The sequence below is a fragment of the Ensifer sp. Root423 genome (assembly GCF_001426275.1).
GTDB classification, from domain to species: Bacteria; Pseudomonadota; Alphaproteobacteria; order Rhizobiales; family Rhizobiaceae; genus Ensifer; species Ensifer adhaerens.
The window spans coordinates 114,379-171,454 of record NZ_LMEG01000006.1 but is presented as its reverse complement, the minus strand read 5'-3'; the positions used below and the strand labels follow the sequence as shown (position 1 = coordinate 171,454).

Here is a 57,076-nt window from a genome sequence, read left to right as displayed (position 1 = left end):
CGCACGAAGGCAGACAAGCGAAAGATCGCCCAGGATCCGGCAGCGACCGACGAAACCATTGTGCTTCCGGTCGATAACGGCGCGGCCGTGCTCGACAGTGACAAGGACGCCGACAAGTCCGGCGGCAACCAGGGGCGCGAGGCTCGGCGCAAGCAGCGCGAAGAATTGCGCGTCCAGGGGAAGAACATAGCGCCACCGACGGATGACGCCGCGGCCCAGGCTGAAATCCCGGCCGACGTGCGGCAGACGGCCGCGCAGAGGATCGAGGCCGGGATGAAGGAGGAAGGTCGACGCGTTGACGCGGTGCCAGCATTCGCGGTTCCGGACACGACGAACATCGTCAACAATACCGTCATCAACAACAGGACTGTCAACAGCACGACGAACAATGATGTGACCGAGGTGCGCGTCGTCGAGAGGCTCGACGATCGTGTCGTCCTTGGCGTCGGCGACCAGATCTTCGTGCGTGGCGACGATCGTCCGCGCCTGCGCCACGGCGCGCGGGAGGCGTACTACGACGAGCTTCCGCGCGGCCGCGTGCGTGAAACGATCGTGCGCCCGGGCGGCTACCGGATCGTCACCGTCTATGACCGTTACGGTGACGTCTTGCAGCGCTCGCGCGTCGACAGCGACGGCAACGAATATGTGTTGATGTACGCGCCGGACTATCAGGACGAAAGGCGCCCGGCGATCGTCGACGTCGGCTATGACCTGCCGCCGATGCGCCTGACGATCCCGGTCGATGACTACATCGTCGACTATTCGCAGGAGCCGGATCGAGATTACTACGCGTTTCTGTCCGAACCGCCGGTCGAGCGCGTGGAGCGTGTCTATTCCATCGATGAAGTCCGCAATTCCGCCCGTCTCCGTGACAAGGTCCGGCGCATCGATCTCGACACGATCCATTTCGAAACCGGCAGCGCCGAAGTGTCGATGTCACAGGCAAAGACGCTGCGAACGGTCGCCGACGCCATGCAGAAGGTGCTCGGCAAGGATCCCGGTGAAACCTTTTTCATCGAGGGGCACACGGACGCTGTCGGTTCCGACCGGTCGAACCTCGTCCTCTCCGACGAGCGTGCCGAGTCCGTCGCGGTCCTCCTGACGGAAGTCTACGGCATCCCGGCGGAGAACCTGGTGACGCAAGGCTACGGCGAGCGTTTCCTCAAGATCAGTACGCCCGAGCCGGAGGAAGAGAACCGCCGCGTGACCATCCGACGCGTGACGCCACTGGTACGCCCAGTCGCACAGCGATAACGCTCGCGACGTCCAGCCACCGTGCGTTCGCGACGGCGCCGGGAAGCTCAGTGTTTGTTCGGTCCGATGACGTGGCGCCCTTAGACGAGAGCGGCGAAAACCGCCGCAGTCCTCGTGATCGAGGTTTATGGCATCGCGCCGGGTAACCTGCCGTTGCCAGGCTATGGCGAGCGCTTCCTGAAAATAGGCACACGGAAGCCCAAGGACGAGAACCGATGCCTAATATCGGCCGCGGCAGAGAGCGACTAATTTGTAATTTTTTTCCAGAAAATATTGACATTTCAATATAAAATGGACAATTAAAGATAACAACAAATCGTCTGGATTTTGAGATGCTCGTCATTGTCGCTGATGATCTGACCGGCGCTCTGGATGCCGCGGCGCCCTTTGCCGCGAGGGGCTTTTATGTCGAAGTCGCTTTGGCGCCCGAGGCGATCGATGATGTCCTGAAAACGGGGCCGGACGTGGTTTCGGTCAATCTCGGATCGCGAGAACACAGCCCCGCATCCGCCCGGCAACGAACAGTTGCCACGCTCGCTGCGCTGCCTTCGGGTTCGCGCATCTTCAAGAAGGTCGACTCCCGTCTTAAGGGCAACATCGTTGCCGAACTCGACGCAATGTCTTTCGGATCGGCGCTCGTGGCGCCCGCCATCCCGGCCTTCGGTCGGGTTGTCATGTCCGGCAGCGTGCAAGGCTTTGGGGTAGATACCCCCATCTCCGTTGCCGAGAAGCTCGGCCGGCATGCGGCCAAGGCCATCATCCCGGACGTATCCACTGAAGCCGAGATGCGCGCCTTGCTTGAGAATGCGGAAAGAAGTGGTACGGATCTGCTGATTGGAGCGCGCGGTCTGGCCGAGGCGCTTGCCGAACGGATGAGTGGCGGTCAACAACCGCGGGCTGCCCAGGTGGCTGCCGGTAGGGCTTTGTTCGTCGTTGGGTCCCGAGACCCGATTACCCTTGCCCAGATCGACACGCTTCGCAACGATCTTGCCTTATCCTATTTGCCCGCGCCCAACGGGCGGCTTTCGGCCGCAGACGACACCGGCGGCGCAATCACGCTCGTTCAGGCGGTGCCGGGTGAAGGGGAGGTGACGCCGGAGGCCGTTTCCGAGGCGCTTGCCGAGAGCGTCTGTCCGGGCCTTGTCGAACGGGCAGGGACACTGCTTCTGTCCGGCGGCGCAACTGCAGAGGCAGTTTTGAGGAAAATGGGCATCCAGCGTTTTCGCCTGCTGGGCGAGTGCCTGCCCGGCCTGGGCTTGGCTGAGGTCGATGGACGTTGCATCATTGCCAAGTCCGGCGGATTCGGCGCGCCGGATACGCTTAAGGAAATCGCGGAGGCTGTCCTTCGCAAGATGGGATGACGGATGGGACTGGAGAACGGAACAGCACGCAAGAGCCTCGGCGATCTCGTCTTTGAGCGCATGCACCGTGCGATCAAGTCCGGCGCCTACAAGCCGGACGAGCGCTTGCCGACCGAGCACGAACTGGCAAGTGAATTCGAGGTTTCCCGTCCGATCATTCGCGAGGCGTTGCGCCGGCTGCGCGAGCAGGGTTTCATCTATTCACGCCGCGGCGCCGGCAGTTTCGTTCGTGCTGTCGGCATGCGTGAGCCGCTGGGCTTCGGACAACTGGAAAATGTCGCCGATCTTCTGAACTGCTACGAGTTCCGATTGACGGTCGAGCCGGCTGCCGCGCAGGCTGCTGCCGAGCGGCATGACGCGGCCAGCTTGTCCGCCATCCGCCAGGCGTTGGAACTGATGCGGGACGCCACCAACCGGCAATCGCACCGGGAGGATGCGGACTTCCAGTTTCATCTTGCGATCGCACGTGCGGCCCAGAACAGCTATTTTTTCACGGCAATGGAAGCGCTCAAGGATCACATCGCGGTCGGGATGCGGTTTCATGGCGCCTCGGTCAAACGGGAGACGACCGGGCTGACGCGCGTTTTCGGGGAGCACGAAGCGATCGCGGAAGCGATTGCCGCGCGTGAAGGCGTAAAGGCGAGACAACTCATGCATGACCACCTTTCCGGATCCCGCGAACGTCTGTTCCAAGCGACCAAGTAATCGACAAAGCAAAAACCCCGGCAGACGCCGGGGTTTTGTTTTTTGCATGGTCTATGGATCAAAAGGCTGCCTTGTAGACGGCAAGCACGTCCTCCACACTCATATCGCTCGGGTTGTTGTCCATGAGCCTTCGGTTGGCATGGGCCTCGCTTGCATAGAGCGGCAAGTCGTCGGCACTTGCGCCGTGAGCGGCAAGTGACATCTCGATGCCGAGATCACGGCAGAAGCCACGGGCAGCGCCCAGGAGTTCCCGGGAGGAGAGATTTTCGCCGAGACCAAGCGCCTTTGCGACTTCTGCCGTCTTGCCCGCGGCAACCGGTTGGTTGAAGGCGAGCACATGCGGAAAGATGATGGCGTTTGCCAATCCGTGGGGCAGGCGAAGCCGCGTTCCGAGCGGATAGGCGATGGCATGGCCAGCCGCGGTATTGACCGGCCCAAGGCAGATGCCGCCGTAGTAGGAAGCAAGCATCATCCCTTCTCGCGCCTCGGTATCGGCTCCATCCCTGACTGCGCGGGCGAGATGTTTGCCCACGAGCTTGAAGCCCATTCGGGCAAAGCCGTCGATCATCGGATGGGCGCGGCGATTGGTGAAGGCTTCCACGCAATGGGCCATGGCGTCGACGCCGGTGGCGGCGGTTACCGCCGGCGGCACGGAATAGGTGAGTTCCGGATCGAGAACAGCCAGGTCGGCAATCATGTGCGGGCTTTCGACCGCGATCTTGTTTCCCTTGACCGGGTCGGTGATGAGCGAGCGGATCCCGGCTTCCGAGCCGGTGCCGGCGGTCGTTGCGACCTGAGCCAGGCGCGTGTTGCGGCCGAGTACGCGGTTTGGCCCGGCGACATCGGCAAGCGTCTGCTCGGAGTCCCAAAGCACGGCGACAAGCTTGGCGACGTCGAGCACCGATCCGCCCCCAAGGCCGACGATGAGGTCCGGGCTGTTTTGGCGCGCGAAGTCGAGTGCGGCATCGAGCGTGTCGACATCGGGTTCGCCCGGGATGGCGTCGAACACCGCAACGCGGCCGGAAAGCTTCAGGCGGTCGACGAAGCCTGCGGTGATCGGCGTGGCGATGACGAGCACTGAACGGGCATCGGCCGCCCAGGCGCCGACCTCTGCGATTGTGCCGGCGCCGACGGCGAGGCGGCGCGGCTGATAAAGGGTGATGGGAGCGATGGTCATGGTGTCATCCTCGCTTGGCGTCGCCTGCCACCAACTTGCGGGCATAGGCGATGGCGGAGTTCATGTTGCCGTGGTTGGCGATCCCCTTGCCGGCGATGTCGAAGGCCGTGCCGTGATCGACCGAGGTTCGGTCGATCGGCAGGTCCACCGAGACGTTCACGGCGGTGTCGAAGGCGACGAGCTTCACGGGGATGTGCCCTTGGTCGTGATACTGCGCGACCACGAGGTCGAAGGCGCCCGAATAGGCGCGATGGAACACCGTATCTGCGGAAATCGGGCCATAGGCATCGATGCCTTCCGCGCGTGCTTGCGCAACGGCCGGCACGATCTGGTCGTCATCCTCGGTGCCGAACAGGCCATTTTCGCCACAGTGGGGATTGATGCCGGCGACCGCGATTTTGGGCGCTACGTAGCCGATACGCTTCAAGTGAGCGTCGCCGGCGCGGATCGTGGCGAGCACCCGTTCGGTCGTCGAGCGTCGGATCGCCTCCTGCAGCGCCACGTGGGTGGAAACGTGGATGACCTTGAGGCGCTCGGAGGCAAGCAGCATGTAGGCGGCCTTGGAGCCCGTGAGGCTGCGCAGCATTCCGGTGTGGCCGTCATAGTGGTGACCAGCAAGGTTCAGCGCTTCCTTGTTGATGGGCGCCGTGACGATGCAACCGATCACACCGGCTTCTGCGTCGCGCACTGCCTTTTCGATGAAGCGAAAGGCCGCGTCGCCGGCGACAGGGCTCAGCTGTCCCCAGGCAAGCGGCGCACCTTCAATCGGCAGATCGACGACATGTCCGGTGAGATCAACCTCAAGGCCGAGAGCGGCGCGGGCCGCTTCGAGCGTCGCGAGGTTGCCGTAGATCCGGACCGTATCGCGTTCTTGCGGCGACATGTCGGCCAGCGCGCGCACCGAAATCTCGGGGCCGACGCCGCACGGGTCGCCCATGGTTATGCCGATGATATTGCTCATGAAGGTCTCCGTTGGTCAGCGTGCTCCCAGCCAGGGGCCAGGCGGACATATTTGATGGCGCGCCGGTGGTAGGTGTAGGCAAGGTGCATGGCGCCGTCCGGCCCCTCCAGCAGCCAGGGATAGGACATCTCCTTGTTGCGGCCGTCGGTCGAGTCATTGGAAAGGCATGTCCCGGGGCCATCCTCGATCAGCAGGCGCACGGGAAATGTCTTGCCGCCATCTTGAGAGAGGCAAAGAGAGACTGGCGCGCGCCGGACACCCCAGATCGGAACGCAACCGCCCGTGGGGTCGGCGTCCGGGCGGTTGTCGTCCTCGCCGAGCTCGTCATAAAGCGACGTGCGTCGTTCGGCGGTGTCGGCCGCGCTGACGGGGTTGCAGATCATCGCGATCCGGCCGTCTTTCAGACTGAGAGCGGCGATAGAGGAATTGTTGTTCGGGATGTCACTGGCCTCGGGCCTGGACCAGGAGCGGCCCTCATCGAGGCTCTCGGTCCTGTAGACCCAGTCGGCCTGCCGCCGGCGGAAAAAGGCAGCAAGACGGCCTTCGCCAAGCGACACCGGCGACATGTGCACGCAGCCAATGGACTGATCCAGTTCTTCCAGTTGCCAGGTCTCGCCCTGATTAAGCGAAATGCCGACGGCTGCCGTATCATGGCTGCCGTTCCACTTCTGCCCGGGGCGCTGAACGCAGCGAAAGATCGGCAGCAGCCACGCGCCGTCACCGCGCACCACAAGCGGCGCGCGGATGAAGCAGCCACGGGGAAGGTCCAGATAGCGGCCTTCGCTGGTCGTTAGTACCAGCGGATCGGAAGCATCGCGGCGGACCTCAGCCATCCGGATCCGGCACTCGTCCTGATTGCCTGAGGGTTGGGAGGTGTGAAAGAGCCACAGCCTGCCATCGGGCGCAGTGAAGAGCACCGGGTTTTGCTCCGAATGCGCGGCATCGAAGCTCAGGCGCTGCTGCGGTCCCCATTGCGTCGCCCCCTTGGGCAGCACCGAAGCAAAGATGGAAATGTCCGATTTGCCCTCGAGCGTGCCGCCGAACCAGGCACAGGCGAGCGCGCCGTCTGAAAGCAGATGCAGGAAGGCTGCATGGTTCTGGATCATCGGCGACGGCAACAGCGCTTCCATACGCTCGGGCGACACGGTTTGAAGCAGGCCATTCATGCTGCGGGCGATTTCTTCAGGGTCCATGAGTTCCTCCTGTGTGCTTCGAAAATCACCCAATTTTCAAAGTTGTCAAGTTTGATAAAGTTACAAATAGACATGTGCTCGTTTACTATTGCGCATAACGCACTGATTTTACTGAAATATTTATTGTGATTATTTCCATATAAAATTTACATCGCGAATTAATTTGACAAACTTTGGTGAAAGGTGGATGGTCTGAACAAGCCGGCAAGAGGATGCCGGGAGGAGGTCTGATGCTGGAAGCCAGCCCGAAGGGGGCTAAGATGGCGGTCATGTTCGCGGTTGGTGCAGCGATCCTTGCTGCCGCCGACGCGGTGATCGTGCGGGCGCTGAACGGCGCCGTGCATCCTTTCGTCATCGGCTTCTTCCGCGCGTTCTTCGGCGCGCTCATCCTTCTGCCTTTTGTTGCCCTGCGCCCATCGGTGCTCAAGTCGAGCCACCCCTTGCGTCAGCATGCGGTCCGTGCCGGCTTCAAGCTGCTCGCCATGGTCGCCTTCTTCGCTGCCTTCAGCTGGGGGCCGCTTGCTGACGTGACGGCCATCGCTTTCATGTCGCCGATCTTCCTTTTGCTCGGTGCCGCACTGGCGCTGGGCGAAAGGCCTGGCCCGGCTATGATCGGTGCGGTGGTGCTCGGTTTTGGCGGCGCGATGCTGATCATCGGCCCCTCGGGAACCGGCTTCAGTCTCGCCATCCTTCTCGCCCTCACTGGCGCGATGCTCCAGTCGACCATTCAGTTGATCCTGAAGTCCATGTCGAAGGGCGATAAGACCTCAACGCTGGTCGTCTGGAATCTCCTTTTGACCGTTCCGATCGCGCTTCTTTTCGCCTTGCCGTTCTGGACCATGCCTGGGGCGAGGGAGATGACGCTTCTCGCGCTGCAGGGTGTCGTGGGAACTGCCTGCATGGGTATGATGACCCATGCTTTTTCACTCGCGCCCGCCACGATCGTCGCGCCGGTCGATTTTTTGCGCCTGCCGCTCGTGGCGCTCGGCGGCTTCGCGCTTTTTGGCGAACAGATCGCCCTCACCACCCTTTGCGGCGGCGGGCTCATCGGTTGCGCGGCGCTAATTGCCGCGCGATCCGGAAAAGCAACATCCAGCTGAACGAATTTCACTAGGGAGGAAATGCCGTGAAGAAATTATTTGTCTTGAGTGCACTCATGTTGAGTTCGGCCCTGTCGCCCGCATTCGCCGGGTCCGGCCCCATTAAGATCGTGCTGGCCGAGGAGGCCGACCTGCTGGAGCCCTGCATGGCCACGCGCTCGAACATCGGCCGCGTCATCATGCAGAACGTCAGCGAAACGCTGACCGAACTCGACGTTCGCAGTGACAAGGGCGTCATGCCGCGCCTGGCCGAAAAATGGGAGCAGAACGAAGACAGCAGCTGGCGCTTCCACCTGCGCAAGGGCGTCAAGTTCTCCGACGGCACGACCTTTGACGCCAAGGACGTCAAGCACAGCTTCGATCGCATCATGAGCGACAAGAACACCTGTGAATCGCGCCGCTACTTCGGCGGCATCACGGTGACCCCGACGGTCGTCGACGACTACACCATCGATTTCAAGGCCGATCCGGTTCAGCCGATCCTGCCGCTGCTGATGTCGCTCGTCACGATCGTGCCGGAGGAAACGCCGCTTGAGTTCGTGCGCGAACCGGTCGGCACCGGTCCGTACAAGCTGACCAACTGGACGCCGGGCCAGCAGATCGTGCTGACCAGCCGTGACGACTATTGGGGCGCAAAGCCCGAAGTGACGGAAGCCACCTATCTGTTCCGCGCCGACCCGTCGGTGCGCGCAGCCATGGTGCAGACCGGCGAAGCCGACCTTTCGCCGTCGATCTCGCAGCTCGATGCCACGAACCCGGCAACGGACTTTTCCTACCTCGACAGCGAAACCGTCTACCTGCGCATCGATCACAACATCGAACCGCTGAACGACGTTCGTGTCCGCCGCGCGCTCAACGTCGCCATCGACCGCCAGGCCTTCCTCGGTACCCTGGTTCCCGAAAGTGCATTGCTCGCCACCGCGATCGTGCCGCCACCGACGCTTGGCTGGAACCCCGACGTAAAGGTCTTCCCCTACGATCCGGAAGGCGCAAAGAAGCTGCTTGAGGAAGCCAAGGCCGATGGCGTCAAAGTCGACACGCCCATCACCATCATCGCCCGTTCTGCAAACTTTCCGAACGTGACCGAGATCATGGAGGCCATTCAGGCGCAGCTTGAGGAAATCGGCTTCAAGGTCGAGCTGAAATTCGTCGAGGTCGCCGAGCACGAGCAGTACTATTCCAAGCCCTTCAAGGAAGGTCGCGGCCCGCAGATCGTTGCCGCCATGCACGACAATTCCAAGGGCGATCCGTCGTTCTCGATGTTCTTCAAATACGCAACCGAAGGCACCCAGTCCGGCTTCTCCGATCCGAAGGTCGACGACCTGATCAAGCGCGCGTCGGCTGCCGTCGGCGACGAGCGTGCCAAGCTCTGGTCGGAACTGATCGCCTATGTGCATGACGATGTCGTTGCCGACGTCCTGCTCTTCCACATGGTAGGCTTCTCCCGCGTTTCCGAGCGGCTCGAATTCAAGCCAACGATGGCGACCAACGGGACGCTGCAGCTCTCGGAGATCAAGATCAAGTAATCTGCCCTGGCGAACGAGGTTCGCCAGTCACAACAGCAATCAAGGCGGTGGGATGATCCCGCCGCCGGATTTCTTCGAGGGCGCCATGCTGAAATTCGTTCGAAAACGCGCCGTGGCCAGTCTGATCTCGCTCGTCGGGCTGCTCGTCATGGTCTTCTTCCTGTCGCGGTTGACAGGTGATCCGGCCGCCTTGTTCCTGCCGGTCGAAGCCTCCGCAGAGATGAAGGCGCAATTCCGCGAGCTGCATGGCTTGAACGATCCAATGCTGGTGCAGTTCGGACGCTATGTCGGCGACGTCGTCACCGGCGATTTTGGCGAATCCCTGCGCAAGGCGCGTCCTGCTCTGGACGTGGTGCTTGAGGCCTTCACCTGGACGCTCTGGCTCGCAGTCATCACCATGACGCTGGTCGCTGGTGCTGCGATCGTCGTCGGTTCGCTTGCCGCCTTCCGCGCTGGAGGCTTCTTCGATCGGCTCTCCTCGCTGATCTCGCTGGTCGGCGCTTCCGTTCCCGATTTCTGGATCGCCATCGTCGCGATCGTCGTCTTTTCGGTAAACCTCGCCTGGCTGCCGACTTCGGGCACGGGGTCGCTGCTTCATTGGATCCTGCCGATCTCGGTTCTGTTCATCCGGCCTTTCGGCATCATCGTCCAGGTGGTGCGCGGCTCGATGATCGGGGCGCTTTCTTCGGCCTATGTGAAGACGGCGCGCGCCAAGGGCGTCAAATCCGGGCCGATCATCTTCGTGCATGCGCTGCGCAACGCCATGCTGCCGGTCATCACCGTCATTGGCGACCAGGCCGCGAGCCTTTTGAACGGCGCGGTCATCGTCGAGACGATCTTCGGGTTTCCGGGCGTCGGCAAGCTGATGATCGATTCCATCTTGCAGCGCGATTTCAACGTCGTGCTCGCCGCCATCCTCGTCACGGCGCTGGCGATCTTCCTCATGAACCTGCTGATCGATCTGGCCTACGCGCTGCTCGATCCGCGCATCCGGCACTGAGGAGGGGACCATGACCCTGCAGACCGCCGATACCGTTGTTACCGAAGAACCGCGCTTTGCGACCCGCATGTTCCGCATGCTGCTTGCCGACAAATTCGCGCTTTGCGCCGCGATCTTCCTGCTTTTCGTTCTCATCATCGCAATCATCGGGCCGACCTGGCTCGGCGATCTCGCGACCAAACAGAACCTTAGAGGCCGCAACGCCGTGCCTTTCGACTGGGAGCGCGGCTGGGTCTGGTGGATGGGGGCTGATGCCCTCGGGCGGCCGCTGCTTGCCCGCATCATCGTTGCCACCCAGAACACGCTGATGGTGGCCGCCGGTGCCGTCGCGCTTTCAGCAACCGTCGGCACCTTCCTCGGCCTTGTCGCCGGCTTTTCCTCGCCGCGCGTCAATCAGATCATCATGCGGCTTGCGGACGTGATCATGTCCTTTCCGTCGCTGCTGATCGCGGTCATCGTTCTCTATATTCTCGGCTCGTCGATCCTGAACCTCATGCTGGTGCTGGCGATCACACGCATCCCGGTTTACCTGCGAACCACACGCGCCGAAGTGCTGGAAATCCGTGAACGCATGTTCGTGCAGGCCGCGCGCGTGATGGGCGCATCAAGCAAGCGCATCCTGTTCCGCCACATTCTGCCTGTCGTGCTGCCGACGCTGACGACGCTTGCGACGCTCGACTTCGCCTATGTGATGCTAGCCGAAAGCGCGCTTTCGTTCCTCGGTATCGGTATCCAGCCGCCGGAAATCACCTGGGGCCTGATGATCTCGCAGGGACGCCAGTACCTCACCAACGCATGGTGGCTTTCGTTCTGGCCCGGCCTTGCGATCATCCTTACCACCATGTCGCTAAACCTCCTGTCGAACTGGCTGCGCATCGCGCTCGACCCAGTGCAGCGCTGGCGTCTCGAAATGAAAGGTCGCAAGAATGGCTGACCATCTCCTGGAAGTTCGCGACCTGTCGGTCGAATTCCACACCGCAGTCGGCGTCGTGAAAGCGGTCCGCAATATCTCCTACCATCTCGACCGTGGCGAGACGCTCGCAATCCTTGGCGAAAGCGGATCCGGCAAGTCGGTCTCCTCCTCGGCGATCATGAACCTGATCGACATGCCGCCGGGACGCATCAGCTCGGGCGAGATCCTGCTCGACGGCGTCGACCTGCTGACAATGCCGGCGCAGGAAAGGCGCAAGGTCAACGGGCGCCGTATCGCCATGATCTTCCAGGACCCGCTGAGCCATCTCAACCCGGTCTATACCGTGGGCTGGCAGATCCGCGAGGCGCTCACCACCCACGGGACCGACGCCGCGAAAGCCGCTTCCGAGGCGTTGCGGCTGTTGACCCGGGTCGGCATCCCCGACCCTGAGCGCTCGCTCGACAAATATCCGCACGAATTCTCCGGCGGCCAGCGCCAGCGCGTGATGATTGCGATGGCATTGGCGCTCAGGCCAGATCTCCTGATCGCCGATGAGCCGACGACGGCGCTCGACGTCACCGTGCAGGCCGAAGTGCTCGCGCTGCTTGAGGAATTGCAGCGAGAGACCGGCATGGCGGTCCTCATCATCACCCACGACCTCGGCGTGGTCGCGGAGATCGCCGATCGCGTGGTGGTGATGGAAAAAGGCGTCCTGGTCGAAGCCGGCACGGTGCGCGAGGTCTACAAGAACCCGCAGCATCCCTATACCAAAAAGCTGATTTCCGCCGCTCCAGGCAAGGGCGAGATGCATGTGCCAGCCGCTCGCGCCGAACCCGTTCTTTCAGTTCGCGACGTGCGCAAACGCTATGGCTCCTTCGAGGCGCTGAAGGGCCTGTCCTTCGACCTCATGCCCGGCGAGACCATGGCCGTCGTCGGCGAGAGCGGGTCAGGCAAGTCGACGCTGGCGCGCATCCTGCTTCGCCTCGACGAACCGGATAGTGGCAGCGCCTTGTGGAAGGGCCGCGACCTCTTCACCATGTCGCCGGCCGAACTCTACAAGCTGCGCCGCGACCTGCAGATGGTCTTCCAGGACCCGACGCAGTCGCTCAATCCGCGTATGACCGTTTACCAGCTCATTTCCGAGGCCTGGGTCATTCATTCGGATATCTTGCCCAAGGCGAAATGGCGCGAGCGGGTGGCTGATCTTCTTGTGCAGGTCGGTCTCGGCCCGGAGCACATGGGCCGCTACCCACATCAGTTTTCCGGCGGCCAGCGCCAACGCATCGCAATTGCCCGCGCACTCGCACTCGAGCCGCAGCTGATCATCTGCGACGAGGCGGTCTCGGCGCTTGACGTTTCGGTGCAGGCGCAGGTGATCGCGCTGCTCGACCGGCTGCGCAAGGAAATGGGTATCGCCTTTATCTTCATCGCCCACGATCTGCCGGTGGTGCGCGACTTTGCCGACCACGTCATGGTCATGCAGAAGGGCAACATCGTAGAGCTTGGCACGGTGCGCGAGGTGTTCGACGCGCCGCAGCAAGACTATACGCGTGCGCTGCTTGCAGCCGGCCTCGACCCCGATCCCGACGTCCAGGCCGCTCATCGCGCCGCCCGTCTTCAGCGCGCGTCCTGAGGCGCCGTCCATTGAGAGGAAAATCCGCATGACCAAGCAAGCCTTCGTCGCCCTCGTGACCTGCTTCAACGACGACGAGACCATTAACTACCAGGCGACGCGCGCCCAGGTCCGCCGACAGGTCGCAGCCGGCAACAACATCATGTGCGCCGGAACCAACGGTGACTTCACCGCGCTGACATACGAGGAAAAGGTGCGCCTGACGGAGGAGGTGGTTGATGAGGTCGGCGGCCGCGTCAAGGTGATCGTCAATGCCGGCATGCCTGCCACCTTCGAGACAGTAAAACTCGCCCGAGAATTCGACCGGATCGGCGTCGACGGGATCGCAGTGATCACGCCGTTCTTCATTGCCTGCACCCAGGATGGCCTTGTCCGTCATTTCTCGACCGTCGCCGATGCCGTGAAGACGCCAGTCTACCTCTATGACATACCCGCCCGCACGCAGAACCATATCGAGCCCGACACGGCGCGCGCCCTTGCCGGCCACGGCAACATTGCCGGCATCAAGGATTCCGGCGGTGCGAAAGAAACGCTGGAAGCCTATCTGCAGGTTGCCAACGAGGTCGATGGTTTCGAAGTCTACTCCGGCCCCGATCATCTCGTGCTCTGGGCACTGCAGAATGGTGCGGCTGGCTGCATCTCGGGCCTCGGCAACGCCATGCCCGATGTACTTGCAGGTATCTTGAAGGCCTTCAATGCCGGCGACGTTGTCGAAGCGCAGAAGCAGCAGGCAACCTTTGCTGCCTTTCGGACCGACCTCTATGCACTCGGCTTTGCCCCGGCGATGGTCAAGCGCGCCCTCTACCTGCAGGATGCATCTGTCGGCGCAAGCCGACAGCCAGCACTTCTGCCAAACAAGGCACAGGACGAACAAATCGCTGAAATCCTTGAACGCTACCGCCTTCTCCAGCGGCTCTAAAACACGCAGGCGAATTTGGCCGGCACCGATCACTCAGGTCGCCAGCCCGATCAAGGCCGCCACTTGGCGATATCGGGCGATGACGTCGGGTGTGAAGTGGAAGGCGTCGAGGAAATTGTCCGTCCGGTAATCCGGCTTCTGCAGGCGGATGCGGGCCGCGTAGCTGCGAGCCTCACTGAGGCGTCCGGCGAGCGCAAGACAATGGGCTGCGATCGCGAGGATGTGCACATGCGCGTTCGGACGGGCTGCCGCCTTGATCGCCCAGTCTGCAGCCTCCTCGAAGGCGCCGAGCCGGATGAGGGCAATCGCGCGGGTGCCGAGCATGCCGAACAGCAGCGGGTCGTAGGGGCTCAAAAGCCGCGAGTAATCAGATGCGGTGATCGCCGCTGCGGGGTCGCCGGACTGCGCGTGCACGAAGGAGAGCGCATAGTGCCCGAGGGCGAAATTGGGGCTGAGAAGGACCGAGTGCTCCAGTGCGCGCACCGCCTGGTCGTGGTCTCCGGTCAGCCAGAGGGCACGCCCCATCGACCAGTGCGCGGCGGGGTTCTGATCGTCAACCAAGAGGCTCTGCCCGGCGGCCTTGAGCGCGTCCCGGGTCTCGCCGTCGCGGTCGCCCCAGCGCTGGAATGCCCTTTGCCAGTGGGTGAAGGACAGCCCTGCATGGGCGCGTGAGAAGGTTGGATCGAGGCGTGTCGAAAGGCGGAAGAACTCGGCGGCGCGCTCGTTTTCCTCGGCGGTGAAGCGAAACATGTGCCAGAGGCCGCGATGATAGGCCTCCCAGGCGTCGAGCGAATCCGGAGGCTTCAGGATCGCGCGGTTGCGCTCTTCGTTCTCGATTTCAGCGGCGATCGACGACACGATGCTGTTGCTGATCTCGTCGACGACGGCAAAGTGCTCGGCCGCGCGCGCCTCGAGCCGCTCAGTCCAGACGATATGGGCGGTGGCCGCCTCTGCGACCTCCACGTTCACGGCGATCCCGAGTTCGTGCTGTTCTAGGAAGCCGGTGGCGACATAGTCGACGCCGAGCCGGCGGCCGATTTCCGGCAGTTCGAGCCCTTCGCCAGCGATGGCAAAAACAGAGCCTCGGGCAATAACGAAGAGACTGCGCAGGCGCGCCAGCTTGCTGATGACGTCATGCGCGACCGCGCTGCCGAGATCGTTCCGGCCCGCCCCGCCCGCGACAAGTTCGCGGAACGGCATGACGGCAATTGAGGCGCGGCGCGCGACCGTCACGTGGATGGGCTCGGAAGGTCTGCCAACACCGTCAGAAACGACGACGACCGCCGGTTGTCGGGGCAGGGGCCTGAGGCGTTCCCATGCCTCTCGGATCGGCGCGAAGTCCTCGCCCTCATCGGCAAAGAGGCGCGCTGCCGCATCGAGATGCCGGTTGCAGGCGTCGCCCATCCGCCTGCGGGACAATTCCGCCAGGAAGCGGAGATTTGCGTCTGCGTCGAGCGGCGCGAGGTCGAGCCATTGCCGGGCTGCCGGCAAGCCGTCCTCACCGCCGACGGGTGTTTTCTTGCCGATTTCTGCCGCGATCTCCAGCGCGTACAGGCGAAACTCGCTCCTCACCGATGTCAGCCAGTGCTCGAAGGCAGGGCTGTTGTCGATCTCGACCCCTTCGAGCAGATCGCCTCCGCATCGTCCAGCAATCGGCCGCAACGCCTCCAGATCGAGGTTTCCGATACCGCGACGCCTTGCTGCCTGGATGTGGCGTGCGTCGATGTCACAGTCTTCGAGATCGAGTGAAATCCGGTCGTTAGCCGTGATCACGCGCTTGCGGCCATCCGTGTCCATGAGCGAGCGGATTTTGCTCAGGCTCCAGCGCAATTCACCGCGCGGATCGCTCGGCACTTGCCAGAGCAGATGGCAGAGCCGTTCCCGAGGAACCGAACCTGGCGTCAGGGCCAGATAAGCGAGCAGCGCGCGCACCTTGCGCGACCGCGGTAACGGCACGGCCACCCCGCGGCGCATGAGTTTCATCGGCCCGAGCAGCCGCAGGTCCAGCTCCTTTGCCGAAAAAACCACGTCCGGGCCATCCGTTTCCATGCGCACTCCCACGCCGGCTCCCACGGCAGCACTTTAGCATCCCTCGCCGAACCTAGCATCCGGAAGAGTGAGAGGACCCATGCCAAACAATTCTGGACTGAGAACCACGAGCGGCCGCGGGCGGCTTTTCGACAGCGTGCTGGAGACGATTGGCGATACGCCGGCGATCCGCGTCAACAATCTCAGCGTCGGCAACGCGACCATCTATGTCAAGGCGGAGTTCTTCAATCCGGCTTCGTCGGTGAAGGACAGGCTGGCGATTGCGATCATCGAGGAGGCCGAGCGCACAGGCAAGCTGAAGCCCGGACAGACCGTAGTCGAGGCCACCAGCGGTAACACCGGCATCGGACTGGCGATGGTCTGTGCGCAAAAAGGCTATCCGCTGGTTGTCACCATGGCCGATAGCTTCTCCGTCGAGCGCCGCCGGCTGATGCGCATGCTGGGCGCCAAGGTCGTTCTGACGCCGCGCGCCGAGAAGGGCCTGGGCATGTATCGCAAGGCGATCGAACTCGCAGAGAAGAACGGATGGTTCCTCGCCCGGCAGTTCGAGACCACAGCCAACGCCGCGATCCACGAGGCGACGACCGGCCGGGAAATCGTCAACGACTTTGCCGGCTCCCGTCTTGATTACTTCGTCACAGGCTACGGCACCGGCGGCACGGTGGTTGGCGTCTCCCGGGTTTTGCGGCGTGAGCGTCCGGAGACGAAGATCGTGCTTGCCGAGCCCGCCAACGCGCAGTTGCTCGGCAGCGGTCATGCGCAACAGCGCGGAACGGGCGGTGCGCCGGCCGCCAGCCATCCCGCCTTCGAGCCGCATCCGATCCAGGGCTGGACACCGGACTTCATACCAGACGTCCTGCAGGAGGCGATTGACAACCGCTACTATGACGAACTTGTCGCCATTGCCGGTCCGAAGGCGATGGAATGGGCCAAGGCGCTCGCACAGAAAGAGGGAATCTTCACTGGCGTTTCGGGCGGCGCGACCTTCGGCGTTGCGCGCCAGATCGCGGAGCACGCGCCGGCCGGCTCGGTGATCCTGTGCATGCTGCCTGACACAGGGGAGCGCTACCTGTCGACGCCGCTGTTCGAAACGATCCCGGCGGACATGGATGACGAGGAGATGGAGCTGTCGCGATCCACGCCTGGCTTCCAGTTCGCCGCCGAATAGGGAGAGGAACGATGGGAGCGCGATCACCGAGGCAAAGCGTGGGAGCCTTCACGCAACCGGAACTCCTGGCTACGCTCGAGACCCTCGACCCACCCGATTGGTCGTCCGTCTCGGCGCTCGCCCACCGGATCATCGACGATGCCGTCGGCCATCTCGGCCGCGTGCGCGAGCGTCCGGTCTGGCAACCGCTGCCGGACGAGATCGAAGCGCTGTACCAGGCGCCGGTCCCGGATCGGCCGACGCCCCTCGAGGACGTGTACCGACAGGTGAAGGACACGGTGCTCGCCTATCCAATGGGCAACATCCATCCACGGTTCTGGTCCTGGTACATGGGCTCCGGCAACTTCACCGGGGCGCTCGGCGATTTTCTCGCAGCGATCCAGGGTTCCAATCTCGGGGGCGGACGCCACGCCGCTGCCCTCGTCGACCAGCAGGTCGTCGGATGGCTGCGCGACATGATCGGCTTTCCTAAGGCAGCGAGCGGCACGCTGGTCAGTGGCGGTTCGGTGGCCAACCTCGTCGGGCTGACGGTTGCCCGCAACGCCATGGCGGGCATCGATCTGCGCGAAGAGGGCGTTGCGGCCCTCACGGAACCCATGCGCTTCTACGCCTCGGATCAGGTTCATTCCTGCCATCGCAAGGCGGTCGAGACGCTCGGCCTCGGCAACAAGGCACTTAGACGGATCCCGACCGATTCCCGTTACCGCATCGACCTTGAGGCGCTTCGCGCGGCGATCGCCGAGGATCGCGCGCGGGGCTTCCGGCCTGCCTGCGTAATTGGTACTGCCGGTACGGTCAATTCCGGTGCAGTAGACGATCTCACCGCCTTGGCCGGGATCGCCGCGGAGGAGAACCTGTGGTTCCACGTGGACGGGTGTATCGGAGCGCTGCTTTCGATCGCGCCCGAGAACGCCTGGCGCGTCAAGGGCATCGAGCGGGCGGATTCCGTCGCACTCGACCCGCACAAATGGCTGCATGCCCCGTTCGAAGTCGGTTGCGCGCTTGTGCGGGATCGGACGAGGCACCGGGAAACCTTTGCGGTGTCGCCCGAATACCTCCAAGGCATGTCACGTGGCATCGCTTCCGGCCAATGGCTGCACGAATTCGGCTTTCAGACCAGTCGCGGCTTCGTGGCGCTGAAGGTCTGGATGGCGCTGATGGAGCACGGCATCGCCAAGTTCGGCCGGCTGATCGACCAGAACGTCGCGCAGGCCGCCTTCCTCGCCGATCTCGTCCGTTCGAATCCGCCTCTGGAACTCATCGTTGAACCGGAGATCAACATCGTCTGCTTCCGCTATGCGCCCGAAGGTCTAAATGAGGAGCGACTGAAGGAGACCAACCTCGAGATCATGCTGCGCCTGCAGGAAACCGGCGTGGCGGCGCTTTCTGACACGACGATCCGGGGCAAGCATTGCCTACGCGCGGCGATCTGCAATCATCGCACCCGCCCGGACGACCTGAACCTTTTAATCTCGGAGGTCCTGCGGATTGGCAGGGAGATTGCGCAGTCGTGAGCCCGGTCGTTTTGCGCATGAACACAGTCACTGACTGCGTAGGGTTTGCCTCGGCCCTAAGCTTTCGTCGCGCGAATGGCGTAGCGATGCTGCGACTGTCGCGCCAAGCCCTTGAAAAGGTTCCAATTCGCGGCCTGGGTGCGATGGATTTCGCGAAGGTCCCTGTCGATCGTAATCTCGGTAAAGCCGGCTTCGCGCAACAGCGCGACGACGGCCTCGGCGCGGGCGCCTTGTGCGAAATGCACGCGGGAGAGGATGCTGCGGTGCGTCGCCATCATCTGCGGCGAACCGGTTGGCGTCTCAGCCTTGAACAGGCCGAGGCGCTGTCCCCATGTGCTGAGCCTAGAGAACAGCCGCTCGAGCGCGGTTGTATTGACGAAGTCGCCATCGACGATCAGCAACATGCCGCCGGGCTTCAGGACCCGTAGCCATTCGGCAAAGGCTGCGGCCGGGTCCACGAGCGTCCAGACCAGATGCCGGTTGACGATTACATCGTAATGGTTGTCGGGCTCCATGGTATTTTCGGCGTCGCCGAGGGCGAAGCGGATCGCTCGCCCGCGCTTGCGCGCCTTATCCCTGGCGCGTTCGAGCATCGGCTCGGCCCAGTCGAGGCCCTGCACCTTGAAGTCGAGTTCATCGAGAAGATGCGAGATGACGCCGGTGCCGCTCGCAAGATCGAGCGCAGCACGCCCTGCGCCGGGCCCAAGGTGACGGAGAAACAGTTGATGCCAGGCCGTGCGTTCTTCCTCCGAGAAGATCTCGTGGCCCGGGGACAGATCGAAGGTTGCCGCGCGGTCCGACCAGTAGGCCTTGATTTCATCTCGCAGGTTGTAGTTCTGCCGCTCCGTCACATCGCTCATGTCGATACCGCTCGTTCCTGTTTGGAGGCGTTCTAAAAGATAAATGTTGACTAATAAAGTCATGAAACATTAGATCGCCTGAATTTTCCAGCGGAGCTAAAACAATGCGGTTTTTCAACAGGGTGGCTGCGGCCGCCGCAAGCCTTTGCGTGCTTTTTTCTACGGCAGCCTTCGCTGATGTCGTGACGTTGAAGGATGTCACGGGCCGCGATGTCGAGGTCAACGTACCCGTCGAGCACGTGATTCTCGGCGAAGGGCGGCAGATCTATTTCCTCGGCGCGCTCGACCGCGACGAGCCGTTCAAGCGCGTCGTCGGCTGGCGCGATGATCTGGCAAAGGCAGACCCTGAAAGCTATGCCGCCTATCTCGCAAAGTACCCTGGCATTGCCAAGCTGCCGACCTTCGGCGGCATGAAGGATGGCACCTTCGACATCGAGCAGGCGGTTGCCTTGAAACCCGATGTCGTTCTGATGAACGTCGACGCCAAGACGGCGACGGAGGAGGCTGGCTACATCGAGAAGCTTGCCAAGGTCGGTATCCCGCTCGTCTACGTCGATTTCCGCGAAAAGCCGATGGAAAACACCGAGCCGAGCATGCGCGTGATGGGCAAGCTTTTGGGAAAGGAAGAGAAGGCCGAGGAGTTCATCAAGTTTCGCGCCGAGAGCATCGCCAAGGTGACAAACGTTTTGGCGAAGGCCAATCCGAAGAAGCCGCTCGTTTTTGTCGAACGCGCCGGTGGTTACTCCGGCGATTGCTGCATGTCTTTCGGTAACGAGAACTTCGGCAAGATGGTCGAGTTCGCCGGCGGCGTAAACATGGCAAAGGACATCATTCCCGGCACCTTCGGCGTGGTCAATCCGGAGCAGATCATCGCTGCCAATCCCGATCAGATCATCATCACCGGCGGCAACTGGCAGGGTTATGTGCCGGGCGGTGCCTGGGTTGGCGTCGGCTATGGCGCCGATGAGAAGGAAGCGGCCCGCAAGCTCGAAAACCTGACCAAACGCCCGGCTTTCACCGGCGTTGAAGCCGTGAAAGACGGCCAGGTTCACGCCATCTGGCACCAGTTCTACAACAATCCCTACCAGTTCGTGGCCATCCAGCAGATCGCCAAGTGGCTGCACCCGGATCTCTTCGCGGACCTCGACCCGGAGGCGACGTTCAAGGAGTTGCATGAGCGCTTCCTGCCGCTTCCCTACAAGAGCGGCTACTTCGTCTCGCTGACGTCAGCCAAGTAAGCGGATCGACAGCTGGAGGAGGGGAGGACTCCGGCGTCGCAACTAAAAGGGAATGAGAATGTCGATCTTCGGGAAAATCGCGTCGGCGATGGTCGCAGCCTTGGTATTGGCAGCTTTGCCCGCCAGTGCGGCTGAAATCATCGACGTCACCGGCCGTCGGGTCGAAATTGCGCTTCCGGCCAAGCGCGTCCTGTTGGGCGAGGCGCGGCAGATCCACGTGGCCGCAGCGCTGAAAGGCGAGCATGTCTTCGACACGATCGTCGGTTGGCGCGATGATCTTTTGAAGAAGGATCCGGACTCCTACGCTGCCTATGTGGAGCGCTTCCCCGAAATCGAGAAACTGCCGCGGTTCGGCTATATCCCTTCGGGCGATTTCAGCCTCGAGGCAGCGATTGCGCTCAAGCCTGATGTTCTGACGCTCAATCTCGAAGCGCAGCAGGCGGTCGAAGAATCGGGCTTCATCGAAAAGGCCGCTGCCGCCGGCATTGCCGTCGTCTATCTCGATTTCCGCGTGGATCCTGCCGCCAATAGCGAAAAATCGGTCGAAATCCTCGGCCAGCTCTTCGGTGCCGAAGCGAAGGCCCGCGAATTCATCGACTATCGCAATGCTCAAATCGCGCTGGTGACGGACCGCCTCAAGAAGGCGGGGGAAATTGTGCGCCCGAAAGTCTTCATCGAGCGCTCTCCCGGCATCACCGGCGACGTTGTCTGCTGCCGCACCTTCGGTCCGGCCAACTTCGGCAAAATGGTGGAAGAGGCCGGCGGCCACAATATCGGTTCTGACGTCATCAAGGGGACCTTCGGCGACCTCAATCCTGAGCAGCTGATCGTCAGCGATCCGGATCATGTCATTATCACCGGCAGTAACTGGTCGGCGGAATCCGATCTCAACCAGTTCGTTAGCGTCGGACGCGGCGCCGATGCGGCGGCGGCAGAAGATCGCCTGCGCGGCCTTATGCAGCGCCCGGGCTTTCCTGGCCTGAAGGCGGTGAAGGAGGGCAATGTGCATGCCGTCTGGCATCAGTTCTACGGCGCCCCTTACGAGTTCATTCCGATCCAGCAGTTTGCCAAGTGGTTCCATCCGGAGCTCTTTGCCGACATAGACCCGGACCGGACTTTCCGCGAGTTCCATGAGAAGTTTCTGCCGGTGACCTACCGCGCGGGTTACTTCGCCTCGCTTCCAAAGAGTGGTGAATGATGGTTGCCATGACCGAACAAGTATCCGGCGTTGAAGGGCGAGGGCGCTACCGCTCTCTCGTTTTGCGCCGCTTGGTGTTGATCTTCTGCCTCATCGTCGCGCTCTTTGCGTCGGTTGCAGTCGACATGGCTCTCGGGCCTGCGAACTATCCACTCGCGGATGTGCTGACCGCGCTCTTTCGACCGGAAACTGTAAGCGACCAGCTCCGGGTGGTGATCTGGGACATTCGCATGCCGATCGCCCTGATGGCCGTGACGGTGGGTGCCTCATTGTCGGTCGCAGGCGCGCAGATGCAGACGATCCTTGCCAATCCACTGGCAAGTCCATTCACGCTCGGCATTTCCGCCGCTGCCGGCTTCGGTGCGGCCCTCGGTCTCGTTGCCGGCGTGGCGCTTTTTCCCGTCGCCGTCCAGTACATGGTGCCAATCAACGCCTTCCTTATGGCGATGTTGGCGGCGCTCTTCATCCATTTCGCCTCCACCATGCGCGGCGTTACGGTCGAAACAATCGTTCTGCTCGGCATTGCGCTCGTCTTCACCTTCAATGCCGCGCTGTCTTTGCTCGAATATCTCGCCTCCGAACAGGCGCTGGCCGCCGTCGTCTTCTGGACGATGGGCAGTCTCACCAAGGCAACCTGGCCAAAGGTCTGGATCACCGGCGCCGTGCTGCTGTTCGCCTTGCCGCTGTTTGCACGCCACGCCTGGGCGCTGACCGCGCTTCGGCTTGGTGACGATAAGGCTGCGAGCTTCGGTATCAATGTTCGAAGGCTCCGGCTCGAAGCAATGATGACGGTCAGCCTGCTTGCGGCGATCCCGGTTTCTTTCGTTGGCACGATCGGCTTTGTTGGTCTCGTCGCTCCGCACATCGCACGCATGCTGGTCGGCGAGGATCAGCGCTTCTTCCTGCCAGCTTCCGTGCTGTGCGGCGCGCTCCTTCTTTCGGTCACTTCGGTCGTCAGCAAGATGATTATTCCGGGTGCCGTCCTGCCGATTGGAGTCATCACCGCGCTCGTTGGCGTGCCCTTCTTCTTCGTGCTGATTTTCACCAACAGGAGGCGCGCATGGTAAGCCTGTCGCTGGAAAAGGTCGGCGCGAATTATGGCCGGCGCACGGTGCTCTTAGATGTCAACACCGGTGTCTTGCGCGGCGGTGGCCTGACGGCGGTGATTGGTCCGAATGCGGCCGGCAAGTCGACGCTGTTCAAGCGCATAGCAAACCTGACCTCCGGTCCCGGCACTGTCCACCTGTCCGATACGGCCAAGGGATCCGAAGGCATCTGCTACATGCCGCAGGATACCGGCGCCAATGCCGTGCTGACTGTCTATGAGTCGGTGCTGCTGTCGGCCAAGCAAGGCTCAGGCTGGAAGGTGAAGGACGCCGAACTCGCCGAGATCGACCGAGTGCTGGGCGAACTCCGGATCGCCGATCTCGCCTTTCGTGGCCTTGGTGAGCTCTCAGGCGGCCAGCGCCAGCTCGTCTCCATCGCGCAAGCTCTCGTGCGTAAGCCCGAAGTGCTGTTGATGGACGAACCGACCTCGGCGCTCGATCTCTTTCGCCAGATCGAGGTCCTTGGCTTCATGAAGCGTTTGTCGGCGCAGTCGGGTATGGCGGTGTTGATCGCGCTGCACGACCTGAACCATGCGCTGCGCTATTGCGACGACACGATCGTCATCAGTGGCGGGTCGGTGCTGGCGAGCGGCCCCACCCACGACGTCATCACCGCGGATATGCTGCGCTCGGTTTATCGCGTCGAGGCGCGGGTGGAGGCCTGCTCCCTGGGGCGACCGGTCATCATTGTCGACGAATCCCTTTGAGGGCGTGGACGCGCGGGTCGTTCACGTTAGAGCTCGTCACCCCTGCAAATCTGAGCAGCTACGAAAGCCGCAACTAGAACGTCCTCCCAAGAGGCCGCACGGCGCGGCACGCGGCCAGACCGCGTCGCCGTGCCGTGCCGAGGGCATTGAAATAAGAACCTCCGAAGGAGGGCTTGCAGCAGCGGCCCCGTAGCGTCTCGACGCCAGGCGCCGGATTGTCAGTCGCGGCTCGGCATGATCGTTTCATGAAACGCGCGCAGGTTCGGGACCCCTCTCTGGTGAAACGTCGCTTCACATACGCAATCGGCGGCCCCCTGGAGCCGATGCAGCACTCTCTTCATGGGCGCGTCGCCGTCCCCTTTTTGTTGGCCATTGTTGGCCGAGCGGCTGGTCGGCTGGAGTGCTTGGCCGATAAAAACGATTAGTGAAAACTAAAAAGCGACAAGAATGGACGGATTCGCGGCAAAGCGTACTGGACAGTACTCTCAAGGTTTGCTTGTTCTGCTGTCGCATTGTTGAGGGACAAGGCATTGCCTAGTCGGCAGGAGAGGACAGACAAGCATGGCGATTAAAATTGGCGCGCCGCGGGAGGTAACCGCAAGCGAGGCGCGCGTGGCGCTGACACCTGACAGCGCGGTGCAACTTGCGAAACTTGGCTATAGCAGCATCATCGAAACGGGCGCGGGCGTTGCGGCCGGTTTTTCCGATGATGCCTATCGGGCCGTGGGCGTCGAGGTGGCCCCGTCGGCAGAGGCGCTGTGGGCTTCGGCAGATGTGGTCGCCAAGGTACGGCCGCCCGAGCCGAGCGAGGTCGCTTATCTGTCTGCGGACAAGACGCTGATCTCGTTCTTCTATCCGGGCCAGAATGCCGAACTTCTGGAGCTCGCCAAGGAAAAGGGCGCCAACGTCATCGCCATGGACATGGTCCCGCGCATTTCGCGCGCCCAGAAGATGGATGCGCTGTCGTCGATGGCCAATATCGCCGGCTATCGCGCGGTGATCGAGGCCGGCAACAATTTCGGTCGCTTCTTCACCGGCCAGGTGACGGCCGCCGGCAAGGTGCCGCCGGCCAAGGTCCTGGTGATCGGTGCGGGCGTCGCCGGTCTTGCGGCGATCGGGGTCGCCACTTCGCTTGGTGCTCAGACCTACGCCTTTGACGTGCGTCCCGAGGTCGCCGAACAGATCGAGAGCATGGGAGCCGAGTTCGTCTATCTCGATTTTGCCGATGGTGAGGGGGGCGGTCAGCAGGATGGCGCTGCCACCGGCGGTTATGCGGCTCCCTCTTCGCCGGAGTTCCGCGAGAAGCAGCTTGCCAAGTTCCGCGAGCTTGCGCCTCAGATCGATATCGTCATCACCACGGCGCTGATCCCGGGCCGTGATGCACCGAAACTCTGGCTTGCCGACATGGTGGCGGCGATGAAGCCGGGATCGGTGGTGGTCGATCTTGCGGCCGAGCGTGGCGGCAACTGCGACCTGACCGTTGCCGATCAGCGGATCGTCTCCGACAACGGCGTCGTCATCATCGGCTATACCGATTTCCCGAGCCGCATGGCCGCGCAGGCGTCGACGCTCTATGCCACCAATATCCGCCATATGTTGACCGACCTGACGCCGGGCAAGGATGGCAAGCTCGTCCACAACATGGAGGACGACGTCATCCGTGGCGCGACCGTGACCTTCCAGGGCGCGATCACCTATCCGCCGCCACCGCCGAAGATCGCCGCGATCGCGGCGCAGAAACCAAAGGAGAAGGTGAAGGAGCCGACGCCGGAGGAAAGACGCGCCACCGAGGCCGCAGCCTTCAAGGCCCAGACGAAGAGCCAGCTGACGCTTCTCGCCGTCGGCACGGCGCTGCTGCTTTTGGTCGGCGCCTTTGCTCCGCCTGCCTTCATGAGCCACTTCGTCGTCTTTGTGCTCGCCTGCTTCGTCGGCTTCCAGGTCATCTGGAACGTTTCGCATTCGTTGCACACCCCGCTGATGGCCGTCACCAACGCGGTTTCCGGCATCGTCATTCTCGGCGCGCTGCTGCAGATCGGGTCTGGCAACTGGCTGGTGGTGCTGCTTGCGGCGCTGTCGGTGCTGATCGCCACGATCAACATCGTCGGCGGCTTCCTCGTCACGCGGCGCATGCTCGCCATGTTCCAGAAATCCTGATCGGGCAGGGGTAAACATCATGATGATCGGTATCGTATCGGCCGCCTATATTGCGGCAGCCGTCCTCTTCATCCTCTCGCTCGGCGGGCTTTCGGGCCAGGAAAGCGCCAAGCGCGCCGTCTGGTACGGCATGACGGGCATGGCGCTTGCCATTGTCGCCACGGTCTTCGGACCTGATGTCGGCAATTGGTTCATCATCGCGCTGATGATCGCGGGCGGCGCCGTGCTCGGCCACTTCGTCGCCTCCCGCGTCCAGATGACCGAGATGCCGCAACTCGTTGCAGCACTCCATTCCTTCGTCGGTCTTGCCGCAGTCTTCATCGGCTTCAACGCCCATATCGAAGCGGTTGATGTCGCCGGCCTCGACGCGGCGGCCCGCTCTGCGCTGACCGGCTTTGCCGCGATCCTTGCCCACAAGGAACCGGTGGAACTGTCGATCATGAAGGTCGAGGTCTTCCTCGGCGTCTTCATCGGTGCCGTCACCTTCACCGGCTCCGTCATCGCCTTTGGCAAGCTTGCCGGCAAGGTCGACGGCAAGGCCAAGAAGCTGCCGGGCGGTCACCTGCTCAATGCCGGTGCTGCCCTTCTCTCGCTCGTGCTGCTGGTGCTCTACGTCAATGGTGCCGGCACCTGGACGCTGCTTGTCATGACGCTCGCCGCCTTCTTCATCGGCTATCACCTGATCATGGGCATCGGCGGCGCCGACATGCCGGTGGTGGTGTCGATGCTGAACAGCTATTCCGGCTGGGCGGCCGCTGCCATCGGCTTCACGCTCGGCAACGACCTGTTGATCGTCACTGGCGCGCTGGTCGGCTCCTCGGGCGCGATCCTCTCCTACATCATGTGCAAGGCGATGAACCGCTCGTTCCTGTCGGTCATCCTCGGCGGCTTCGGGGCAACCACGGGGCCGGCAATGGAAATCACCGGCGAGCAGATCGCCATTGATGCCGATGGCGTGGCCGCAGCCCTCAACGACGCCGACAGCGTCATCATCGTGCCGGGCTACGGCATGGCGGTGGCGCAGGCGCAGCAATCGGTCTCCGAGCTCACCCGCAAGCTGCGGGCGGCCGGCAAGAACGTGCGCTTTGCCATTCATCCGGTCGCCGGCCGTCTGCCGGGCCACATGAACGTGCTTTTGGCCGAAGCGAAGGTTCCCTACGACATCGTGCTCGAGATGGACGAGATCAACGAGGACTTCCACGAAACCGATGTCGTCATCGTCATCGGCTCCAACGACATCGTCAATCCGGCCGCCCAGGAGGATCCGAACTCACCGATCGCCGGCATGCCGGTGCTCGAAGTCTGGAAGGCCAAACAGGTGTTCGTCTCCAAGCGTGGCCAGGGAACCGGTTACTCCGGCATCGAGAACCCGCTGTTCTACAAGGACAACACCCGCATGTTCTACGGCGACGCCAAGAAGAGCATCGACCAGTTGCTGCCCGCGCTGGCGTGATGACGCCCTGAAAAGAGAACTCATCGCTCCGCACATAGGGGCGGTGAGTTCAACTCCGTTGATGAGCGATCGATGCGTCCGATGGCGTCGCCCTAGGCGCCGAGTAGGTCGGGTTTGACGACCATCAGCGCTATTATCAGAGCAAAAAGCGAGATCGATGCCAGGCGGCCGCCCAAAGCGCGCTTGTTTCTAAGAAGCGTTCAGACTTCCAATTTGTCGATCGTGCCTTCAAGGGCTGGATGCACCTGTGCCTCCCATGGCCGCACGACCCTGCTTTCGACAATCATCAAGGCGGCGATCAGGGTGAATGACATCAGTAGCCAGGGTGTCGATAGCGGCCACCAACCCAAAACGATGAGGCCAATGCCTCCGGCAATCCCTATGCCGGTGAGCAGACCTGCAATCCTGTTTGCGGTCAGGGCAAACTTTGCAGCCCCGATTTGCCCTCGCCGGGCAGAAATGAAAAGGAGCTCCCTTGCTGCAAACAGCAGAAATGCCGTGCCCATGGCCGCGGCATGAATCATCACGACGTGTGCGTACATCTCTTGTTACCTTGGTATGGAGCTTCGAGAAGCGGTCGTTCGACCGCTCGTGCTGCATTTGATTTCGACACGAGGTTGGCTGTCGGATTGGCCGCGTGCAGCCTCAATTGTGAGCGATCACTCGCAAAAATCTACTCGCGTTCGAGAAGCTGTCTCTGCGAGCGCTCCCGGTTCATATTCCCCCGGTAGTTCGCGCAGTTGGACGCCGGCGCGTCGTCACTTCGTTGATGAAGGCGTCGACGTTCCCATCGTTTAGCTTCTCTGGACTGTCGACCACCGCGCCGTGCGTCCCGCAGTTCTGCCTTGTGCAATTCGAGATAAGCCCTGATCAACCCGTAGAACTCTCTGTCAAAACCGTCGATCGTACCGATCCGCCCTGCACGTGGCGTTTCCTCGACCAACACCCGATGAAGGTCCGGGTTCACACGATGAGCATCGATCATCGTCTTGACCAGTTCGCGCGCGGCACTGTCGAGCGGCAGCGTCGCCACTTTGGCCAGCGTACCCCGCAAGACATCCACCATCTCGCTCTTGTGGCGTTCGATGACGGCAACGACGAGCGCTTCCTTGCCCGGAAAATACTGATAGAGAGAGCCGATGCTGACGCCGGCCTCTTCGGCAATCCGGTTCGTGTTGGCGCGTTCAAATCCTTCTTTGATCAATGCACGCGCAGTCGCTTCGACCAAGGCCTCGATCATCGCTCGCGAGCGTTGCTGCGAAGCGACCTTTCGTGGCGTCAGGAGAGCTTTCTTGTCCATTCGGCTTTGATCCGGTCGCGGCGGCCCACTTTCAGTTGGCGATCGATAGCGACTGACGCGGCGTTTCCATTGGCGAAAACCCGAAGCGCTTCTTGTAACAGGTGGCAAAGTATTGGCTCGATGAGAAGCCGCAATCAAAGGCGATGTTGGTGACCGATTGCGCGCCGCTTTCAAGAAGCAGCCGTGCGGCGTTGAGTCGGAGCGTCTGGAGGTAGCGGACAGGCGTCATGTTGGTCAGCACCTGGCAATGCTGCGAAAATTGCGTGCGGGAAAGATTGCACTCCGCCGCCATGTTCTCGAGCGTCCAGTCCTCGTCGAGCGCATGACGCAGCCGCTTCAGGAAGATCTCGACCGTGCGCTTCGAGCTTGCAAGAGCAAGATCGAGAACCGGTGCCTGGCTTTCCAGCATCTGGCGGAATTGCAGCAGCATCATCGAAATCAAGAGGCGCAGGTGCGCCTCTCCACCGTCGATATCGCCGCCTGCCACCACCTCGTGGATGTCGAGGAAGGTGCGAGTAACTTCGCGGGAGGCGTTGTAGGAAATCTGTTCGTTCTTCGACAGAAGTTCGCTCAGGCGCTTTCGGTCGCGCTCGGGCCAGCCGATCCAGTCGGGCCACAGCCAGGTTTCGTGTGGTCGGCGTACGCCCATATCCATGAGCACCCAGATGATGTGGCTGGCACCGACATTGGGATCGCCGAGCGCGTGCAACTGCCAGGGCCGCACGACGAACATCTGGCCTTCATTGATCGTCGTCCTGCGGCCATCCATGGTGATCGTCAATGAGCCGCGCGCCAGATAGGCGATCTTGACCCCCTCGTTGCAATGTTCGCGCAGGCCCCAGTCCTGCGGGGTCGTCGCATCCCATCCGCCGACGGAACAGACCTGCGGCAGCGCCGCGCCGAGGTCGATGCCGGGATAGCCGCGTCGCGTCCAGGCGTTGAGCGACACCTGGCCCGCAAGCGAGGCCTTCATCAGGTCCTGGCAATTGCCGGCATAGAGCAGGGCGCCCGGCTCGCGGAAGACAGCGGGCCGATTGACGGCCCGTTCGTTGCTGCTCTTCGTCATTCCGCTCCCCCGCTGATGTTTAAAATTTACCAGTCGTCTATTTCGAACGCAGGCAGCGATTTATTGCGCAATGCTTGGACATCATCAAGCTCCATTTTGGAGACGCTGATGATTTGCTATTGAAACTCAATGGCATGGGGGAAATTGGGAGGATTTTGCCGGTGCGGATAGGCTTCCACACGGACGCGTTCAACTCGGCCTACTGGTCGTTTGAAAAATGCCTGGAATGGGCAAGCGACAACGATTTGCACTTCATCGAGTGTGGTCTGATCGACGGCGTGAGCTGGATCCACGGACTGGGCTATCAACCGCATGTCGCGCTCTACGAGGACCCGGTCCTCTTGCGTCGCAAGATGGAGCGTTACGGCGTGCGCTTTTCCCAGGTCGATGCGGCCTATCCGCTGTCTGGTGAGGACGGACCGCTCAGAGGTGTGCCCTATGTGCTGAAGTCGATTGCCTGGGCCGCGCAGGCCGGCAGTCCCTGCGTCGACACGACCGACGGGCTCCACATGCCGCCCGGACTTACCGAAGAAGGCTCGATGGCGCTGATGAAGCGCAGCTACGAAAAGATCGTCGAAGTCGCTGAAGCGCACGAGATCGTCGTCAACATCGAGCCTCATGGTCATTTCACGACGCGTCCGGAATTCATGGAGCGCATGCTCGCCTTCGCAGACAGCAAGTGGCTGCGCATGAACATGGACACCGGCAACACCTTCATCGCCGGCCAGGAACCGCCGCAGTTTCTGTCGCGGTTCATCGACAGGGTGTCTCATGTCCATCTTAAGGACGTGTCACCGTCGCTGGCAGCGGCTGCCCGTGGCGGACAGACCGGGATCGCGGTCAGCCATTGTGCGCTCGGCGATGGCGTCAATGCCGAGAATATCAAGACCTGTCTCGCCATGCTTCGCGACCACGGCTACGACGGCGTACTCAGCCTCGAATGCGAAGGCGCCGCCGGCCCGATGATCGAAACGTCACTGGCCTGGATCCGCGCGACGTGTCGCGATCTCGGCATTTCGCTGAAGTGAGCGCGTCATGAAGCTTGGTATCAATCTCCTTTGCCTGACCGATTTCGTCGAGGAGAGGCATCTCGACAATATCGGCCGGTTGCGCGATCTCGGCTATGATGGCGTCGAAGTGCCGGTTCTGTCGGGCAAGGTCAGTCACTACGAACGCCTGGGCCGCGAACTGGACGGGCTCGGCCTTGGCCGATCCACCACATCGATCGTCCCGACGCCTGAGGCAAACCCCGTCAGTTGCGATGCCGAAGTGCGGGCGCGCGGGCTTTCCCATCTCGACTGGGCGCTGGATTGCGCAATAGCGCTTGGTGCTGAAAGCATGGGCGGGCCGTTTCATGCCCCGATCGGCTTCTTTACCGGCAGGGGCGCCAGCGAAGACGAGTTGAAGTATGGGGCAGACGCGCACCATGCGCTGGCGGAGCGGGCGGCGGCCAACGGCATGCATTTGAGCCTCGAGCCGCTCAATCGCTTCGAGACTTATTTTCTCAACACGATGGAGCAGGCGCGTGCCTATGTGGATCGCGTGGCGCATCCTGCCTTCAAGATCATGTACGACACGTTCCATGCCAATGTGGAGGAGCGTCGGCCGGAGGCGGCGATCCGCCTGATTGGCCAGGATATCGGGGTCTTCCATGTATCCGAGAACGATCGTGGCATCCCCGGGCGGGGGCATATCGACTTTGGCGCGATGTTCACGGTGTTGAAGGAGATCGGCTATGACGGTTGGCTGACGCTTGAGGCATTCGGCGCCGGGCTGCCGGCGATCGCGACGGCGACCCGCGTCTGGCGGCCGCTGTTTCCCGACTTCGATACGCTCTTTTCCGAGAGCGCGACATTCATCCGCAAGACATGGGCTGCTGCATGAACACGAAACACCCCGCTATCGAGATGCGCGGCATCGCCAAGAGTTTCCCCGGTGTCAAGGCGTTGAAAAACGTCAGCTTCTCCGCGCATTGCGGTGAGGTCCATGCGCTGGCGGGAGAAAACGGTGCCGGCAAGTCGACGCTGATGAAGATCCTCTCCGGCATCTATCGGCCGGACGCAGGCGCGGTTGTCGTAAACGGTGAGGAACGGCATTTCACGCATCCGCTTGCGGCGATCCGCGCGGGCATTGCCGTCATCTACCAGGAATTCTCCCTGCTGCCCGAGCGAACCGTCGCACAGAACATCTTCCTCGGCCGCGAGCCGACGCGCCGCGGTCTGATCGACCACAGGGCGATGAACGACGAAGCGCGGCGCGTGCTTGCACTCTTCGGCTCGGCGCACCGGATCGAGCCGAGCACCGTTGTCGCTGACCTCGACGTCGCCAGCCAGCAACTGGTGGAGATCGCCAAGGCGGTGTCGCTAGAGGCAAAGGTGATCGTGATGGACGAGCCGACGGCAGCGCTGAACGAGGCCGAATGCGAGGTGCTCTACGGTCTCGTCGACACCTTGAAGAAGAGCGGTGTGGCGATCGTCTACATCACCCACCGCATGCCCGAAATCACGCGGCTGGCCGATCGTGTTACCGTGCTCAAGGATGGCGAGGTGGCGGTTCGCTTCGACCATGTGCCTGAGCCCGAGGCGATCGTACGAGCCATGGTGGGCCGCGACCTTGGCGATTTCTATGCGGAACCGGCAGCACCGCAGGAGATCGGCGGCGTCGTGCTCTCAGTCCGCAACGCCGGCAACGAACGGTTGAAAAATGTGTCCTTCGAACTGCGCGCAGGCGAGATCGTCGGTTTTTCGGGCTTGCAAGGGGCAGGGCGCGTCGCGCTCGCGCAGGCGATATTCGGCCTTTCTCCCTTCACCAAGGGTGAGATCACCCTTTCCGGCAAGCCGGCGCGGTTCACCAGTCCGCGCGAGGCGATCCGCGCTGGGGTCGGGTTGCTGCCGGGCGATCGCAAGGCCGAAGCGCTGGTGTTGATGCAATCGGTCGTCGACAACGGCATGCTTACGTCTCGCGCACTCTCCGGCCTTTCCGGCAATGCCAATGCGACGCCTTTTGTTTCGTCGGAAGCGATGGAAAAGCTGCTGCGCGAACTCGACGTGCGCGCCGGCAGCTTTGCCCAGGACATCAAGGCGCTGTCGGGCGGCAACCAGCAGAAAGCCATCGTTGCGCGCTGGCTGGCGCTGGCGCCTCGGCTGTTGATCTTCATCGAGCCGACACGCGGCATCGACGTCAATGCCAAGGCCGGGATCTACCACCTGATGCGCGATCTCGCGCGCAAGGGCACGGCCATCATGATGGTCTCGTCCGATCTCCCGGAGGTTCTCGGCGCATCCGACCGCGTCCTTGTGATGCGGAACGGCGAACTCGTCGCGGCGTTTTCGCGCGGGGCCTCTGAAGCCGATGTGATGTTGGCGGCAACTGGCGAGGAGGCGGTGGCAGCATGAACAAGGCAACTCTCACTCGGCGTCCCGCCTGGCGCATGGAACACTACGCGCCGGCGCTTCTGCTCGGTCTGGCCGTCCTGATCTATGCGGCGATTGCGCTCAGCCTCGGCCTGACACGCTTCCTGACACCGGAGGCGACCGTCTCCATCCTTAACAGGTCCATCGCGCTCGGCATCACCGCCGTTGGACAGACTTTCACCATCCTCGTCGGCTCGATCGACCTGTCGGTGGCCCATCTCATCTCGGCCTCGGCCGTGGTGTCCTCTGCGATCATGAACGGCGACCCGGCGATGATGGTGCCGGCCGTTGCTGTGGTGCTTGTCATGGGGACGGTGGTCGGAACCCTCAACGGGCTCCTGATCACCCGCCTCGATGTCAACCCGCTTATCGCGACGCTCGGCATGGCGCTGATCATTCAGGGCTGTCTTGCCTCCTTTCATGGCCGGTTCGGCGGCTCGGTACCGGATGCGTTCCAGTATTTCGCCTATGGCGAGGTGCTCGGGCTGCCGGTCAGCCTGGTCGTTCTGGCGCTGCTGGTCCTTGGCGCATGGATCGTCCTGCGCTTCACGCGCTTTGGCTCCAACATCTACTCGGTTGGAGGCAACCGCGACACGGCGCGCGCGGCCGGCATCAACACGACGCGGGTCGTCATGGCGAGCCATATCATCTGCAGCCTTTGCGCGGCGCTCGCCGGCCTCTATTTGGCCAGCCGCCTGAAATCTGGTTCGCCCTGGATCGGCACGGAGGGCGCCTATGATCTGGAATCGATCGCCGTCGTCGTCATCGGCGGCACAATCCTCTCCGGCGGCAAGGGTGGAATCTGGGGCACTGTTGCCGGCGTGATCATTTTCTCGCTGATCGATTCCATCTTCAATCTCGCCGGCATCGACGCCTTCGCCAAGCAGGTAATGCGCGGCATCATCATCGTCGCCGCCGTCGCCTTTTACGCAGTCCGTTCAAAGAGGATAGTGGCATGATCCAGGAAACCGTCGGCTCCGCAAAGACGCGCGGCATGGCAAGCGTTGGGCGGCTGCCGAAGATCAATCCCGTCTTCTTCGTGCTGGCAGCCCTTCTCGTTGCCATCACGTTTTCGAACCCGAACTTCATCGAGCCCACCGGCTACATGAATTTCCTGAAGCGAGCCGCTCCTCTTGCAATCCTTGCGGCCGGCCAAATCTACGTCATCGTCTCCGGCGGCTTTGACCTTTCGGCAGGCTCGCTCATCACGCTGACGGTCGTCGGCTCGTCGATGCTGCTCGACAACAGTGCCGATGCGACCTGGTGGGTGATTGCGGTCATGTATGCGGCGGGGTTCGCCGTCGGCGTGGTGAACGGCCTGGTCGTTTCCTATCTGCGGGTGCCGTCATTGATCGCCACGCTCGGCATGATGATCACGCTCAATGGTGCTGCCTTCATGTGGTCGAGCGGATCACCGCGCGGCTACCTGCCGGAGACGTTCCGCTTCTTCGGGCGCGCCAGCCTTCAGGGCATTCCATTGATCCAGTTCCTGCCGGTGGCATTGCTGGTGCTGTTGGTCGTCGGCTTCGTCTTGTTCTGGCTCATGCATCGCACCAATCTCGGGCGCATGCTGCATGCGCTCGGCGACAATCCGCGCGCGGCGCAAATGTCGGGTGTGCCGATCGAGAGGGTACGCATCATCGCCTTTGTCGCCTCGTCGCTGAGCGCGGTGACGGCCGGCATCCTGCTCGGTGGATTTGCGGGCGTTTCAACCGATGTCGGCGTCGGCTACGAGCTGCAGGCGATCACCGCCTGCGTGATCGGCGGAGCGCAGCTTCTCGGCGGCCGCGGCTCCGTGCCCGCCTCGATTGCAGGCGCGCTGACGCTGACCGCCATCTTCACGCTGCTCAACTTCATCGGACTGCCGAAGCCGACGCGCGATGTCGTCCAGGGCTTGATCCTGATCGCCGCAGTCGTGCTTGCAACCTACCGGCGCAACCGCGCCGGCGGGACCTGATTTCGAGGGTCAGAGCGGGTTGCGGGCGCTTTCCGCATTCCGCTCCAGGCCATCGGGAGGAACTGAAAAATCATGATCAATGGGAGTGAGACATGAAAAAATTGCTGACCGCCGCACTTTCGGCTGCGCTCGTCGCCGGCACGGCGCATAGCCAACAGCTGAACTTCGACGATACTGCCGAGTTCGACAGACAGCGGACGCTGCTGACGGCCAAGGCCAATGGTCCGGAAGGGGAGCCTTGGGAGCAGTACTACGGCGACCAGATGGCCGACACCGCAAAGTACAAGAAGCCAGGTCCCTACACGATCTGCTTTTCGAACGCCGGCGTGAACAATGCCTGGCGGGTAACCGGCTGGACGAACATGCAGGCCGAAGTAAAGCTCCATCCGGAAATCAAGGAGCTCATTCACGTCGATGCCGAAGGGTCCGACGACAAGCAGATCGCTGACATCGACGACCTCATCAACGGCGGCAAATGTTCCGCCCTGATTGTCTCGCCGAATACGACGGCAGCCTTGACGCCTGCAGTCGAGAAGGCTTGTGCGAAGCTTCCGGTGATCGTCTTTGACCGCGGCGTCAACACCAAATGCCCGGTCACCTTCATCCATCCGGTGGGTGGTTACGGCTTCGGTATCCAGGCAGGCGAGTTCGTGGCGGCCACGGCACCCGCGGGCGCCGACGTCCTGATGCTGCGCATCGTACCGGGTGTCGATGTGCTCGAGACCCGCGCGTCCGCGGCCAAGCGCATTTTCAAGGAGACAGGGCTGAACGTCATCGGCGAGGAATTCACCGAGGGCGACAATGCCAAGACCAAGTCGATCGTCGAAGACTACCTGCAACGCGGCAAAATCGACGCGATCTGGATGGACGCTGGTGCCACAGCAGTTGCAGCCCTCGAAGCCTTCGAGGATGCGGGCCTGCCGCCCCCGATCATTACCGGCGAGGACCAGCAGGACTTCCTGGTCAAGTGGAAGTCGGAAGGCTTCAAGGCGATAGCCCCGACCTATCCGACCTACCAATGGCGCACGCCAATCATCGCGGCAGTGAAGGTGCTGCAGGGCGAGGCGGTGCCGGGTCCGGAATGGGTAATGCCGCAGCCGGCGATCACGGCAGAAACGCTCGATCAATATGTCGACGCCAAGATGCCCCCGCTGCATCACGCCATGTGCGGCTGCGAGAAGCTGCCGGACTATCCCGCCGCCTGGGGTGGAAAATAAGCTTGAAGACCGAGCCGCTTGCGGCTCGGTCTCAGTCCCATGAGCTGAGTAGCAAGCCCAGCTTTCTCATTGTCTTGAGCGGCCTTCGGCTGACGGCACGAAGGGTGCAGCCGCTACGGCCGTGTCAACAGCATCGAGATGCCCTGTCCGACGCCGATGCACATGGTGGCGATCGCACGCTTGGCACCCTGCGCTTCGAGCTCCAACGCGGCGGTCAACGCCAGGCGTGCACCGGACATGCCGAGCGGATGGCCGAGCGCGATGGCGCCGCCGTTCGGATTGACACGGGGCGCATCGTCGGCAAGCCCCAGTTGCCGCATGCCGGCGAGCGCCTGCGCTGCAAAGGCCTCGTTCAACTCGACGACATCGATGTCGCCGATGCCGAGACCAAAACGTTCTAGGAGCTTGTGCGTGGAAAAGACCGGTCCGATGCCCATGATGCGTGGGGCAACACCGGCCGTTGCCATGCCGTCGACGCGGGCCAAGGGCTGAAGTCCGTAGCGCTCGACCGCGCCGGCTGAGGCGAGAATGAGCGCGGCCGCGCCGTCGTTGACGCCCGATGCGTTGCCCGCGGTTACCGTGCCATTGGCGCGGAAGGGCGTCGGCAGGCTCGCAAGCTTTTCGAGCGTCGTCTCGCGCGGATGTTCGTCGTGTTCGACGTGGGTCGTCTCGCCCTTGCGTCCCTTGATCGCGTAGGCGGCGATCTCGCGGGCGAGACGCCCGCTCTTTTGCGCAACTGCCGCGCGCGCCTGGCTGCGCAGTGCAAAGGCGTCCTGATCTTTGCGGGAGATGGAAAATTCGGCGGCGACGTTTTCGGCGGTCTCCGGCATTGAGTCGATGCCGTATCGGTCTTTCATGGCCGTGTTGATGAAGCGCCAGCCGATCGTCGTGTCGTGGATCTCGGTGCTGCGCTGGAACGGGCTTTCGGCCTTCGGCATGACGAAGGGCGCACGCGACATGCTTTCGACGCCGCCGGCGACCATGATTTCGGCCTCCCCCAGCCGGATTGCGCGAGCGGCATAACCGACTGCATCGAGCCCGGAACCACAGAGCCGGTTGATCGTCGTTCCGGCGACCGTCTCCGGTAGCCCGGCGAGCAAGGCGGCCATGCGGGCGACGTTGCGATTGTCCTCACCCGCCTGGTTGGCGCAGCCAAGTACGACCTCGTCGATCGCTTCGGCCGGAATGGACGAAACACGCGCCAGCGCCTCGCGGATCACATGGGCCGCAAGATCGTCCGGGCGGGCGCTCGAGAGTGCTCCGCCGTAGCGGCCGATGGGGGTGCGCACGCCGCCGACGATGTAGGCTTCAGCCATGAGATTTATCCTTTGCTTTGCCCGGCTGCAAACATCGGCCCGCCCTTGTGCGCGGGAAATCCGTAGCCGTTGATCATCACGAGATCGATGTCGCCGGGACGTGCGGCGATGCCTTCGGCGAGCAGCGCCTTGCCTTCGTCGCACATGGCGTTCAGAAGCCGGTTCATGATCTCATCGGATTTAAAGGCGCGCGGCGTGATGCGCTTGGCTGCCCGCGCCGTTTCGATCATCGCCGTGACGTCGGGATCAACGGTGCGCTCACCATCGGGATAGGCGTACCAGCCGCGGCCACTCTTGCGGCCGAGACGGCCGGCCTCGCAGAGCCTGTCGGCGACTTCGACATAGCGTGCGGCAGGATCGCGTGTTGCCGCCTGTCGCTTGCGTCGTGCCCAGGCAATCTCCAGTCCGGCCATGTCGTTGACGGCGAAGATGCCCATCGGAAAGCCATAGGCCTCGAGCGCGGCGTCGATCTCCTGCGGGAGTGCCCCATCTTCCAGCATGAACTCCGCCTCGCGGCGATAGGCCGAGAAAATGCGGTTGCCGATGAAGCCTTCGGTGACCCCGGTTACGACCGGCAGCTTGCCGAGGCGTTTGACGAAGGCAAGCGCCGTCGCCAGGACGTCCGGCGCGGTCTTGGCGCAATCAACGACTTCGACGAGCCGCATCACGTTGGCGGGCGAAAAGAAATGCAGGCCCACCACCCGTGATGGATCGACCGTCGCCGCCGCGATCGCATCGGGATCGAGGTAGCTGGTGTTCGTCGCGAGGATGGCGCCCGGTGCGACGATGCCGTCGAGCTTCTGAAACAACTCCGTCTTGACCTGGAGGTCGTCGAACACCGCTTCGATGACGAGGTCAGCTTTCGCGAGCTCAACGGCTTCTGCGGTGGTCTGCAGCCGCGCGAGGCATTCGTCGCGTTCATCAGCAGTCAATCGTCCAGCCCGCACGGTCTTGTCGAGCGTCTCGGCAATGCGTGCCCGTCCGCCGGCTGCGGCTTCTTCCGTCTGCTCCAAGGCGACCACGCGGTAGCCGGAGATCAAGGCGGAGACCGCGATGCCGGACCCCATCAGCCCGGTGCCCACGACACCGACGATCGCGATCGGCCGAGGCGAAACCTTGTCGAGCCCTTCGACCTTGCCGGCGGCGCGCTCCGCAAAAAACACATGCCTGAGGGCCGCTGACTCGACCGAATCCCGCAGGCGCAGGAAAGTCGCGCGTTCCTCAGCCAGTCCTTGCTTCAGGTCGAGTTCACCGGCTGCCTTAACGAGGCGGATTGCCTCGGCGGGGGCAACCTGGCCGCGGGCCTTTGCCAGAACCTTCGCTTCCACCGCGCCGACGGCTTTGACGTGCGCAGGCGGGACGGCGATCATGCCGGTCCGACGGAGCGGCTTGCCAGCTTGCTCTTGAACGAAAGCCAGAGCAACAGCGACAGGATCGCCGGCAATGCTGTCGGCAAGCCCAAGCGCCACAGCTTCGGCGGCCTTCACGGCACGGCCGGTTCCGATGAGATCGATCGCCATGACCGTGCCGATCAGGCGTGGCAAGCGCTGCGTCCCGCCAGCACCCGGGACAAGCCCGAGCTTTACCTCGGGCAGGCCGAACGACACCTTCTCGCCGGCAATCCGGCCGTGGCAGGCAAGCGCCACCTCGCAGCCGCCGCCAAGGGCGGCGCCGTTGACGGCTGCGGCAACCGGCTTGTCGAAGGTCTCGATGCGCTCGATCACTTCGGGAAGCAGCGGGTCGACCGGCGGCTTGCCAAACTCCCTGATATCCGCGCCGCCGATGAAGGTATTGCCGGCGCCGGTGATGACGAGACCCGCAATCGTCGACCGTTCGGCAACATGGTCAAGCGCCGCCATCAGGCCGGAACGGACATGCGCGGAGAGCGCGTTGACGGGCGCGTTGTCGATGGTAACGAGGAGAACGCCACCTTCAAGTCGGGCGGAAACGCTTTCGGAAAATCGGATCTCGGCCATGCTGCCAAACCTCAATCGGGGACGACGGCCGTTGCCTGGATCTCGATCTTGGCGCGGTCTTCGACGAGCGAGACGACCTGCATCGCAGCCATGGCCGGGAAATGCCGGCCGATGATGTCGCGATAGGCCTGACCGATGCCGCGCAGATTGCCGACATATTCCTGCTTGTCGGTGAAGTACCAGGTCATGGTGGTGATGTGCTGCGGCTCGGCGCCGCCGGCCGCAAGCACTGCGACCACGTTCTTCAGCGTCTGGCGCACCTGCTCGACGAAATCGTCGGTCTCGAATTCGGACTGCGCGTTCCAGCCGATTTGGCCGCCGATGAAGACGGTGCGGCCTTTGGCCGAGACGCCGTTGGCATAGCCGATGGGCTTAGCCCAGCCTTCAGGTTGCAGGATGGTGTGCATCGGTCGTCTCCAGATGTTGTGTCAGCGCGGCGCGGATATCGTCCGGCCAGGCACAAGAAGCGTGATTGTCGAGTGAGGTGGCAACGACCCGCTGTTTTGCTGTCCAGAGCACGGTGCCTCTCGCCGAGACCGTGTGCTCCATGTCGAGCGATGAGCGGCCAATGCCGCGCACCACCAGCGCGAAATCCAGATCGTCGCCCTGGAAGCCCGGTCGAGAGAAGGTGAGATCGAGGCGCACCGTCGGCACGCCGATCCGCCGCTCGTCGTTCATGGCTTTCCAGGGAAAGCCGAGCGAGGCGAAGAAGTCCTCCGTCACCCCGACAAGAATATTGAGATAGGACGGGAAGTAGGCGATCCCCGAGGGGTCGCAGTCTCCGAACCGCAGTGGTCTCGTGGTCCTGAACATCGATGCCGACCTCAGTTCGCAAAGGCGGCAATGCCAGTGATGGCACGGCCGAGGATCAGCGCATGGATGTCGTGCGTACCCTCATAGGTGTTGACCACTTCCAGATTGACGAGGTGGCGGGCCACCGGAAATTCGTCCGAAATACCGTTGCCGCCGAGCATGTCGCGCGCAGTTCTGGCGATTTCCAACGCTTTGCCGCAGGAGTTGCGCTTGAGGATCGAGGTCAGTTCGACCGGCGGATTGCCTTCATCCTTCATGCGCCCGAGGCGCAGGCAGCCCTGCAGGCCAAGGGCGATTTCGGTTGCCATGTCCGCAAGCTTCTTCTGGATCAGCTGGTTGGCGGCAAGCGGCCGGCCGAACTGCTTGCGGTCGATCACGTATTGCCGCGCCGTGTCATAGCAGGACTCGGCTGCACCAAGGGCGCCCCAGGCGATGCCGAAGCGCGCGGAGTTGAGGCAGGTGAAGGGGCCCTTCAGTCCTGTCACCTCGGGCAGCATGTTTTCGTCCGGCACGAAGACCTCGTCCATGACGATCTGGCCGGTGATCGATGCCCTTAAGCCCACCTTGCCGTGGATCGCCGGCGCGCTGAGACCCTTCCACCCCTTTTCGAGGATGAAGCCGCGGATGGCGCCATCTGATGTCTTTGCCCAGACGACGAACACGTCGGCGATCGGCGCATTGGAGATCCATGTCTTTGAACCGGACAGCAGATAGCCGCCATCGACCTTGGCGGCCTTGGTGATCATCGATCCGGGATCAGAACCGTGGTCTGGCTCGGTCAGGCCAAAGCAGCCGATCTTGGTGCCGGCAATCAGTCCTGGCAGGTATTTGCGCTTCTGCGCTTCACTGCCGAAGGTATAGATCGGCACGATGACGAGCGAAGACTGCACGCTCATCATCGAGCGGTAGCCGCTGTCGATGCGTTCGACCTCACGGGCGATCAGGCCGTAGGAAACGTAGTTGAGGCCGGCGCCCCGGTATTCCTCCGACACCATCGGACCGAGCAGGCCGAGTTCGCCCATCTCGGCAAAGATCGACGGATCGGTTTTCTCGTGGCGGAATGCCTCCTGGACGCGCGGAGCCAGACGGTCTTCGGCATAGCGCGCAGCGGTCTGGCGCACCATGCGTTCTTCTTCGCTCAACTGCTGATCCAGGTTGAACGGGTCCTGCCAGTCGAATGACGCCTTCGAACCATGCATGTTCGACACCCCTTGTTATCGTCCCGTGCCCTTCATCAGCTCGCGGCCGATGATGAGCTTTTGAACCTCGGTCGCGCCCTCGTAGATTCTGAGCGCGCGGATCTCGCGATAGAGCCGCTCGGTGATCTCGCCGACGCGCACGCCGCGGCCGCCAAAGAGCTGCAGCGCCTGGTCGATGACCCATTGCGCGTTCTCGGTCGCGGTCATCTTGGCCATCGCCGCTTCGCGCGTCGTTGGTCGTTTCTGCACGTCGCGTTGCCACGCCGTGCGGCCGGTCAGGAGTGCTGCCGCGTCGATAGCGGTCGCCATCTCGCCAAGCGTGCTTTGCGCCGTCGGCAGATCGCCAAGGGTCGCGCCGAACATCCTGCGCCTCTTCGCGTGGGCCACCGCCTCGTCAAGCGCGCGCCGGGCAAATCCGATCGCGGCGGCTGCCACGGACGGGCGGAAAATGTCGAGGGTGCGCATGGCGATCTTGAAGCCTTCGCCAGACGCGCCCAGAAGTTGCGACAACGGGATGCGGCAATTGTCGAAACGAAGGCGAGCGAGCGGATGCGGCGCAATCGTCTCGATGCGCTCGGGGATGGTAAAGCCCGGCGTATCGGCGAAGACCACGAAGGCGGAAATGCCGCGCGTACCCGGCGCCTCGCCTGTGCGGGCAAAGACGGTGTAGACGTCGGCGATGCCGCCGTTCGAGATCCAGGTCTTTTCGCCGTCGAGTACGAAATGATCGCCATCCCGGCGCGCAGCGCACGCCATCGCCGCGACATCCGAGCCGGCCTCGGGTTCGGAAAGCGCAAAGGCGGAGATCCATTCGCCGCGGGCGACCTTGGGCAGGACGGCGTGTTTCAACGCCTCGGAGCCGGACAGGCTGATCGCACCCGTCCCGAGGCCCTGCATGGCGAAGGCAAAGTCGGCAAGCCCGTCTGTGTAGGCGAGCGTTTCGCGGATGAGGCAGAGCGACCGGCTGTCGATCTCGTCGCTAACACCGCCGAACGCCTTTGGCACGCAATGGCGAAGCACGCCTGCAGTACCGAGTGCCGCGACCAGCTGCTTGCAGGCGGCATCGACATCAGCGTGATCGATCTCGCCGAGGCCGCCACGAGCCACGAAGGCGTCGAGTTCCGCAGCGAGCGCACGGTGGCTGTCATCGTAGAACGGCCAGTCGAGATGATCGCGGGAAGGTGGGCGCAAGGTCGTGCCATGGGAGCTCATGCTCAGTTCCCCTTGAATTCAGGCTTCGCCTTGGCGGCAAAGGCCTCGAAGGCGCGGCGGAAGTCGCCGGTCGCCATGCAGATCGCTTGCGCCTGGGCTTCCGATTCGATCAGTTGGTCGATACCCATCGCCCATTCCTGATCGAGCATCTTCTTGGTCATCGCATGGGCAAACCAGGGGCCGTCGGCGATACTGCGTGCAAATTTCTGGGCTTCGGCAAGCAGCGATGGACGCTCGTGCAGAGCATTGTAGAAGCCCCAGGCGTGGCCTTCCGTCGCGGTCATGACGCGGCCGGTGAAGAGCAGTTCGGCGGCGCGGCCCTGGCCGATGATGCGGGGAAGAATGCCGCAGGCGCCCATGTCGGCGCCGGCCAGCCCGACGCGGGTAAAGAGAAAGGCCGTCTTCGCCTCGGGTGTTGCCACACGGAAGTCCGAGGCCATGGCCAAAATGGCACCGGCGCCGGCGCAGATGCCGTCGACGGCTGCTATGACCGGCTGCGGGCAGGCGCGGATCTGGCGGACCAGTTCGCCGGTCATGCGGGTAAAATCCAGAAGATCGGGCATCGGCATACGCGTCAGCGGCTCGATGATCTCGAACACGTCGCCACCGGATGAAAAGTTGTCACCGGCGCCGGCCAGCACGACCGCGCGCACGTCGCCGGCGCGGGCAAGCGAGCGGAAAAGATCGCAAAGTTCCTCGTAGCTTTCGAAGGTCAGCGGGTTCTTCTTTTCCGGACGGTTGAGGGTGATCGTGGCGACGCGTCCGTCAGCATCCGTTTCGAACAGGAAGTGCTTGGCCTTGTGGTCTTTGAAGGCGCGCTTCTTGGCCTGCATCGGGTTTGTCATCTCTATCCTCCAAGAACTTCGCCGCCGGCGACAGCGATCGCCTGACCAGTGATTGCCGTCGCCTTTTCCGACACGAGCCACGAGACCGTGTGGGCGACTTCTTCCGGCGTCACCAGGCGTCCCTGCGGGTTGGAGCGAGCAAGGCTGGCGCGCGCTTCCTCGCGCGAACGGCCGGTCTTTTCGCTGATCGTATCGAGCGCGCCGTCGATCAGCGGCGTGTCGGTGAAGCCGGGGCAGACGGCATTGACGGTGACGTCGGTGCGCGCAAGCTCAAGCGCCAGCGCCCTCGTCAAGCCGATGACGCCGTGCTTCGACGCGCAATAGGCCGAAACATAAGCATAGCCGGTCAGGCCCGCGGTGCTCGCAACGTTGACGATCCGGCCGTTGCCGGCCCGCCGCACGGAGGCAAGCGCTGCCTGCGTCACCAGATAGACGCCGGTCAGGTTGATGGAAAGCACCCGCTGCCAAAGCGCGAAGTCGGTCTTTTCGAACGGCGCCGAGGGCGCTTCGCCGGCGCAGTTGACGAGAACGGCAATCTCTCCGGCTTCAGCGATCGCAGCCGTGATACCTTGCTCGACGGCCTGCGGGTTGGTCACATCGAAGCCGTCACGGACAAAGGCCTGTCCGCCGGCAGCAAGGATGTCGCCCCGTACCGCTTCAAGCGGTGCTGCGCGCCGACCGGCGAGGCTGACGATGTGGCCGTCGGCGGCGAGCCTAAGGGCAATCGCCTTGCCGATACCGCTGCCGGCGCCTGTGACGAGGGCGTGCCTTGTCATGGCTTGCCTGCCGTCGTTGCGGCGCGCGCCAGGTTGTTCACGTACTGGGCCCGAGCCGAATGGTACTGTTTCGGCCAGGGCTCGCCGTCATAGCCAATCTTTGCCGCCTCGTGCATCACGAAGGACGGATCGGCCAGATGCGGGCGGGCAATCGCGCAGAGATCGGCTCGACCGGCTGCGATGATCGAATTGGCGTGGTCGGCCTCGGAAATCGCCCCGACCGCAATGGTCGGAACCTGGATCTCGTTGCGGATCTTATCGGAAAATGGCGTCTGGAACAGGCGGCCATAGACCGGTTTTTCTTCTTTCACCACCTGGCCGGACGAGCAGTCGATCATGTCGGCGCCCGCCTCCTTGAACAGGCGGGCGAAAATTGCCGCGTCCTCGGGCGTGTTGCCGCCCTCGTGCCAGTCATGGGTTGAGAGGCGAACCGACATCGGCCGGTCCTCGGGCCAGACTTTACGCACTGCGTGGAACACTTCGAGCGGGAAGCGGGCGCGGGCGGCGTGATCGCCGCCATAGTCGTCGGTGCGCAGATTGGTAAGCGGCGACAGGAAGCTCGACAGCAGGTAGCCGTGCGCGACGTGCAGTTCGAGGATATCGAAACCGAGGTCACGGGCCCGTTCGGTGGCCCGCACGAAATCGGTGACGACCCGGTCCATATCCTCCCGCGTCATTTCGCGCGGCATGTCCGAATGCTTGAGGTAGGGCAGGGCGGACGCGGAGATGAGTGGCCAGCCGCCTTCGGCCAAGGGCTGATCGATCCCCTCCCAGGCGACCTTTGTCGCGCCCTTGCGGCCGGCATGGCCGAGCTGGATGCCGATCTTGGCGGGGGTCTGCTGGTGTACGAAATCGACGATGCGCTTGAAGGCCTGGGCCTGCTCGTCGCTCCAGAGCCCCAGACATCCGGGCGTGATGCGGGCATCGGCCGACACACAGGTCATTTCCGGGAAGACGAGCGCCGCACCGCCCATGGCGCGCGCGCCGAGATGAACGAGATGAAAATCGTTCGGCACGCCGTCGGCTGCCGAATACATCGCCATCGGCGAAACCACGATGCGGTTCTTCAGCGTCAGGCCGCGGAGCTTGAACGGCGTAAACATCGGCGGCGGAACCGCCCCGTTCGCCGTCGGCGCCACACCGGCGCGTTCGGCAAACCAGCGCTCGAAGCCTTCGAGCCAGTCCTTGTCGCGCAGGCGAAGGTTCTCGTGGCTGATGCGCTGCGAGCGGGTCAGCATCGAATACATGAACTGTTCGGGCTCCAGCGTGTCGGCATAGCGCGTGCCGACCACTTCGAACCATTCCATCGCATTGCGGGCCGCATTCTGGATGCGGGCGACATCGACGCGGCGCGCCTCTTCGTAAGCCGACAGCACGGCGGGAATGTTTGCGTTGTCGTGGCCCAGAATATCGAACTGGCGGGTGAGCTCGATCGCGTCATCGATCGCAAGCTTGGTGCCCGAGCCGATGGCGAAATGGGCCGTGTGGGCACTGTCGCCCATCAACACGACATGGCTGTGGCCGTTGAAATGGCTCCACTTTTCGCAGATCAGCCGGCCGAAGTTCAGCCAGGCGGAGCCGCGCAAGTGCCGCGCATTGGTCATCAGCTTGTGGCCGTCGAGCGTGCCTTCAAAAAGCTTTTCGCAGAACGCGATCGACTGGTCCTGGTCCATCTGGTCGAGGCCATGGGCGCGGAAGACGTCGTCGGTGGTCTCAACAATGAAGGTCGAGGTGTTCTCGTCGAAGCGGTAGATATGCGCCTGGAACCAGCCATGCTCGGTGCGCTGGAAGTCGAAGGTGAAGGCGTCGAACTTCTTGTCCGTGCCGAGCCAGACATAGCGGTTCGGCCGGATCACCATGTCCGGCTTGAAGATGTCGGCGTATTTGTTGCGGATCCTTGAGTTGACGCCGTCGGAGGCGATGATCAGATCGGCGTCGGCGAACTGCTCGTCGCTTTCCACGTCCTGCTCGAACAGCAGTTCGACGCCGAGTTCGAGGCAGCGTTCCTGGAGGATGTTGAGCATCTTCTTGCGGCCGATGCCAACGAAGCCGTGGCCGGTCGTGCGGATCTTGCGGCCCTTGAAGACCAGCTCGATGTCGTCCCAATGGTTGAAGGAAACCTCGATCGCCTCGGCGGTCTCCGGGTCCCATTGCCGCATCGACTGCATGGTCGCGTCCGAAAAGACGACGCCCCAGCCGAATGTGTCAAAGGGGCGGTTCCGTTCGACGACGGTGACGTGATGCTCCGGATGCTGCCGCTTCATCAGCAGCGCAAAATAAAGGCCGGCAGGCCCGCCACCGATACAGACGATCCGCATGTCGTTCTCCTCCCGAGTTCCGGCTGCGCGTCACCGTCGAGCTGGCACAAGTGGCCATGCTGGACTGTTGCAAGCAGGGTGGACTCGTTCAGGAGAAATTTCAAGCTTAAAATTGTTTTGGGCAGATGGGAAGCCGACGCCGGGCGCTCGCAGCGCGGCCGAGCGGCGTCGCATCGCTTCGAGGCCGGTGCGGCAGAAAGTAAGGCAGTTGTAGGCAGAAGCGCCGTGAACTCAGGAATTTCGCGCGAGCGAGGCGATGATCGACCGCTTGAGTGTGGCAAGCTCATCCATCAGCACGCCGCCTTCCTTGGCCGGAAGGCCGGCAAACAGATCCGAGATCCAGTCGGCATGGCTTGCTGCCATCTTCTCGAATTCGGCGCGGCCGAAGGGGGTAAGCGCGATGATCTGGACACGCCGATCGGTCGGAAGCGTCGTGCGGCTGATGTGGCCGCTCTCGGTCAGCCGTTCCACCAGCACCGTGATGTTGCCGGGGGAGACCATCATGCGCTTGGAGACTTCGCCAAGCACCATGCCGTCAGGCGCACGCTCGAGCTGGGCCATCAGGTCGAAACGCGGCAAGGTCGAATCGAATTCTTCCCGCAACCGCCGACGGATTTCGCTTTCGACAAGTGTCGAACAGGTCAAGAGACGCAGCCATAGCCTGAGCTCTGCACGGTGATCGCCCGGAGCCTCGAGCGCCTTGGTCTCGCCATCGACCCATTCCGGCGAGGTGTCGAACTTGTCTTCACCCATCATTCCCAACGTCCGCTTCCAACCCTTGGCCGCAAATCAGCGGCTCTTTCGTTTTTCTGCTTTTAGAGAGGTAAGCAGGTCTTGGACAGGTTGTCACGGGCCGTCATTTGGACGCAAGCCCAGGTACCGACTGGGCGAGCAGCGGCGACGCGCGACCGCCATCCTCGGACTGGACATAGACGTTGACGGTAAAGCCGATGTGCTCGGCCATCAGGGTGCGGGCACGCTCGATATCGCGATCGAGTGCTGCCTCCATCAGCTCGGTATGGTGCTCGATCGCCATCGCGTCCTCAAGCGCCGAAACGGCCTCCTCGTAGCCTGCGCTCATACCGGCGGCGGCCCTAATCGTCGGCGCCAGACTTAGGAAGCGGTGGTGACGGCGAAGCTGGTCGGAGATCGTCGCCTGAAAGCGCGTGAGCCAGCGCGACCTCGCAGCGCTGATCAAAGCCGTATGAAACCCGGCATGCTTCTCGTCCCACTCGTCGACTTCGCTCTCGGAGAAACGCTCGACGGAAACCTTGCAGCGCGACAGCCGGTAGTGTGCCATGACGACGGCGGATTCCCAGGCGCTGTCGCCGTTCTCGATCGACTCGATGAGCAGCGGCATTTCGACGGCAAGGCGGGCGCGGGTGAGGTCGTCGAGTTCCTCGCGTGACACCGGAGCAACAGCAAAGCCGCGATTACTGATGGCGGTCACCAGCCCTTCTGCCTCCAGCCGCGACAGAGCCTCGCGTAGCGGCGTCCAGCCGATCCCGTAGCTTTCGCGCAGCGTGCTCAGCTTCATCGGCGCGCCCGGCTTCAGCCGCGTCGAAAGAATGTCGCGGCGCAGCAACCGGTATGCCGATTCCGTTTTGGTCGACTGTTCGTGGTCTTGCATCAGGTTCCCTTAGCGCCCACACCGGGTCGATACAAATATATATAGTTCTGCGCCTCATGTGAAAATATATATATTAATTTGACAAGAGGCCGGAGCGGTTCCATGATCCGCGCAAGCCGCCGAGGAGGGCGGTAACGCTCGTCAAATTCTGGGAGGGATGTATGGGCAGGCTTAAGAGCACGTGGCTTTCGGGATTGGTTGTCGCCGGTGCAATGGCATGGGGACTGGGAGCAGCGGCCGCTGATCCGATCCGCATCGGCATCGCCAATTTTGGCGAGCATCCGCAATTGAACGCATCGATCGCCGGCTTCAAGAAGGCGCTGGCCGAAAACGGCTTCGTCGAAGGCAAGGACGTCGTCTACACCGAGAGCCACACCAATTTCGACGCCTCGCTGGTGCCGCAGATGATCGCCAAGCTGCAGGCCGAACAGCCGAAACTGGTCTACACGATCACCACGCCCGTCTCGCAGATCGCCAAGAAGGCGCTCGCCGGCTCCGGCATTCCGGTCGTCTTCTCCGCCGTTACCGATCCGGTGGCCGCCAAGCTCGTTCCGTCTTGGGAGGCCGGTGACGACGGCATGACCGGTGCGACCGACCTTCAGGACGTGGCCGCCGTCATGGCCTTCACCCACAAGCTGCTGCCGAACGCGAAGCGCTTTGGCGTGCCCTATAATCCGGGTGAGGCGAACGACCAGGCCCTGCTCGACAAGATCAAGGAAGCAGCGCCTGACGCAGGCTTCGAGGTCGTGGAGGTCGGCGTCGACAATGTCAACGACATCCAGCAGCGCATCGCCTCCTTCGCGGGCAAGGCCGACGTGATCTATACGCCCGCATCGAACCTGCTGCAGCCGGCGATCGGTGCTGTGTCGGCAGCCGCGCGCCAGGCGCAGATCCCGATCGTAAACTCCGACGACGGTGCAGTGCGTGACGGCGTCGTACCGGCAAGCTTTGCGGTCAACTATGAGCAGGTCGGCGTCAATGCCGGCAAGATCGCTGCTCAGATCCTCAAAGGTGCAGACCCGAAGACGATCGCGCCGTCGCGCCCGGCCTATGAGGATCACGCGCCGCTGATCTCGAAGAAGGCTGCCGCTGCCTTCGGCATCGAAGTGCCGGCAGCGCTCGCGACCGAATGCAACTGCGTGGTCGATTGATCTCCGTCTTGTCTCTTCAGTGACGGCGCCCCGAGCGCCGTCATCTCATAAGTTAAGGGGGAGCCAATGCTGGAAATCAGATCGGCCCGCAAAGTTTTCTACAAGGGGCAGGCGGATGAAAAAGTCGCGCTCGACGGCCTCAATCTCAGCCTTGCCACGGGCGAATTTGGCGTCGTCATCGGTTCCAACGGCGCCGGCAAGAGCAGCATGCTCAACGCCATTTCGGGCGCATTGGTGCTCGATAGCGGCCAGATCGTCATCAATGGCGACGACGTGACCGCAACGCCCGTACACAAGCGCGCGATGCGGCTTGCCCGCGTGTTCCAGGACCCGATGCGCGGCACCGCTGCCTCGATGACGGTGGCCGAAAACATGCTGCTTGCCGAATTGCGCAGCAACAAACGCACCCTGCGGCGCGGCCTGAACGCGACGCGGCTCGCCACCTACAGGGAACGCCTGTCGCTGCTCGGGCTCGGCCTTGAAAACCGCCTCGACACACGGGTGGAGCTGCTTTCCGGCGGCCAGCGGCAATCGCTGTCCTTGATCATGGCGGTCGGCGGCGAGCCGGAACTGCTGCTGCTCGACGAACACACCGCAGCGCTTGATCCGCGCACCGCCGATATCGTCATGCAGGCGACGATCCGCGCGGTCGAAGCCCTGAAGCTGACAACGCTGATGGTGACGCACAACATGCAGCACGCGGTGGATTTCGGTCACAAGGTCATCATGCTCGACGCCGGGCGCGTCCGTCTCGAAATCGACGGCAAGGAAAAGGCGCAGACGACCGTGCCGGATCTGATCGGCCACTTCTCCGTCAAAACCGACCGCATGTTCCTGGCGAGCTGACGATCATGGATATTCTTCAAAATACCTTCGCGAGCTTCGTCTCGCTCGTTCCCGTCACGCTCGCGCAGAGCCTGATCCTCGCCTTCGTCGTGCTCGGGATCATGATCCCGTTCCGCATGTTGAGCTTCCCGGATCTGACCAGCGAGGGTGCGTTTCCGCTCGGCGGCTGCGTCTGCGGTGTGCTGATGGCGGCGGGCATGTCGCCGCTCGCCGCGATCGCCATCGCACTTCTCGCCGGATTCGTTGCCGGCTGCTGCACGGCCTTCATCCATCTGCGGTTCCGGATCCACACGCTGCTCGCCGGCATCCTGATGATGACGATGCTTTATTCGATCAACCTCAGGATCATGGGGCGCTCGAACCTCTCAGTCTTCGGTGCGCCAACGGTGTTCGACTGGGCGCCGGGGCTGCAGCCGGGCTTCCCCGCAAGCAAGATCGTCGTCGCGGGCCTGATCGCACTCATCGTCTTCGTCCTGCTCTACCACTTCTTCCGCACGGAGAAAGGCACGGCCGTTCGCGCCGTCGGCGCCAATCCCGATATGGCTGAAGCTCAAGGGATCAATGTCTGGATGGCGACGATCGGTGGCGTTGGGCTTGCGGGTGCGTTTTCGGCGGCAGGCGGCGCGCTGATGGTGCAGTCACAGGGCTTTGCTGACGTCAACATGGGCCTCGGCATCCTGATCAACGGCCTTGCGGCGCTGATGATCGGCGAGGCGATCGTCGGCAAGCAGAGCGTGGCGCGCCAGCTCGCTGCGCCGTTCGTAGGTGCGATCGTCTACTACCAGCTCGTCTCCTTCTGCCTGGCCGCCGGCATGCCACCGCCGGACCTGAAACTTGCGACCGGCCTCTTCGTTCTGGCCATGCTGGCTCTTCCGAGCCTCAAGCGAAGCCGCGGCCCTGCGCCCGCCCGCGAAACGGTTCGCGAATAAATGAGGACCACCTTCATGAATGCAGTTCCTGATCTTGCCGCGATAAAGGCCATGGATGTGGCCGATGTGCTCAGCCCGATGCGCGAGCGTTTCATCCTGCCGCCGGGTCTCATCTATCTCGACGGCAACTCGCTCGGCGTTGCCTCGACCGCCGCCTTCGACGAGCTTCGCAAGGCCGCGACCGAAGAATGGGGGCAGGACCTCATCCGCAGCTGGAATACGGCCGGCTGGTTCGAGATGCCGCTGACGCTCGGCGACCGGGTCGGGCGGCTGATCGGGGCGGCCGCCGGCCAAACCGTCGTCTGCGACACCACGTCGATCAACATCTACAAAGCCCTCCATGCGGCCATGGCCTTGCGGCCCGATCGGTCGGTGATCGTCAGCGAAGGCGGCAGTTTCCCGACCGATCTCTACATGGCCGAAGGCGTGGTCTCGACGCGTCCGGGCGCCTCGCTCAGGCTCGAAGGGGTCGATGCGCCCGAGATCGAGGACCTGATCGATGGCAGCGTCGCCGTCGTTCTGGTCAACCACGTCAACTACAAGTCCGGCGAGCTGCGCGATATGGCGGCCCTGACCCGCAAGGCGCACGAACATGGCGCACTGGTCATCTGGGACCTCTGCCATACGGCCGGCGCGTTGCCAGTCGATCTTGACGGCGCCAATGTCGATTTCGCGGTCGGCTGCACCTACAAGTACCTGAACGGTGGCCCCGGAGCCCCCGCCTTCATCTATGCAGCCACCCGTCACCACGGCGATATCCGCCAGCCGCTCACCGGCTGGTGGGGACACGCCCGTCCCTTCGCCTTCGAGAAGCACTATGCTGCCGGTGAGGGCATCCGCCGTTTCCTTTGCGGAACACAGCCGATCCTGTCGCTGCGGGCGCTAAAGGGCGCGCTCGACGTCTGGGACGAGGTCGACATGAAAGCGCTGCGCGAAAAGAGCATCCAGCTCACGGATCTCTTCATCGCGCTCGTTGAGGCGAAATGCGGTGCCCACGGTCTGGCGCTCGAAAGCCCGCGCGACGGAACCAAGCGCGGAAGCCAGGTGTCGTTCAAACACCCGCACGCTTACGAAATCATGCAGGCGCTGATTGCCCGTGGCGTTATCGGTGATTTCCGCGCGCCGACGACGATGCGCTTCGGCTTCACGCCGCTCTATGTGAGCTACGCCGACGTCTGGCAGGCGGTCGAAATCCTGGAGGACATCCTCAGCACCGGTGCATGGCAGGATGCGCGCTTCGCGGTCCGTGCGGCCGTAACCTGATTGATGGCACCAAAGAGCAGCGGGCGGTATTTCGCCCGTTGCCTCTTGTTCAGACACATACCGATGCCGCCCCGCAGCGGATTCGTTCAGAGCCATTGTGCCTGGAGGCGAGAGGACGGCTAACGGGGGATTTAAGCAATGATCGCGCCACACCGCCCGACCCCGGAGGAAATCGCCGATGCTCGTAAACGCATCGCGCCGCATTTCGCGCGCACACCGCTCGTCAGGCTCGATCTTGGGTTTCCGGACCGTCAGATATTCCTGAAACTGGAGACGCTGTCGCCAATTGGCGCGTTCAAGCTCCGTCCCGCCTTGAACGCTGTGTTGTCGCGCGATCCGGCCGAACTCGAAAGCGGCGTCGCAGTCACCAGTTCCGGCAATATGGCCTATGGCATGGCCTGGGCGGCACGCCTCATCGGTGTGCCGATGGTTGCCTACATGTATCGCGGCGCACCCCAGACCAAGATCGACGGTGTGCGTGCGCTCGGCGGAGAAGTACGGTTCGTCAGTGCCGAGACCTGGTGGGACTACATCACTGGCGCCGATCATCCGGATGCGCCGGAACTGCTGATCAATCCGGTGACCGATCAGGCGGTGCTGGCCGGGAACGGCTCCATCGGTGTGGAGATCATCGAGGATCTGCCCGATGTCGACGTCGTGCTTACCCCGTATGGCGGCGGCAGCATGACCACCGGGGTGGCCAGCGCTATCAAGGCCGCTTCCGACCGCTGCCGTGTCTTTGCGGTTGAAGATGACAGCGCCGCCCCTGTTTCGGCGGCCCTGGTCGCTGGCCAAATCGTGACGATCGAAACCCGCCCCTCCTTTATCAAGAGCATCGGCGCGCCGTCGCTGGTGCCTCAGATCTGGCCGGTGGTCGGTGACCTGATCGATGGGGCGATTGCGGTCAGCCCGGGGCAGGTGACCGAAGCGATGCGGATTCTCTTCAAGAAGGCGAAGATCGTTGCCGAAGGCGCGGGTGCTGCCTCGCTTGCCGCCGCAATCGCGCGACCGGATCTCAAGGGAAACATCGTCTGCGTGGTCTCGGGCGGAAACATCGACGCGGCTGCCTATTCCACAGTGCTCGGCGGTGGCATTCCCTCGGCCTGAGCGACCGATCAAACGCCGAGATAGCGATCCTGGAGTTCTGGCGTCAGCGCAAGCGGCGCTCCCTCGAACACGGTCGCGCCCTTTTCCAGGACGAAGCAGCGGTCGGCAACGGGCAGGAGTTCCGAAAGTGTCTTGTCGACGACGAGGATCGACTGCCCTGCCGCCTTCAGAGTGCGGATCGCCGACCAGATATCCTGGCGAATGACCGGCGCCAGCCCTTCCGTTGCCTCGTCGAGAATGAGCAGGCTGGGATTGGTCATCAAGGCCCGGCCGATCGCAAGCATCTGCTGCTCCCCGCCCGAAAGCGTGTTGGCATACTGATCGCGCCGCTCGCCGAGGCGAGGGAAGAGCGCGGTCACTTTCTCGAAGGTCCATTCCTTGCCGCGAGCTGTGGCGACGAGGTTCTCCATGACGGTGAGATTGGGAAAGCAGCGCCGTCCTTCAGGAACGAGACCGAGGCCGAGCCTTGCAATCCGGTGCGGGCGCAGGCCGGAGATGGTCTTGCCGGCAAAGGAGATGGCGCCTGAACGCGGGCGCACGAGCCCGAGGATTGAGTTGATCGTCGTCGTCTTGCCCATGCCGTTGCGGCCCATGAGCGCGACGACCTCGCCCTCGCGCACATCGAGGTTGACGCCGAAGAGCGCTTGGGATGCGCCGTAGAAGGTTTCGAGACCTTTGAGTTCGAGCAGGCTCACGCGGCTTCTCCCAGATAGGCCCGGCGCACATCCGGATCGCTGCGGATTTCATCGACTGTGCCTGACGCGATGATGCGGCCGTAGACCAGCACGGAGATGCGATCCGCCAGCGCAAAGACCGCATCCATGTCGTGCTCCACCAAGAGCATTGGCGCTTCGTGACGCAGCCCATCAAGGAACGAAGTCAGCCGCTTGGAGCCCTCCGGTCCCATGCCGGCCATGGGCTCGTCGAACAGAAAGACTTTCGGCGACAGCGCCAGCGCGATGGCGATTTCGAGTTGCCGGCGTTCGCCGTGCGAGAGTTCGGCCGCCGGCACGTGGGCACGCGCAGCAAGATCGACGCGCTCCAGCATCGCCATCGCCGGTTCGGTCAGTTCCTTGTCGTTGCTGACCTGGCGAAAGAAGTGGAAGCTGCTGCCGTGGCGCGCCTGCACCGCCAGCATGACGTTGCGAAGAGCCGAGAATTCCTGCGCCAGCGAGGAGATCTGGAAGCTACGGGCAAGGCCGAGCCTTGCGCGGGCGGCCATATCGAGGCCGCCGATATCCTGGCCGAGAAAACGGATCGTGCCGCTGTCGGCCTTGAGCGATCCGGCGATCTGGTGGATCAGCGTGCTCTTGCCGGCGCCGTTCGGGCCAATCAGCGCATGGATCTGCCCCGGGTGAAGCTCGAGGCTGACGCCATCCGTCGCCTTGAGGGCGCCGAAGGATTTTCTGAGGTCGCGGATTTCGAGAACGGGCTCAGACATGGCGCGGCTTTCCGGAGAGGAGACCCAGCAGACCGCCGCGGGCAAACAGCACGATGCCGAGCAGGATGAGGCCGAGGAAGAACTGCCAGCGCTCGGTGATGCCGCCGAGCACATATTCGAAGAAGACGAAGATCATCGCGCCGGCAACCGGGCCGAACAGTCGACCTTTGCCGCCGAGGATGATCAGCACGATCAGTTCACCCGACATGTGCCAGGAGAGCATAGAGGGACCGACGAAGCGATTGAGGTCGGCATAGAGCGCGCCGGCAAATCCGGTGATCATCGCGGAGATGGCGAAGGAGACGAGGCGGATGTTGAAAGGTGCGATGCCGACTGCGGCAAGGCGGGTACCGTTCTGTCTCGCCGCCTGCAGGGCGCTGCCGAAGCGTGAACCCTCGACCACGCGAAACAGAAGCAGCGCCGCCATCAGTGCCGCGTAGCAGATCAGGAAATAGGGCAGGGGCTTGGCCGTGTTGACGCCGGGAAAGGCGTTGCGCATCGACAGCGACAGGCCGTCCTCGCCGCCATAGGCCGGCCAGGAGATCGCGAAGTAGTAGATCATCTGCGCGAAGGCGAGCGTGATCATGATGAAATAGACGCCTGAGGTGCGCAGGCTGATCGCACCGATCGGCAACGCGATGAGCCCGGCGACCGCGACGGCGACGACCCAGATCAGCGGCATGGATGTCGTCGCCGGAATGCCGGCAAAGAGCGGTTCGGCATTGAAGGCGTGCGTGGCGAGGATGCCGGCGACATAACCGCCGAGGCCGAAAAAGGCCGCATGCCCGAAAGAGAGCAGCCCACCAAGCCCGAGCGCCATATTGAGGCCGACGGCGGCAAGCGCCAGCACGACGATGCGGGTTGCGAGCGTCACGTAGAAGGGTTCGCCCAAGCTTGCAGCCAGTATCGGCGCACCGAGAAGCAGCAGGGCGAGAAGCAGGTTGATTGTGGTTTCGCGGGTCATCTTGGCCTCATGACTGTGCCGAAAACAGGCCACTCGGCCTGAAGGCGAGGATAAGGGCCATGACGACGTAGATCAGCATCGAGGCGAGCGCCGCCCCGATCGTGGTCGCCTGCGATGCGGGCATGGTGAGTGCCAGAAGCGATGGGAGCAGGAAACGGCCCATCGTGTCGACGACACCGACGATGACAGCGCCGACCAGTGCCCCCTTGATCGAGCCGATACCGCCAATGACGATGACGACGAAGGCGAGGATGAGGACCGGTTCGCCCATGCCGACCTGCACCGATTGCAATGCGCCCACCAACGCGCCGGCAAGCCCGGCAAGCGCTGCACCGAGTGCGAAGACGACCGTATAGAGCGTGCCGATGTCGACACCGAGCGCTCCGATCATCTCTCGATCGGACTCGCCCGCCCGGATGCGCATGCCGAGCCGGGTTCTGGAGATCAACAGATAGAGGCCGATCGCAACGGCAATGCCGACGCCGATGATCGCCAGGCGGTAGAGCTGGTACTGGCCGCCGCCCGGCAGCGGTACGGCACCCTGGAGCAAGGGGGGAATGTCGAGATAGAGCGGGAAGGAGCCGAAGAGCCAGCGGGCGCCTTCCGACAGGATCAGGATCAGGGCGAAGGTCGCAAGGACCTGATCGAGATGATCGCGGTCGTAGAGCCTGCGGATGACGGCGACCTCGATGATCGCGCCGACACCAGCTGCAGCTGCAAGGCTGGCGATGAGGCCGATCCAGAAGGAGCCGGTGGCGGCTGCGACCGTGGCGCAGGCAAACGCGCCGATCATATACAGTGAGCCGTGCGCCAGGTTGATGAGGCCCATGACCCCGAAAATCAGGGTCAGGCCGGCGGCCATCAGAAACAGCATCACACCGAGCTGGAGCCCGTTGAGCAGTTGTTCGATCAGAAGTGCGGTGAACAAGAGACCGGTCCAAGCTTGATGTCAGGAGGACATGGATCATCGACCGGATGGCGGCATCAAGGCCGCGCACCCGGGCAACGACAGGTGCAGGGCACTACATGCTGCACTTCTCGGCGTAGGCGTCCTTGTGGTCTTCGAAGGCGGTGGCGATAATCTTGTTGGTGAGCACGCCGTCGGCTTCCTTCACCACCTCGCGGACGTAGATGTTCTGAATCGGGTG

52 protein-coding genes (2 of these 52 running past the window's edge) are annotated in these 57,076 nt (G+C 62.8%); 28 read left to right on the top strand and 24 right to left on the bottom strand.

Annotation, left to right across the window (positions count from 1 at the left end):
* The 3 genes from ASD01_RS09340 to ASD01_RS09330 all read left to right on the top strand — a co-directional run.
* Positions 1-1,254, top strand: partial view of an OmpA family protein gene (locus tag ASD01_RS09340; protein ID WP_060643884.1) — the 3' portion only. Its footprint begins 876 nt before the window's first position; only the last 1,254 of its 2,130 coding nucleotides appear in the window; its start codon lies off the left edge, out of view; the stop codon is at positions 1,252-1,254.
* 332 nt (positions 1,255-1,586) lie between these two features.
* The gene (locus tag ASD01_RS09335; RefSeq protein ID WP_060643883.1) at positions 1,587-2,615 is read left to right on the top strand and encodes a four-carbon acid sugar kinase family protein; all 1,029 of its coding nucleotides are present in this window, start codon (positions 1,587-1,589) and stop codon (positions 2,613-2,615) included.
* A 3-nt stretch (positions 2,616-2,618) separates the two neighbouring features.
* Complete coding sequence (locus tag ASD01_RS09330; protein ID WP_034796126.1) at positions 2,619-3,320, top strand: FadR/GntR family transcriptional regulator; 702 nt, start codon at positions 2,619-2,621, stop codon at positions 3,318-3,320.
* 58 nt (positions 3,321-3,378) lie between these two features.
* On the opposite strand, the gene ASD01_RS09325 is transcribed toward ASD01_RS09330, so the two are convergent.
* The 3 genes from ASD01_RS09325 to ASD01_RS09315 are packed head-to-tail and all read right to left on the bottom strand — an operon-like array spanning position 3,379 to position 6,651.
* Entirely contained in the window at positions 3,379-4,497 is a 1,119-nt protein-coding gene (locus ASD01_RS09325) for an iron-containing alcohol dehydrogenase (RefSeq protein WP_060580797.1), read from the bottom strand.
* 4 nt (positions 4,498-4,501) lie between these two features.
* Positions 4,502-5,458, bottom strand: coding sequence for a 4-hydroxythreonine-4-phosphate dehydrogenase PdxA (pdxA, locus tag ASD01_RS09320; RefSeq protein WP_060580796.1), 957 nt, complete (start codon positions 5,456-5,458; stop codon positions 4,502-4,504).
* Positions 5,455-6,651, bottom strand: a complete 1,197-nt coding sequence (locus tag ASD01_RS09315; protein ID WP_060643882.1) for a sialidase family protein — start codon at positions 6,649-6,651, stop codon at positions 5,455-5,457. The genes pdxA and ASD01_RS09315 overlap by 4 nt, the downstream gene beginning before the upstream one ends.
* Positions 6,652-6,881: 230 nt before the next feature.
* On the opposite strand from ASD01_RS09315, the gene ASD01_RS09310 reads away from it, so the two are divergent.
* The 6 genes from ASD01_RS09310 (at position 6,882) to ASD01_RS09285 (ending at position 13,742) form a co-directional block, all read left to right on the top strand.
* Positions 6,882-7,751, top strand: coding sequence for a DMT family transporter (locus ASD01_RS09310; RefSeq protein ID WP_063979509.1), 870 nt, complete (start codon positions 6,882-6,884; stop codon positions 7,749-7,751).
* 56 nt (positions 7,752-7,807) lie between these two features.
* Positions 7,808-9,277, top strand: a complete 1,470-nt coding sequence (locus ASD01_RS09305; RefSeq protein ID WP_210339105.1) for an ABC transporter substrate-binding protein — start codon at positions 7,808-7,810, stop codon at positions 9,275-9,277.
* A gap of 85 nt (positions 9,278-9,362) precedes the next feature.
* On the top strand, positions 9,363-10,277 hold the full coding sequence (locus ASD01_RS09300; RefSeq protein ID WP_034796335.1) for an ABC transporter permease: 915 nt from the start codon (positions 9,363-9,365) through the stop codon (positions 10,275-10,277).
* 10 nt (positions 10,278-10,287) lie between these two features.
* Positions 10,288-11,211, top strand: coding sequence for an ABC transporter permease (locus ASD01_RS09295; protein WP_034796145.1), 924 nt, complete (start codon positions 10,288-10,290; stop codon positions 11,209-11,211).
* Positions 11,204-12,823: an ABC transporter ATP-binding protein gene (locus ASD01_RS09290; RefSeq protein ID WP_060643880.1), complete on the top strand. Its 1,620-nt coding sequence runs from the start codon at positions 11,204-11,206 to the stop codon at positions 12,821-12,823. The genes ASD01_RS09295 and ASD01_RS09290 overlap by 8 nt, the downstream gene beginning before the upstream one ends.
* Before the next feature lie 28 nt (positions 12,824-12,851).
* Positions 12,852-13,742: a dihydrodipicolinate synthase family protein gene (locus ASD01_RS09285; RefSeq protein ID WP_060643879.1), complete on the top strand. Its 891-nt coding sequence runs from the start codon at positions 12,852-12,854 to the stop codon at positions 13,740-13,742.
* 33 nt (positions 13,743-13,775) lie between these two features.
* Here ASD01_RS09285 and ASD01_RS09280 read toward each other — a convergent pair whose 3' ends face one another.
* Entirely contained in the window at positions 13,776-15,791 is a 2,016-nt protein-coding gene (locus ASD01_RS09280) for a transcriptional regulator (protein ID WP_060643878.1), read from the bottom strand.
* 79 nt (positions 15,792-15,870) lie between these two features.
* On the opposite strand from ASD01_RS09280, the gene ASD01_RS09275 reads away from it, so the two are divergent.
* A complete protein-coding gene (locus tag ASD01_RS09275; protein WP_060643877.1) occupies positions 15,871-16,959 on the top strand; it encodes a PLP-dependent cysteine synthase family protein in 1,089 nt (362 codons plus the stop codon).
* Positions 16,960-16,997: 38 nt separating this feature from the next.
* Positions 16,998-18,473: a pyridoxal phosphate-dependent decarboxylase family protein gene (locus ASD01_RS09270; protein ID WP_244495217.1), complete on the top strand. Its 1,476-nt coding sequence runs from the start codon at positions 16,998-17,000 to the stop codon at positions 18,471-18,473.
* Between the two features lie 56 nt (positions 18,474-18,529).
* Here the strand turns inward: ASD01_RS09270 and ASD01_RS09265 are convergent, their stop codons facing one another.
* Positions 18,530-19,333, bottom strand: coding sequence for a class I SAM-dependent methyltransferase (locus ASD01_RS09265; protein WP_060643875.1), 804 nt, complete (start codon positions 19,331-19,333; stop codon positions 18,530-18,532).
* Between the two features lie 104 nt (positions 19,334-19,437).
* Here ASD01_RS09265 and ASD01_RS09260 point away from each other — a divergent pair, with 104 nt between their 5' ends.
* The 6 genes from ASD01_RS09260 (at position 19,438) to ASD01_RS09230 (ending at position 27,189) form a co-directional block, all read left to right on the top strand.
* Positions 19,438-20,571 (top strand): ABC transporter substrate-binding protein, encoded by a 1,134-nt coding sequence (locus tag ASD01_RS09260; RefSeq protein ID WP_060643874.1) that lies wholly within the window; start codon positions 19,438-19,440, stop codon positions 20,569-20,571.
* Between the two features lie 58 nt (positions 20,572-20,629).
* Complete coding sequence (locus ASD01_RS09255) at positions 20,630-21,769, top strand: ABC transporter substrate-binding protein (RefSeq protein ID WP_112771994.1); 1,140 nt, start codon at positions 20,630-20,632, stop codon at positions 21,767-21,769.
* Positions 21,769-22,836 (top strand): FecCD family ABC transporter permease, encoded by a 1,068-nt coding sequence (locus tag ASD01_RS09250; protein WP_234824489.1) that lies wholly within the window; start codon positions 21,769-21,771, stop codon positions 22,834-22,836. The genes ASD01_RS09255 and ASD01_RS09250 overlap by 1 nt, the downstream gene beginning before the upstream one ends.
* Positions 22,830-23,582: an ABC transporter ATP-binding protein gene (locus ASD01_RS09245; protein ID WP_060643871.1), complete on the top strand. Its 753-nt coding sequence runs from the start codon at positions 22,830-22,832 to the stop codon at positions 23,580-23,582. The genes ASD01_RS09250 and ASD01_RS09245 overlap by 7 nt, the downstream gene beginning before the upstream one ends.
* 567 nt (positions 23,583-24,149) lie before the next feature.
* Positions 24,150-25,736: a Re/Si-specific NAD(P)(+) transhydrogenase subunit alpha gene (locus ASD01_RS09235; RefSeq protein WP_060643894.1), complete on the top strand. Its 1,587-nt coding sequence runs from the start codon at positions 24,150-24,152 to the stop codon at positions 25,734-25,736.
* A gap of 19 nt (positions 25,737-25,755) precedes the next feature.
* Positions 25,756-27,189, top strand: a complete 1,434-nt coding sequence (locus ASD01_RS09230) for an NAD(P)(+) transhydrogenase (Re/Si-specific) subunit beta (protein WP_060643869.1) — start codon at positions 25,756-25,758, stop codon at positions 27,187-27,189.
* A gap of 200 nt (positions 27,190-27,389) precedes the next feature.
* On the opposite strand, the gene ASD01_RS09225 is transcribed toward ASD01_RS09230, so the two are convergent.
* The 3 genes from ASD01_RS09225 to ASD01_RS09215 form a co-directional block, all read right to left on the bottom strand.
* Positions 27,390-27,731 (bottom strand): hypothetical protein, encoded by a 342-nt coding sequence (locus ASD01_RS09225; RefSeq protein WP_060643868.1) that lies wholly within the window; start codon positions 27,729-27,731, stop codon positions 27,390-27,392.
* A gap of 131 nt (positions 27,732-27,862) precedes the next feature.
* On the bottom strand, positions 27,863-28,489 hold the full coding sequence (locus ASD01_RS09220) for a TetR/AcrR family transcriptional regulator (RefSeq protein WP_060643867.1): 627 nt from the start codon (positions 28,487-28,489) through the stop codon (positions 27,863-27,865).
* Positions 28,490-28,520: 31 nt separating this feature from the next.
* Positions 28,521-29,555: an AraC family transcriptional regulator gene (locus ASD01_RS09215; RefSeq protein ID WP_060518040.1), complete on the bottom strand. Its 1,035-nt coding sequence runs from the start codon at positions 29,553-29,555 to the stop codon at positions 28,521-28,523.
* 161 nt (positions 29,556-29,716) lie between these two features.
* On the opposite strand from ASD01_RS09215, the gene ASD01_RS09210 reads away from it, so the two are divergent.
* The 6 genes from ASD01_RS09210 to ASD01_RS09185 all read left to right on the top strand — a co-directional run bounded on the left by ASD01_RS09210 (position 29,717) and on the right by ASD01_RS09185 (position 36,142).
* Positions 29,717-30,583, top strand: coding sequence for a sugar phosphate isomerase/epimerase family protein (locus ASD01_RS09210; protein ID WP_162250972.1), 867 nt, complete (start codon positions 29,717-29,719; stop codon positions 30,581-30,583).
* 7 nt (positions 30,584-30,590) lie between these two features.
* Positions 30,591-31,439, top strand: a complete 849-nt coding sequence (locus ASD01_RS09205; protein WP_060643865.1) for a sugar phosphate isomerase/epimerase family protein — start codon at positions 30,591-30,593, stop codon at positions 31,437-31,439.
* Entirely contained in the window at positions 31,436-32,950 is a 1,515-nt protein-coding gene (locus tag ASD01_RS09200) for a sugar ABC transporter ATP-binding protein (RefSeq protein WP_060643893.1), read from the top strand. Before ASD01_RS09205 ends, ASD01_RS09200 begins: the two co-directional genes overlap by 4 nt.
* A complete protein-coding gene (locus ASD01_RS09195; protein ID WP_082584600.1) occupies positions 32,947-33,927 on the top strand; it encodes an ABC transporter permease in 981 nt (326 codons plus the stop codon). Before ASD01_RS09200 ends, ASD01_RS09195 begins: the two co-directional genes overlap by 4 nt.
* Positions 33,924-34,925: an ABC transporter permease gene (locus ASD01_RS09190; protein ID WP_200954148.1), complete on the top strand. Its 1,002-nt coding sequence runs from the start codon at positions 33,924-33,926 to the stop codon at positions 34,923-34,925. Before ASD01_RS09195 ends, ASD01_RS09190 begins: the two co-directional genes overlap by 4 nt.
* A 92-nt stretch (positions 34,926-35,017) precedes the next feature.
* Positions 35,018-36,142, top strand: a complete 1,125-nt coding sequence (locus ASD01_RS09185; protein WP_060643863.1) for a substrate-binding domain-containing protein — start codon at positions 35,018-35,020, stop codon at positions 36,140-36,142.
* Between the two features lie 113 nt (positions 36,143-36,255).
* Here ASD01_RS09185 and pcaF read toward each other — a convergent pair whose 3' ends face one another.
* From pcaF to ASD01_RS09130, 11 genes are all read right to left on the bottom strand, one after another.
* Positions 36,256-37,458 carry a 3-oxoadipyl-CoA thiolase gene (pcaF, locus tag ASD01_RS09180; RefSeq protein ID WP_060643862.1) on the bottom strand — a complete coding sequence of 401 codons (1,203 nt, stop codon included), beginning with the start codon at positions 37,456-37,458 and terminating at the stop codon, positions 36,256-36,258.
* A 5-nt stretch (positions 37,459-37,463) separates the two neighbouring features.
* Positions 37,464-39,434, bottom strand: a complete 1,971-nt coding sequence (locus ASD01_RS09175) for a 3-hydroxyacyl-CoA dehydrogenase NAD-binding domain-containing protein (protein WP_060643861.1) — start codon at positions 39,432-39,434, stop codon at positions 37,464-37,466.
* A gap of 11 nt (positions 39,435-39,445) precedes the next feature.
* On the bottom strand, positions 39,446-39,841 hold the full coding sequence (locus ASD01_RS09170) for a RidA family protein (RefSeq protein WP_034796252.1): 396 nt from the start codon (positions 39,839-39,841) through the stop codon (positions 39,446-39,448).
* Positions 39,819-40,247 (bottom strand): acyl-CoA thioesterase, encoded by a 429-nt coding sequence (locus tag ASD01_RS09165; protein WP_060643860.1) that lies wholly within the window; start codon positions 40,245-40,247, stop codon positions 39,819-39,821. Before ASD01_RS09165 ends, ASD01_RS09170 begins: the two co-directional genes overlap by 23 nt.
* Before the next feature lie 11 nt (positions 40,248-40,258).
* A complete protein-coding gene (locus tag ASD01_RS09160; protein ID WP_060643859.1) occupies positions 40,259-41,446 on the bottom strand; it encodes an acyl-CoA dehydrogenase in 1,188 nt (395 codons plus the stop codon).
* A gap of 15 nt (positions 41,447-41,461) precedes the next feature.
* On the bottom strand, positions 41,462-42,658 hold the full coding sequence (locus ASD01_RS09155; protein WP_060643858.1) for an acyl-CoA dehydrogenase family protein: 1,197 nt from the start codon (positions 42,656-42,658) through the stop codon (positions 41,462-41,464).
* 2 nt (positions 42,659-42,660) lie between these two features.
* The gene (locus tag ASD01_RS09150) at positions 42,661-43,503 is read right to left on the bottom strand and encodes an enoyl-CoA hydratase family protein (protein ID WP_060643857.1); all 843 of its coding nucleotides are present in this window, start codon (positions 43,501-43,503) and stop codon (positions 42,661-42,663) included.
* Between the two features lie 2 nt (positions 43,504-43,505).
* Complete coding sequence (locus tag ASD01_RS09145) at positions 43,506-44,279, bottom strand: SDR family NAD(P)-dependent oxidoreductase (RefSeq protein WP_034796262.1); 774 nt, start codon at positions 44,277-44,279, stop codon at positions 43,506-43,508.
* Positions 44,276-46,597: a bifunctional salicylyl-CoA 5-hydroxylase/oxidoreductase gene (locus ASD01_RS09140; RefSeq protein ID WP_060643856.1), complete on the bottom strand. Its 2,322-nt coding sequence runs from the start codon at positions 46,595-46,597 to the stop codon at positions 44,276-44,278. The genes ASD01_RS09145 and ASD01_RS09140 overlap by 4 nt, the downstream gene beginning before the upstream one ends.
* Positions 46,598-46,828: 231 nt before the next feature.
* The gene (locus ASD01_RS09135; RefSeq protein WP_226020898.1) at positions 46,829-47,353 is read right to left on the bottom strand and encodes a MarR family winged helix-turn-helix transcriptional regulator; all 525 of its coding nucleotides are present in this window, start codon (positions 47,351-47,353) and stop codon (positions 46,829-46,831) included.
* Between the two features lie 100 nt (positions 47,354-47,453).
* Positions 47,454-48,227, bottom strand: a complete 774-nt coding sequence (locus tag ASD01_RS09130; RefSeq protein WP_060643855.1) for a GntR family transcriptional regulator — start codon at positions 48,225-48,227, stop codon at positions 47,454-47,456.
* A gap of 161 nt (positions 48,228-48,388) precedes the next feature.
* Between ASD01_RS09130 and ASD01_RS09125 the strand changes: the two genes are divergently transcribed.
* The 5 genes from ASD01_RS09125 (at position 48,389) to ASD01_RS09105 (ending at position 53,523) form a co-directional block, all read left to right on the top strand.
* Positions 48,389-49,378 (top strand): ABC transporter substrate-binding protein, encoded by a 990-nt coding sequence (locus ASD01_RS09125; protein WP_060643854.1) that lies wholly within the window; start codon positions 48,389-48,391, stop codon positions 49,376-49,378.
* Positions 49,379-49,444: 66 nt separating this feature from the next.
* Positions 49,445-50,224: an ABC transporter ATP-binding protein gene (locus tag ASD01_RS09120; RefSeq protein ID WP_034796269.1), complete on the top strand. Its 780-nt coding sequence runs from the start codon at positions 49,445-49,447 to the stop codon at positions 50,222-50,224.
* Between the two features lie 5 nt (positions 50,225-50,229).
* On the top strand, positions 50,230-51,153 hold the full coding sequence (locus tag ASD01_RS09115) for an ABC transporter permease (RefSeq protein WP_034796270.1): 924 nt from the start codon (positions 50,230-50,232) through the stop codon (positions 51,151-51,153).
* Between the two features lie 15 nt (positions 51,154-51,168).
* The gene (kynU, locus tag ASD01_RS09110; RefSeq protein ID WP_060643891.1) at positions 51,169-52,416 is read left to right on the top strand and encodes a kynureninase; all 1,248 of its coding nucleotides are present in this window, start codon (positions 51,169-51,171) and stop codon (positions 52,414-52,416) included.
* Between the two features lie 138 nt (positions 52,417-52,554).
* Positions 52,555-53,523, top strand: a complete 969-nt coding sequence (locus tag ASD01_RS09105) for a threonine ammonia-lyase (protein WP_060643853.1) — start codon at positions 52,555-52,557, stop codon at positions 53,521-53,523.
* Between the two features lie 8 nt (positions 53,524-53,531).
* On the opposite strand, the gene ASD01_RS09100 is transcribed toward ASD01_RS09105, so the two are convergent.
* From ASD01_RS09100 to ASD01_RS09080, 5 genes are all read right to left on the bottom strand, one after another.
* The gene (locus tag ASD01_RS09100) at positions 53,532-54,218 is read right to left on the bottom strand and encodes an ABC transporter ATP-binding protein (RefSeq protein WP_060643852.1); all 687 of its coding nucleotides are present in this window, start codon (positions 54,216-54,218) and stop codon (positions 53,532-53,534) included.
* Complete coding sequence (locus tag ASD01_RS09095; RefSeq protein WP_060643851.1) at positions 54,215-54,964, bottom strand: ABC transporter ATP-binding protein; 750 nt, start codon at positions 54,962-54,964, stop codon at positions 54,215-54,217. The genes ASD01_RS09100 and ASD01_RS09095 overlap by 4 nt, the downstream gene beginning before the upstream one ends.
* The gene (locus tag ASD01_RS09090; protein WP_060643850.1) at positions 54,957-55,928 is read right to left on the bottom strand and encodes a branched-chain amino acid ABC transporter permease; all 972 of its coding nucleotides are present in this window, start codon (positions 55,926-55,928) and stop codon (positions 54,957-54,959) included. Before ASD01_RS09090 ends, ASD01_RS09095 begins: the two co-directional genes overlap by 8 nt.
* A gap of 7 nt (positions 55,929-55,935) precedes the next feature.
* Positions 55,936-56,856 (bottom strand): branched-chain amino acid ABC transporter permease, encoded by a 921-nt coding sequence (locus tag ASD01_RS09085; RefSeq protein WP_034796285.1) that lies wholly within the window; start codon positions 56,854-56,856, stop codon positions 55,936-55,938.
* 94 nt (positions 56,857-56,950) lie between these two features.
* Positions 56,951-57,076, bottom strand: the 3' end of a protein-coding gene (locus ASD01_RS09080; protein WP_060518003.1) for an ABC transporter substrate-binding protein. It continues 1,014 nt past the right edge of the window; the window shows 126 of its 1,140 coding nt (coding positions 1,015-1,140); its start codon lies off the right edge, out of view; its stop codon occupies positions 56,951-56,953.

Coding starts and splice junctions, on each gene's coding strand:
- ASD01_RS09335 (WP_060643883.1), top strand. CDS start 1,587: ATGCTCGTCATTGTCGCTGATGATCTGACCGGCGCTCTGGATGCCGCG.
- ASD01_RS09330 (WP_034796126.1), top strand. CDS start 2,619: ATGGGACTGGAGAACGGAACAGCACGCAAGAGCCTCGGCGATCTCGTC.
- ASD01_RS09325 (WP_060580797.1), bottom strand. CDS start 4,497: ATGACCATCGCTCCCATCACCCTTTATCAGCCGCGCCGCCTCGCCGTC.
- pdxA (WP_060580796.1), bottom strand. CDS start 5,458: ATGAGCAATATCATCGGCATAACCATGGGCGACCCGTGCGGCGTCGGC.
- ASD01_RS09315 (WP_060643882.1), bottom strand. CDS start 6,651: ATGGACCCTGAAGAAATCGCCCGCAGCATGAATGGCCTGCTTCAAACC.
- ASD01_RS09310 (WP_063979509.1), top strand. CDS start 6,882: ATGCTGGAAGCCAGCCCGAAGGGGGCTAAGATGGCGGTCATGTTCGCG.
- ASD01_RS09305 (WP_210339105.1), top strand. CDS start 7,808: ATGTTGAGTTCGGCCCTGTCGCCCGCATTCGCCGGGTCCGGCCCCATT.
- ASD01_RS09300 (WP_034796335.1), top strand. CDS start 9,363: ATGCTGAAATTCGTTCGAAAACGCGCCGTGGCCAGTCTGATCTCGCTC.
- ASD01_RS09295 (WP_034796145.1), top strand. CDS start 10,288: ATGACCCTGCAGACCGCCGATACCGTTGTTACCGAAGAACCGCGCTTT.
- ASD01_RS09290 (WP_060643880.1), top strand. CDS start 11,204: ATGGCTGACCATCTCCTGGAAGTTCGCGACCTGTCGGTCGAATTCCAC.
- ASD01_RS09285 (WP_060643879.1), top strand. CDS start 12,852: ATGACCAAGCAAGCCTTCGTCGCCCTCGTGACCTGCTTCAACGACGAC.
- ASD01_RS09280 (WP_060643878.1), bottom strand. CDS start 15,791: ATGGAAACGGATGGCCCGGACGTGGTTTTTTCGGCAAAGGAGCTGGAC.
- ASD01_RS09275 (WP_060643877.1), top strand. CDS start 15,871: ATGCCAAACAATTCTGGACTGAGAACCACGAGCGGCCGCGGGCGGCTT.
- ASD01_RS09265 (WP_060643875.1), bottom strand. CDS start 19,333: ATGAGCGATGTGACGGAGCGGCAGAACTACAACCTGCGAGATGAAATC.
- ASD01_RS09260 (WP_060643874.1), top strand. CDS start 19,438: ATGCGGTTTTTCAACAGGGTGGCTGCGGCCGCCGCAAGCCTTTGCGTG.
- ASD01_RS09255 (WP_112771994.1), top strand. CDS start 20,630: ATGTCGATCTTCGGGAAAATCGCGTCGGCGATGGTCGCAGCCTTGGTA.
- ASD01_RS09250 (WP_234824489.1), top strand. CDS start 21,769: ATGGTTGCCATGACCGAACAAGTATCCGGCGTTGAAGGGCGAGGGCGC.
- ASD01_RS09245 (WP_060643871.1), top strand. CDS start 22,830: ATGGTAAGCCTGTCGCTGGAAAAGGTCGGCGCGAATTATGGCCGGCGC.
- ASD01_RS09230 (WP_060643869.1), top strand. CDS start 25,756: ATGATGATCGGTATCGTATCGGCCGCCTATATTGCGGCAGCCGTCCTC.
- ASD01_RS09225 (WP_060643868.1), bottom strand. CDS start 27,731: ATGTACGCACACGTCGTGATGATTCATGCCGCGGCCATGGGCACGGCA.
- ASD01_RS09220 (WP_060643867.1), bottom strand. CDS start 28,489: ATGGACAAGAAAGCTCTCCTGACGCCACGAAAGGTCGCTTCGCAGCAA.
- ASD01_RS09215 (WP_060518040.1), bottom strand. CDS start 29,555: ATGACGAAGAGCAGCAACGAACGGGCCGTCAATCGGCCCGCTGTCTTC.
- ASD01_RS09205 (WP_060643865.1), top strand. CDS start 30,591: ATGAAGCTTGGTATCAATCTCCTTTGCCTGACCGATTTCGTCGAGGAG.
- ASD01_RS09200 (WP_060643893.1), top strand. CDS start 31,436: ATGAACACGAAACACCCCGCTATCGAGATGCGCGGCATCGCCAAGAGT.
- ASD01_RS09195 (WP_082584600.1), top strand. CDS start 32,947: ATGAACAAGGCAACTCTCACTCGGCGTCCCGCCTGGCGCATGGAACAC.
- ASD01_RS09190 (WP_200954148.1), top strand. CDS start 33,924: ATGATCCAGGAAACCGTCGGCTCCGCAAAGACGCGCGGCATGGCAAGC.
- ASD01_RS09185 (WP_060643863.1), top strand. CDS start 35,018: ATGAAAAAATTGCTGACCGCCGCACTTTCGGCTGCGCTCGTCGCCGGC.
- pcaF (WP_060643862.1), bottom strand. CDS start 37,458: ATGGCTGAAGCCTACATCGTCGGCGGCGTGCGCACCCCCATCGGCCGC.
- ASD01_RS09175 (WP_060643861.1), bottom strand. CDS start 39,434: ATGGCCGAGATCCGATTTTCCGAAAGCGTTTCCGCCCGACTTGAAGGT.
- ASD01_RS09170 (WP_034796252.1), bottom strand. CDS start 39,841: ATGCACACCATCCTGCAACCTGAAGGCTGGGCTAAGCCCATCGGCTAT.
- ASD01_RS09165 (WP_060643860.1), bottom strand. CDS start 40,247: ATGTTCAGGACCACGAGACCACTGCGGTTCGGAGACTGCGACCCCTCG.
- ASD01_RS09160 (WP_060643859.1), bottom strand. CDS start 41,446: ATGCATGGTTCGAAGGCGTCATTCGACTGGCAGGACCCGTTCAACCTG.
- ASD01_RS09155 (WP_060643858.1), bottom strand. CDS start 42,658: ATGAGCTCCCATGGCACGACCTTGCGCCCACCTTCCCGCGATCATCTC.
- ASD01_RS09150 (WP_060643857.1), bottom strand. CDS start 43,503: ATGACAAACCCGATGCAGGCCAAGAAGCGCGCCTTCAAAGACCACAAG.
- ASD01_RS09145 (WP_034796262.1), bottom strand. CDS start 44,279: ATGACAAGGCACGCCCTCGTCACAGGCGCCGGCAGCGGTATCGGCAAG.
- ASD01_RS09140 (WP_060643856.1), bottom strand. CDS start 46,597: ATGCGGATCGTCTGTATCGGTGGCGGGCCTGCCGGCCTTTATTTTGCG.
- ASD01_RS09135 (WP_226020898.1), bottom strand. CDS start 47,353: ATGATGGGTGAAGACAAGTTCGACACCTCGCCGGAATGGGTCGATGGC.
- ASD01_RS09130 (WP_060643855.1), bottom strand. CDS start 48,227: ATGCAAGACCACGAACAGTCGACCAAAACGGAATCGGCATACCGGTTG.
- ASD01_RS09125 (WP_060643854.1), top strand. CDS start 48,389: ATGGGCAGGCTTAAGAGCACGTGGCTTTCGGGATTGGTTGTCGCCGGT.
- ASD01_RS09120 (WP_034796269.1), top strand. CDS start 49,445: ATGCTGGAAATCAGATCGGCCCGCAAAGTTTTCTACAAGGGGCAGGCG.
- ASD01_RS09115 (WP_034796270.1), top strand. CDS start 50,230: ATGGATATTCTTCAAAATACCTTCGCGAGCTTCGTCTCGCTCGTTCCC.
- kynU (WP_060643891.1), top strand. CDS start 51,169: ATGAATGCAGTTCCTGATCTTGCCGCGATAAAGGCCATGGATGTGGCC.
- ASD01_RS09105 (WP_060643853.1), top strand. CDS start 52,555: ATGATCGCGCCACACCGCCCGACCCCGGAGGAAATCGCCGATGCTCGT.
- ASD01_RS09095 (WP_060643851.1), bottom strand. CDS start 54,964: ATGTCTGAGCCCGTTCTCGAAATCCGCGACCTCAGAAAATCCTTCGGC.
- ASD01_RS09090 (WP_060643850.1), bottom strand. CDS start 55,928: ATGACCCGCGAAACCACAATCAACCTGCTTCTCGCCCTGCTGCTTCTC.